The 42,279-nt window shown below is 65.5% G+C and carries 36 protein-coding genes (1 of these 36 cut by a window edge); 22 read left to right on the forward strand and 14 right to left on the reverse strand.

Annotated elements, in window-relative coordinates; genetic code table 11:
• The 3 genes in view from RT551_RS05570 to RT551_RS05580 are tightly spaced (at most 42 nt apart) and all read left to right on the forward strand, a layout consistent with a single transcriptional unit that may run on beyond the window.
• Positions 1–678 carry the 3' portion of a C39 family peptidase gene (locus RT551_RS05570; protein ID WP_313456281.1) on the forward strand. It extends 18 nt beyond the left edge of the window, so the window shows 678 of its 696 coding nt (coding positions 19–696); the start codon falls outside the window, past its left edge; its stop codon occupies positions 676–678.
• An 8-nt stretch (positions 679–686) separates the two neighbouring features.
• Positions 687–1,472, forward strand: coding sequence for a hypothetical protein (locus tag RT551_RS05575; protein WP_313456283.1), 786 nt, complete (start codon positions 687–689; stop codon positions 1,470–1,472).
• Between the two features lie 42 nt (positions 1,473–1,514).
• The gene (locus tag RT551_RS05580; protein WP_313456285.1) at positions 1,515–2,813 is read left to right on the forward strand and encodes a hypothetical protein; all 1,299 of its coding nucleotides are present in this window, start codon (positions 1,515–1,517) and stop codon (positions 2,811–2,813) included.
• Between the two features lie 439 nt (positions 2,814–3,252).
• Here RT551_RS05580 and RT551_RS05585 read toward each other — a convergent pair whose 3' ends face one another.
• The 3 genes from RT551_RS05585 to RT551_RS05595 form a co-directional block, all read right to left on the reverse strand.
• On the reverse strand, positions 3,253–4,590 hold the full coding sequence (locus RT551_RS05585) for a sigma 54-interacting transcriptional regulator (protein WP_313456286.1): 1,338 nt from the start codon (positions 4,588–4,590) through the stop codon (positions 3,253–3,255).
• A 213-nt stretch (positions 4,591–4,803) separates the two neighbouring features.
• Entirely contained in the window at positions 4,804–5,559 is a 756-nt protein-coding gene (locus RT551_RS05590) for a C40 family peptidase (protein WP_313456344.1), read from the reverse strand.
• Positions 5,560–5,705: 146 nt separating this feature from the next.
• Entirely contained in the window at positions 5,706–6,281 is a 576-nt protein-coding gene (locus tag RT551_RS05595) for a C40 family peptidase (RefSeq protein WP_313456288.1), read from the reverse strand.
• A 73-nt stretch (positions 6,282–6,354) separates the two neighbouring features.
• Between RT551_RS05595 and RT551_RS05600 the strand changes: the two genes are divergently transcribed.
• From RT551_RS05600 to RT551_RS05630, 7 genes are all read left to right on the forward strand, one after another.
• Positions 6,355–6,834 (forward strand): peptidylprolyl isomerase, encoded by a 480-nt coding sequence (locus RT551_RS05600; protein WP_313456289.1) that lies wholly within the window; start codon positions 6,355–6,357, stop codon positions 6,832–6,834.
• Positions 6,835–6,909: 75 nt separating this feature from the next.
• Positions 6,910–8,169 carry a DUF418 domain-containing protein gene (locus RT551_RS05605; protein WP_313456290.1) on the forward strand — a complete coding sequence of 420 codons (1,260 nt, stop codon included), beginning with the start codon at positions 6,910–6,912 and terminating at the stop codon, positions 8,167–8,169.
• A gap of 72 nt (positions 8,170–8,241) precedes the next feature.
• The gene (gorA, locus tag RT551_RS05610; RefSeq protein WP_313456292.1) at positions 8,242–9,597 is read left to right on the forward strand and encodes a glutathione-disulfide reductase; all 1,356 of its coding nucleotides are present in this window, start codon (positions 8,242–8,244) and stop codon (positions 9,595–9,597) included.
• Positions 9,594–10,502, forward strand: coding sequence for a DMT family transporter (locus RT551_RS05615; protein WP_313456294.1), 909 nt, complete (start codon positions 9,594–9,596; stop codon positions 10,500–10,502). Before gorA ends, RT551_RS05615 begins: the two co-directional genes overlap by 4 nt.
• Positions 10,499–10,864, forward strand: coding sequence for an MGMT family protein (locus tag RT551_RS05620; RefSeq protein WP_313456296.1), 366 nt, complete (start codon positions 10,499–10,501; stop codon positions 10,862–10,864). The genes RT551_RS05615 and RT551_RS05620 overlap by 4 nt, the downstream gene beginning before the upstream one ends.
• A gap of 36 nt (positions 10,865–10,900) precedes the next feature.
• Positions 10,901–11,575: a rhomboid family intramembrane serine protease gene (locus RT551_RS05625; RefSeq protein WP_311192069.1), complete on the forward strand. Its 675-nt coding sequence runs from the start codon at positions 10,901–10,903 to the stop codon at positions 11,573–11,575.
• Between the two features lie 37 nt (positions 11,576–11,612).
• A complete protein-coding gene (locus RT551_RS05630; RefSeq protein ID WP_313456298.1) occupies positions 11,613–13,268 on the forward strand; it encodes a DUF4166 domain-containing protein in 1,656 nt (551 codons plus the stop codon).
• Between the two features lie 31 nt (positions 13,269–13,299).
• On the opposite strand, the gene RT551_RS05635 is transcribed toward RT551_RS05630, so the two are convergent.
• Together RT551_RS05635 and RT551_RS05640 are read right to left on the reverse strand one after the other, a co-directional pair.
• Entirely contained in the window at positions 13,300–15,306 is a 2,007-nt protein-coding gene (locus RT551_RS05635) for a M13 family metallopeptidase (protein ID WP_313456300.1), read from the reverse strand.
• Between the two features lie 125 nt (positions 15,307–15,431).
• Positions 15,432–17,543 carry a M13-type metalloendopeptidase gene (locus RT551_RS05640; protein WP_313456347.1) on the reverse strand — a complete coding sequence of 704 codons (2,112 nt, stop codon included), beginning with the start codon at positions 17,541–17,543 and terminating at the stop codon, positions 15,432–15,434.
• Between the two features lie 182 nt (positions 17,544–17,725).
• Here RT551_RS05640 and RT551_RS05645 point away from each other — a divergent pair, with 182 nt between their 5' ends.
• Positions 17,726–19,321, forward strand: a complete 1,596-nt coding sequence (locus RT551_RS05645; protein ID WP_313456302.1) for an NAD(P)/FAD-dependent oxidoreductase — start codon at positions 17,726–17,728, stop codon at positions 19,319–19,321.
• 309 nt (positions 19,322–19,630) lie between these two features.
• Here the strand turns inward: RT551_RS05645 and RT551_RS05650 are convergent, their stop codons facing one another.
• Together RT551_RS05650 and RT551_RS05655 are read right to left on the reverse strand one after the other, a co-directional pair.
• A complete protein-coding gene (locus RT551_RS05650; RefSeq protein ID WP_313456304.1) occupies positions 19,631–21,661 on the reverse strand; it encodes a prolyl oligopeptidase family serine peptidase in 2,031 nt (676 codons plus the stop codon).
• A gap of 94 nt (positions 21,662–21,755) precedes the next feature.
• The gene (locus RT551_RS05655; protein WP_313456306.1) at positions 21,756–24,728 is read right to left on the reverse strand and encodes a TonB-dependent receptor; all 2,973 of its coding nucleotides are present in this window, start codon (positions 24,726–24,728) and stop codon (positions 21,756–21,758) included.
• 533 nt (positions 24,729–25,261) lie between these two features.
• Between RT551_RS05655 and apbC the strand changes: the two genes are divergently transcribed.
• Both apbC and dcd read left to right on the forward strand, forming a co-directional pair.
• On the forward strand, positions 25,262–26,128 hold the full coding sequence (gene apbC / locus RT551_RS05660) for an iron-sulfur cluster carrier protein ApbC (protein WP_311192063.1): 867 nt from the start codon (positions 25,262–25,264) through the stop codon (positions 26,126–26,128).
• A gap of 41 nt (positions 26,129–26,169) precedes the next feature.
• On the forward strand, positions 26,170–26,742 hold the full coding sequence (gene dcd / locus RT551_RS05665; RefSeq protein ID WP_282295525.1) for a dCTP deaminase: 573 nt from the start codon (positions 26,170–26,172) through the stop codon (positions 26,740–26,742).
• Positions 26,743–26,802: 60 nt separating this feature from the next.
• On the opposite strand, the gene RT551_RS05670 is transcribed toward dcd, so the two are convergent.
• The 3 genes from RT551_RS05670 to RT551_RS05680 are packed head-to-tail and all read right to left on the reverse strand — an operon-like array spanning position 26,803 to position 28,077.
• Positions 26,803–26,970 (reverse strand): DUF5668 domain-containing protein, encoded by a 168-nt coding sequence (locus tag RT551_RS05670; protein ID WP_185750090.1) that lies wholly within the window; start codon positions 26,968–26,970, stop codon positions 26,803–26,805.
• Between the two features lie 16 nt (positions 26,971–26,986).
• The gene (locus RT551_RS05675) at positions 26,987–27,409 is read right to left on the reverse strand and encodes an HIT family protein (RefSeq protein ID WP_125359781.1); all 423 of its coding nucleotides are present in this window, start codon (positions 27,407–27,409) and stop codon (positions 26,987–26,989) included.
• On the reverse strand, positions 27,406–28,077 hold the full coding sequence (locus RT551_RS05680) for a dienelactone hydrolase family protein (RefSeq protein WP_313456308.1): 672 nt from the start codon (positions 28,075–28,077) through the stop codon (positions 27,406–27,408). The genes RT551_RS05675 and RT551_RS05680 overlap by 4 nt, the downstream gene beginning before the upstream one ends.
• A gap of 217 nt (positions 28,078–28,294) precedes the next feature.
• Here RT551_RS05680 and rimO point away from each other — a divergent pair, with 217 nt between their 5' ends.
• Together rimO and RT551_RS05690 are read left to right on the forward strand one after the other, a co-directional pair.
• Positions 28,295–29,662 carry a 30S ribosomal protein S12 methylthiotransferase RimO gene (gene rimO / locus RT551_RS05685; protein WP_313456310.1) on the forward strand — a complete coding sequence of 456 codons (1,368 nt, stop codon included), beginning with the start codon at positions 28,295–28,297 and terminating at the stop codon, positions 29,660–29,662.
• Entirely contained in the window at positions 29,659–30,504 is an 846-nt protein-coding gene (locus tag RT551_RS05690; protein WP_313456312.1) for a DUF3025 domain-containing protein, read from the forward strand. Before rimO ends, RT551_RS05690 begins: the two co-directional genes overlap by 4 nt.
• Positions 30,505–30,581: 77 nt before the next feature.
• On the opposite strand, the gene greB is transcribed toward RT551_RS05690, so the two are convergent.
• Together greB and RT551_RS05700 are read right to left on the reverse strand one after the other, a co-directional pair.
• Complete coding sequence (gene greB, locus RT551_RS05695) at positions 30,582–31,085, reverse strand: transcription elongation factor GreB (RefSeq protein ID WP_313456313.1); 504 nt, start codon at positions 31,083–31,085, stop codon at positions 30,582–30,584.
• A complete protein-coding gene (locus tag RT551_RS05700; protein WP_313456315.1) occupies positions 31,085–32,590 on the reverse strand; it encodes a helicase HerA-like domain-containing protein in 1,506 nt (501 codons plus the stop codon). Before RT551_RS05700 ends, greB begins: the two co-directional genes overlap by 1 nt.
• 131 nt (positions 32,591–32,721) lie before the next feature.
• Between RT551_RS05700 and RT551_RS05705 the strand changes: the two genes are divergently transcribed.
• Both RT551_RS05705 and RT551_RS05710 read left to right on the forward strand, forming a co-directional pair.
• Positions 32,722–34,326, forward strand: coding sequence for a transglycosylase SLT domain-containing protein (locus RT551_RS05705; RefSeq protein ID WP_313456318.1), 1,605 nt, complete (start codon positions 32,722–32,724; stop codon positions 34,324–34,326).
• 52 nt (positions 34,327–34,378) lie between these two features.
• Entirely contained in the window at positions 34,379–34,741 is a 363-nt protein-coding gene (locus RT551_RS05710; protein ID WP_313456321.1) for a ribonuclease E inhibitor RraB, read from the forward strand.
• Positions 34,742–34,883: 142 nt separating this feature from the next.
• Here RT551_RS05710 and asd read toward each other — a convergent pair whose 3' ends face one another.
• Positions 34,884–35,729, reverse strand: coding sequence for an archaetidylserine decarboxylase (gene asd / locus RT551_RS05715; RefSeq protein WP_313456324.1), 846 nt, complete (start codon positions 35,727–35,729; stop codon positions 34,884–34,886).
• Positions 35,726–36,376 carry an SCO family protein gene (locus RT551_RS05720; RefSeq protein WP_313456326.1) on the reverse strand — a complete coding sequence of 217 codons (651 nt, stop codon included), beginning with the start codon at positions 36,374–36,376 and terminating at the stop codon, positions 35,726–35,728. Before RT551_RS05720 ends, asd begins: the two co-directional genes overlap by 4 nt.
• A gap of 133 nt (positions 36,377–36,509) precedes the next feature.
• On the opposite strand from RT551_RS05720, the gene prmB reads away from it, so the two are divergent.
• The 5 genes from prmB to RT551_RS05745 all read left to right on the forward strand — a co-directional run.
• The gene (gene prmB / locus RT551_RS05725) at positions 36,510–37,439 is read left to right on the forward strand and encodes a 50S ribosomal protein L3 N(5)-glutamine methyltransferase (protein ID WP_125359791.1); all 930 of its coding nucleotides are present in this window, start codon (positions 36,510–36,512) and stop codon (positions 37,437–37,439) included.
• Complete coding sequence (gene aroC, locus RT551_RS05730; protein ID WP_313456329.1) at positions 37,436–38,539, forward strand: chorismate synthase; 1,104 nt, start codon at positions 37,436–37,438, stop codon at positions 38,537–38,539. Before prmB ends, aroC begins: the two co-directional genes overlap by 4 nt.
• The gene (locus RT551_RS05735) at positions 38,532–39,605 is read left to right on the forward strand and encodes a D-glycerate dehydrogenase (RefSeq protein ID WP_313456331.1); all 1,074 of its coding nucleotides are present in this window, start codon (positions 38,532–38,534) and stop codon (positions 39,603–39,605) included. Before aroC ends, RT551_RS05735 begins: the two co-directional genes overlap by 8 nt.
• Before the next feature lie 130 nt (positions 39,606–39,735).
• Positions 39,736–40,761 carry an aspartate-semialdehyde dehydrogenase gene (locus tag RT551_RS05740; RefSeq protein WP_313456334.1) on the forward strand — a complete coding sequence of 342 codons (1,026 nt, stop codon included), beginning with the start codon at positions 39,736–39,738 and terminating at the stop codon, positions 40,759–40,761.
• Positions 40,762–40,911: 150 nt separating this feature from the next.
• Positions 40,912–42,279: FimV/HubP family polar landmark protein (locus RT551_RS05745; protein WP_313456336.1), on the forward strand; the 1,368-nt coding region annotated here is incomplete at its 3' end.

Genomic DNA, 42,279 nt, shown 5'->3' on the forward strand with positions numbered 1-42,279 from the left:
CTCTGTGTGCTGCTGCTGATGCTGCCGATGAACCGGCTGCACGCCGGCGACGTCGCCTTCAGCGGCGTGCTGCCCAATGGCGGCCTGTTCACCCAGCAGGTTGAGAGCATGCAGGAGCGGAAATTCCGCAACCTGGTGCGGCAGCACACCGACTACAGCTGCGGCGCGGCCGCCCTGGCCACCATCCTGCGTTATGCCTACAACCTGGAGGCAAACGAGGCGACGGTGATCGAGGGCATGATGGGCGTCTCCGACCCGGAGCTGGTGCAACAGCGTGGCTTCTCGCTGCTGGACATCAAGCGTTATGTTGAATCGTTGGGCATGCGCGGGCGCGGCTACCGCGTCAATGAGGAGCGCCTGCGCTCGCTGCGCGTGCCTGGACTGGTGTTGATGGATGTACGCGGTTTCCGCCACTTCGTGGTGCTCAAGCAGGTCCGTGGCGACGTGGTGGACCTGGCAGATCCCATTCTGGGCAACCGCAGCATTCCCGTCGAAGAATTTCTGCAGTCATGGCCGTCCCGCGCCGTGTTCATCGTGATCGGTAGCGATTTCAATCGCAACACGGTGTTGCTGCAGCCTGGCGAACGCCCCAGTGCGCGTTCGCTGTACGCCCGGCAGGGGCCGATCACCGAAGCGGAACTGGTGGACTTCGGCTTTACCCACGCCGACCTGCTTTAGGAGGCATCATGAACATCACCCCATGGACGCGAAGTGCGGTACTGCTGGCCCTGCTGGGTATGGCACCGGCCTATGCCGCTGACGCCCCGGCCAATGACGGGCAACGCAAGGCCGGCAAGGGCCTGAGTGAGATTCCCGATCCCGAACTGAGCCTGATGCGCGGCCGCTACACAGTCAACGGCAACAATGTGGCCTGGTTCGGCGTCACCATGATCTCGCAGTGGCAGGCGGGCAAACAGTCAGCCGAGAGCGCGCTGACCCTGGGCATGGATTTCACCCACAACACGACCGTGCCCAAAGTCAGTTTCACGCCCAGTGTCACCGTGACCGCCGCCGATGCACCGATGCCGGAGACACCCGGCCGTAGTGTGGAATCGGCAGGGCTGCAGAATGTCGCCGGGGTCACCCAGGCCATCCAGGTCGCCGGTGACAACAACGTGGCCAGCAACAGCACCCAGCTCACCGTGCGCGAAGGCAGCGCACCGCAGGAGCCGGCCGCTGCTCCGGCCCCTGCTGCTACCGCACAGCACGGCGGCGTCAGTGCCGTTGCGCAGATGGAGGGCAACAACGCCCAGGTGCAGTTGCAGATGGAAGGCGTCGGTTCGGTCCAGCAATGGATCCGCAATGGCAGCGTCGGTCAGACCATCGCGCTGAGCAGTGACGGCCAGGCCGTGACCAACCGCATGCAGATCGAACTGGTGCGGCAGACCCTGGCGAGCAATGCGCCGTTGAGCCAGAACGTGGCACAGGCCATGAACTTGGTCCGCGGCATTGGCATGGGACCCGGCCAGTAAGCGGCCGGGTGGGGGGCTTTACCACAACCGTGGATCAAGGCAATGCACACTTATCGGATGACTCCGCTGGCGCTGGCGGCGCTGGCTTTGATCGCCTCGGCCGGCGTACAGGCGCAGACCGCGCCCGCCGACGAGGCGGATATCAAGGCACTGGCCCAGCAGCTTGAAACGCTGAAGGCCAACTACGCGCAGGAAGTGCGCCGGTTGCGCGAACTGGACATGCAGGTGCAGGCGATGCAGGCGCGCCTGGCGGGCAAGACCGGGCCGGCAGCGGGTGCTGCGGCAACGCCGCCTCCCGTGGTCGCGGCCGCCACAACACCGCCCAGTGGCGACGGCTACGCCAGCAGTGCGGCCGAGGCGCAACAGGCGCAGCAGGCCTCCAAGCGCAGCGTGGATGACGTGAAGCAGCAGACCGCTACGCTGTTCACCCGCCGATTCACCGTGGAGAACAGCCTCAGCTACTCGCGTTATGACCGCAAGCAGATCAGTCTGAATGGTTTCCTTGCGCTGGACGCGATCTTCCTCGGCAACATCGCCATTGAAAACGTCGAGTCGGACACGCTGACCTACAACCTGGCCATGCGTTGGGGCGTGACACCGAGCATGACCCTGAATCTGGATGTGCCTTACCTCGCGCGCAAGACGGTGTTCCAGAAGGGCGGCGCCGGCGGATCCGCCGCCGCGATCGCGCAGGAGGAAACCAGCGGCCATGGCATTGGTGATATCAGCCTGAGCGGCAACTGGCGACTGAACCAGGAGAAGGGACGCTGGCCCGAGACCGTGCTCAACGTCGGTGTCACTGCGCCCACGGGTCAGGAGCCGTACGGCGTTGACTGGAAGGTGCTTGAGCGCGACGAAGATGACTTCATCCGCTTTGCGGTGCCCGGCGACCAGGCCACCGGCAACGGCGTGTGGCAGGCCAGTCTCGGTCTGTCGGCGGTGAAGACCGCCGATCCCGCCATCCTGTTTGCCAACATCGGCTACATCCATTCCTTCGAAGGCAGCTTCGATGACCTGGATGGCAATCCGGACACGGTGAATCCCGGCGATGTGAAGCTGGGTGGTTCAATCTACTTCGGTGCCGGTGTGGCGTTCGCGTTCAACGAGCGTACAAGTCTCAGCATGTCGTTCAGCGACAAGCTCAGCCGGCGTGCGTCGACGCGTTACAAGGGCGGTCAATGGGTGAAAGTGATCGGCAGTGATGCGAATGCGGCCACGCTGAATCTTGGCATCACCTATGCGCTGAATCGCAACACCACGTTGGTGAGCCAGCTGGGTATCGGGCTGACTCCGGATGCGCCGGACTTTACCTTGGCCTTCAGGATTCCGTACATGCTTTGAGGTGAAGCCTCAAAGCATGTACGGGGCTCCTCATCGTTTCGGGATCATGCGTTACCGGATGTTGGTAGTTTCCGAGTCGTCGTCTGTCGACCGACGCTACCAACACCAACACCAGCACGCAGCCCCGGTAGCGTCGGTCGACAGACGACGTCCGTGAAATGGCCATCATCCGGTAACGCATGACAACGGATCGGCACCGCCGTTGTTTTTGATCGCAGTTGGCCGCCGATGGCCTATCGATGGCGGGTCGGATTGGGCGGGAGGGGGCGTGAGCCGCATGGATGCGGCGATCGAGGCTACATGGACGTACTTGCGCCGTCCCCCGGAACGCCCATCCCGATCCGCCAAACCAGGGAACAAACGAGCGCCGGTTGTTCGCCCAAATCCAACAGCAGCCGGGCAACGCCCGGCGATACGGAAATCGTGCAATCCAAAGCTGTCAGCGCAATTCCGGCAATGCCAGCTGGTGCTTGCGGCACAGGCGGTAGACGGTTACGCGGGAGACCTGCATGGTGCGGGCGCAGGCGGTGATGTTGAAGTCATTCTGGCGCAAGGCGCGCAGCAAGGCGTCGCGCTCTGCGGCCTGGCGTACATCGTGCAGCAGACGTTGTGGCACCTCGATGCCTTCCGGAGAAAGCTCCAGGTCGGCCACCGTGATCAGCTCGGCTTCGCTCACGATCGCCGCACGCTGCACCCGGTTCAACAGTTCGCGCACGTTCCCTGGCCAACGGAACTGCTGCATGGCCTGCAATGCTTCGCTGCTGAAGCCGCGCGCACGGGTGACGTGGCGCTGGCGGAAGCTGGCCAGGAAGTGCTCGGCCAACAACGTGATGTCGCTGCCGCGGTCGCGCAGCGCCGGCAAGGGCAGCCGGAGCACGTTCAAGCGATAGAACAGATCGCGGCGGAACTGTCCCCGTTCCACCGCCTGCTCCAGGTCCACGTGCGTGGCCGCAATCACCCGCACGTCCACCGCCAGTGGCTGGTTGCTGCCCACCCGCTCGATCGTGCCCTCCTGCAGCACCCGTAGCAGATTGGTCTGTGCGTCCAGGGGCAGGTCGCCGATCTCGTCCAGGAACACCGTGCCGCCACTGGCCGTTTCGAACAGACCCAGCCGGCGATTGGCCGCCCCGGTAAAGGCACCCCGCTCGTGACCAAACAGTTCCGACTGCACCAGCGCCGCCGGAATCGCCCCGCAGTTCACCGCCAGGAACGGCCGCGCGTGGCGCGACGACAACGCATGCAGCGCGTGCGCTGCCAGCTCCTTGCCGGTGCCTGTCTCGCCGGTGATCAACACCGGCAGTTCCACCGGTGCGAATTTTCGGAGCGCCGCACGGGTGACCTGCAGCGCCTGGCTTTCGCCAATCAGTGCCTGCGCCCCGGATGGCGGCTGTAGATGCTGTTCATCGCCCAGCTCCTGCAGCCGATGGACCAGGCGCGAAACATCCAGCGGTGCGCTGAAGGTTTCCGTGCAGCAGGCCAGCAATGGCTGCCACTGCGGATGCACCGCCGCCGCGCCCGCAGGCAGGATGGCCAGCACGCGCAGGTGCCGGTGCTGGTCCAGCACCGCCTGCAGATGGGGAAGGTGAGGGGGAGCCACGCTGCGCAGGTCCAGCAGCCCGACCACCAGGTCGTTGCCGCGCATGCCGATGGCCACGGCACCATCGGTGGCCACGCCGCGGACCTGCCAGCCTGCGGCTGCCAGCGCCGTGCGCTCTGCTGCCAGGGGTTGCCCAAACCAGATCACACACCGGGCCGGAATTTCAGGGACTGCCGCCATGCGTCACCTTCACGGAAAGGTATCCGGGCGGAGTCTCCTGCTCAGCGCTGCCCGGCGTGCCGCCCCACGCCGGGTACCCTTGCCTCGCCATGGGGGCGGGCTGGGTTGTGAAAAGAACAACGCGCGTTCCAGACGGCAACGGCCATCATGGCGGCCACGAAAAAGGCCGCTGCGAAGCAGCGGCCTTCAGGATTCAGGTAGGCGCGGGGCCGGTCAGAGTTCGACGCGGCGTGCCTGCATGAACTTGCCACCCCAGTAACCGGTGATCAGGCTGTCCACGCGGACGTCCTTGCCGGTGCTCGGGGCGTGCAGGAAGCGGCCTTCGCCCACGTAGATGCCAACATGGTCGACCCGGCCCTTGCGACCGAAGAACACCAGGTCACCTGCGGCGAGCGCATTACGGTCGTTGATCAGCTGCGCTTCGCCATCACGGGCCATTTCACGCGAGACGCGCGGCAACTCGATGCCCAGTGCGGTGCGGAACACATAGCTGACCAAACCGCTGCAGTCGAAACCGCTGTCCGGCGAGGTGCCGCCCCAGCGGTACGGAGTGCCCAGCAGGGTCATCGCACGGCGGAGCAGGGACTGGACCTTGCCGTTCTCGGCCGGGTCGGCGGCCACGATGGTGCCGTTGGAGGCATCGTAGTTGGCCAGCAGGCGGCTGAGGTCGCCGGCGACCATCGCCGAGCGGTCCATCAGCGGAATCGTGTCATTGGCAGCGAGGTGCGGCAGCAGCGCGGCAAGCGTGGCACTGGCGGCAGCATCGGTCCTGCTGCGGGCCGGCGCTTCAGCCTTGGGCTTGGCAGCAACACTGATTTCGGCGGCCGGGGTGGCTGCCACAACCGCTTCGGGAGCGGCCGTCGGTGCCGTCTGGGCCCAGGCCGGAAGGCTGGCCAGGCAGAGGGCGAAAGCGAGAAGAGCGGGGCGGGCGATGCGCCGTGGGGTGGCGGTCTGGCCTTGGCACGTCAGGTCGGCTGTCGTCACGCGGCGGTCACTGAATAAAAACGATGGGTGATGATGCCGTGGAAAGCGTGTGATTAGGTACAAATTTCGTTAAATTTTCGTTTAACGACGGGTGATGTGCGTCACAGTTTCGTACCTTCGCCGAGTTCAGCTTAGTGCAGAACCCGTTTCGCGCCGGTGTAATGGTCCTTCCAGTAGCTCCCACCCAGCGAGTCCAGACGCACGGTTCCCCCCGTGCTCGGAGCGTGCACGAAGCGACCCTCACCGACGTAGATGCCCACGTGGAAGACATTGCCGCGGTTGCCGAAGAACACCAGATCGCCGGCCGCCAGTCGCTTGGGGTCGATCTTCGGGCCCTGTACCGCCGCCAGGTCACGCGACGTACGCGGCAGCTTCAGGTCGACCATCTCCCGGTAGACGTAGGTGACCAGTCCGCTGCAATCGAACCCGGATTCGGGGGTGTTGCCACCGTAACGGTAAGGGGTTCCGACCAGGCCGATGGCGCGCATCAGCACCGCATTGGCGGCCTGCGGGTTGTTCGGGGTCACCACCGGCCAGGTCTGTGACGCGGCGGCGGGCGGAGCGGGGCGGGTGGTTTTACCGCCACCACAGGCGGCCAGCAGGGCCAGTACGGCGATCAGCGCCAGCTGGGCTGGCAGGCGGGTCAAGCGCGAAACTGGCGTCAGCAGCATGATGTCCGGATAATGCGCGGCCTTGGAAGTCGCCATGATGGCGGCGTAACCGGCGGGCGACAACCCGTCCCACCCGTCTGCCCCGGCAGCCCCAGCACAAGAGTTCCGTATGAAGATCGCAAAAGACAGTGTCGTCCGCTTCCATTACACCGTGGCCGAGCAGGGCCAGGACCCGATCGAAAGCTCGAAGGACCGTGAGCCGCTGGCGATCCTGATCGGCCATGGCAACATCATTCCGGGCCTGGAAAACGCCATGATGGACCAGGAAGCCGGTGCCAGCTTCGAAGTCGACGTCAAGGCCGCTGATGCCTATGGCGAGCGCCGCGAAGGCCTGACCCAGCGCGTGCCGAAGAAGCACTTCGGCAATGCCAAGCTGGCCCCGGGCCAGCAGGTGGTGCTGCAGACCAACTTCGGCCCGCGTGCGGTCACCGTTGAGAAGGTCGGCATGAGCGTGGTCGACGTCGACCTGAACCACCCGATGGCCGGCAAGGACCTGCACTTCTCGGTGGAGATCGTGGACGTGCGCGAAGCCCAGGCTGAAGAGCTGGAGCACGGTCACGTGCACGGCGACGGCGGTCACCAGCACTGAATAATGTAGAGCCGGGCTTGCCCGGCTGCTTGTCGGGTGCCGGGCAAGCCCGGCACTACGGTGCGTTTGCCGGGCATGGCCCGGCACTACACCCCGATCCTCGAGTGCCCTGTGAACCCAGTCGCTTCTTCCCTGCAGCCAGTGACCGGCAGCGACCGCATCGAGGTCATCGACATCCTGCGCGGGGTGGCCCTGCTGGGCATCCTGTTGATGAACATGGAGGCGCTGAGCGGTCCGCTGGACCTCGCCTTCACCGGTATCGATCCGCACTGGCAGGGCGCTGACCGCTGGGCGGATGCGCTGATCTATGTCCTGGTGCAGGGCAAATTTTTCACCCTGTTCTCGCTGCTGTTCGGCGCCGGCTTTGCAATCATGGCGCAGCGCGCTGAAGCGGCGCGGCGCGATTTCACCCCCTTCTACCTGCGGCGCAGCGCCGGTCTGCTGCTGATCGGGCTGTGCCACGCCCTGCTGGTGTGGTCCGGTGACATTCTGGTGCTGTATGCGCTGATGTCGCTGCCTTTACTCGCATTCCGGGAGGCACCGCCGCGCTGGCTGCCGGCCATGGGCGTTCACACCTATCTGTTCGCCTCCGTGTTGATGGTCGGCATGGGCCTGCTGGTCGGCATCGCTGCCCAGGCGGACAGCGCCATGGCCGATGCCGCCGCCGCCGGGCAACGCGCGATCGAGCTGCAGCGGCAGGCCTATGCACACGGCAGTTGGACCGACGCCGTGCTGCAGCGGGCGCACGACCTGCAGGTCAATCTGGGCGGCATGCTGGTCGTGGGGCCGGAGGTGCTGGGCATGTTCCTGATCGGGGCCGGTTTCGCCCGCAGCGGCGCGCTCACAACCCCTGAACTTCATCCGCGCCTCTATCGCTGCCTGCGCTGGGGCGCATGGCCGGCCGGGCTGGTGCTGATGATCATCAGCGCGTGCTGGGTGCCCTACGTCGCCCCGGGGACGTTCACCCCGGCCAGCGGATTCGCTTACGCGCTGTCATCGGTGGCCTCACTGCTGATGTGCCTGGGCTACCTGGGCTGGATCGTGCACGCTCGCGCGCACCTGCGGGTGCTGGCACCGATGGGACGCATGGCGCTGACCCAATACATCCTGCAGTCGCTGGTCGGCACCTGGGTCTTCTACGGTTATGGGCTGGGCGCGTTCGAAAGCCTGCCGCGACTGTGGCAGATTCCCTTCGCACTGGTGCTGTTCGCGTTGCAGGTGCTGTTCGCACATGCATGGCTGCGGCACTTCCGCTTCGGCCCGCTGGAATGGTTGTGGCGTGCGATGACCTATGGGCGCTGGCCGCCGCTGCGTCGCACGCTTGGCACGCACTGATGCACATGCTCACGCCGGGCGTGCCCCGGAACATGGCATGCTGCCGGCGGCTTTTCCGGTGGGACGTTTTCAATGAGCATGCAATACGACTATGACCTGATCGTGCTGGGCGGTGGCTCCGGCGGGCTCGCCGCCGCGTTCCGCGCTGCCCAGCATGGTCGCCGCGTGGCGATGCTGGAACCGGGTGAACTCGGCGGTACCTGCGTCAACGTGGGCTGCGTGCCGAAGAAGGCCATGTGGCTGGCGGCTGATCTTTCCGGGCGTATCGGGCTGGCGGCGGCGCTGGGCTTCGACGTGCCCGCGCGACCCGCGCTGGATTGGAAAGAACTGGTGGTGCACCGGCAGGCCTACATCGCCAACATCCACACCAGTTACCTCAAGCGTCTGAATGACAACGGCGTGGTCCGCGTGCCGCGCAAAGGTCGCCTGGTCGACGCGCACACCGTGGAATGCAGCGACGGCATCCGCATCAGTGCTGAGCACATCCTCATCGCGACGGGCGCACACCCGCAGCGGCCGGACATTCCCGGTGCTGAACTGGGCAAGGTCTCCGACGACTTCTTCCATCTGTGCGATGCACCTGCGCAGGTGGCCATCATCGGCGGTGGTTACATCGCGGTGGAGCTGGCCGGCCTGTTGCAGGCGCTCGGCAGCCGGGTCACGCTGCTGGTACGCGGCGACCGCCTGCTGGAACGTTTCGACGCCGAACTGACGGCGCAGCTGGCGGACAATCTGTGTCACCAGGGCGTCAAGGTGCACTTCAACTATCGGCTGCGTGAGCTGCGCCGCGACGGCGATGCCGTGGTGGCGTACGGCCATGATGGCCCGACGGACGGGCACTTCGATGAAGTGTTCTTTGCCACGGGTCGGCGCGGCAACAGTGCCGGGCTGGGCGCGGAGGCGCTGGGCATCGTGGTCGGCGACAAGGGCGAGATCGAAGTGGATGCCTGGCAGACCACGGCGGTGCCCAGCGTGCACGCGGTGGGCGATATCGCCGGCAAGGTCGGGCTGACCCCGGTGGCGATTGCTGCTGCGCGCAAGCTGATGGACCGCCTGTTCGGCGGCCAACCGCATGCGAAAATGGATTACGAGAACGTGGCCAGCGTGGTGTTCTCGCACCCGGCATTGGGCGCGGTCGGGCTGACCGAAGAGGAGGCGCGTGCGCGCTTTGATGATGTGCGCGTGTACCGCAGCAACTTCCGCCCGATGCTGCAGGCCTTGGCCAACGGCAGCCAGCGCAGCCTGTTCAAACTGGTCTGCGCAGGCCCGGAAGAACGCGTGGTCGGTGTGCACCTGCTCGGCGAGGGCGCGGACGAAATCCTGCAGGGCTTCGCGGTGGCGGTGAAAATGGGCGCGACCAAATCCTGTTTCGATGACACGGTTGCGATACACCCGACGAGCGCTGAAGAAGTCGTGTTGATGCGATGACCCCGCTCGCTACTTCATCCCCGCGCATCGCCGCCTCCGGCATCGCCCTGGCGGCTATCGGCGCGATTACCGCGTCCGGCAAGGCGGTCATCGTCAAACTTGGCTACCGCCACGGCGTGGATGCGACCACGCTGCTGGCGCTGCGCATGTTGATGGCGTTTCCGCTGTTCGCGCTGCTGGCCGTGTGGTCGGCCCGTCGCGCCACCGCACTGTCCTGGGCCGACCGTGGCCGTGTGCTGTGGCTGGGTTTCACCGGTTATTACCTGTCCAGCCTGCTGGACTTCCAGGGCCTGCAGTACATCAGCGTCACCCTGGAGCGGCTGATCCTGTATCTCAATCCCACTCTGGTACTGCTGATCAGCTTGGTCCTGCTGAAGAAGAAGCCGGGCCGTTGGCAGCTGGCCGCGCTGGTGCTGAGCTACCTGGGCGTGCTGCTGGCCTTCGGCCATGACCTGCAGCTGGAGGGCGGGCGCATCCTGCTGGGCAGCGCGCTGGTGTTCGGCAGTGCGCTCAGTTATGCGTTGTACCTGTTCGGTAGCGGGCAAGTGGTCGCGCGCATCGGCGCGATCCGGCTGACCGCCTATGCCAGCTGTGTGGCCTGCGTGTTGTGCGTGCTGCATTTCGCCGTGCTGCATCCACTGCCGGCGCTGCTGCAGGCCCCGGTGCCGGTGTACTGGCTGTCGTTGATCAACGCCACGGTCTGCACGGTGCTGCCGGTGGCGGCGATCATGCTGGCGGTGAAGCGCATCGGCTCGTCGTTGGCCGCGCAGGTCGGTATGCTCGGCCCGGTATCCACCATCGTGATGAGTCTATGGCTGCTCGACGAACCCATGGGCCCCTGGCAGATTCTGGGGACGGCACTGGTGCTGGTCGGCGTACTGCTGGTCAGCCGCGCACGCGCGTGAAGCCCGCGGCTGGGGCTGAAGAAGATACGGCAGCCCAGGCCCGCGCGCGCATTCTGGCGGTGATCCGCGCCATTCCGCGCGGGCAGGTGATGGGCTACGGCCAGGTCGCAGCCAAGGCCGGACTGCCCGGGCGGGCACGGCTGACCGCGCGCGTGCTGGGCATGAATGACGACCCGGACCTGCCCTGGCATCGGGTACTGCGTTCGGACGGACGCATCGCCATGCCGGAGGGCTCGCGCGGCTGGCGCGAGCAGAACCAGCGGCTGCGCGCCGAAGGCGTGCTGATGGAGCGGGGGCGGGTCAAGCACATGCCCCGTGGCGGGGGTGATGACCTGGATGCGGCGGTGTGGGGGCCGGGTTGAGCGATTATGATGGGGGCGGTTCCAAAGGATGCCTCCATGTTTCCGCGACTGCCCACTGTCACCAAGGCCCTGCTGATCGCCAACGCGGTGCTGTTTCTGCTGCAGCAGCCGTTCCTGCTCGGCTACGGCACGTTCGAGCCGTTCATGCTGCAGCCGCTGCGCAGCTTCGACCCGTTCTCGCCCGGCGGTAACTTCCAGCCTTGGCAGCTGCTGACATACGGGTTCCTGCACGGCAACCTGATGCACCTGCTGTTCAACATGCTGGCGCTCTTCATGTTCGGTTCGCCGCTGGAACAGACCTGGGGCGAGAAGCGCTTTCTGATTTTCTACCTCGTGTGCGTGGCCGGTGCCGGCCTGTGCCAGTTGGCAGTCGGCGCGATGATGGTCGACCCGGCTCCGGTGCTGGGTGCCTCGGGTGGTGTGTTTGGTCTGTTGCTGGCGTACGGCATGCTGTTCCCGAACCAGCGGGTGATGCTGCTGTTCCCGCCGATTCCGATGAAGGCACGCACCTTTGTGATCGTGATCGGCCTGACCGAACTGGTGTTTGGCGCAACCAGCTGGCAGCCGGGCATCGCGCATTTCGCGCACCTGGGCGGCATGTTGTTCGGTTGGCTGTTGATCCGCTACTGGCGCGGGCAGCCGCCGTTCAAGCGGCGTCCGCCCGGGGGCGGGCCGCCGAAGCGGCCCAACCATCTGCGCAGCGTCAAGTGATGTGACCGCGTAACCCCATTCAAGGACGACCGCACCATTGAAAATTCTCATTCTGGGCGGTTACGGCGTGTTCGGCGGACGGCTGGCGCGCCTGTTGTCGGATCTGCATGGCCTGGAACTGCTGATCTGCGGGCGCAACCTGCCCGCCGCTCAGGCCTTCTGCGACAGCTACAGCGGCGCGCCGACGGTGCGCCCCTTGCGGCTGGACCGTGCCGAGGTGGCCGCCGCGCTGAAATCCGAGCAGCCTGCTCTGGTCATTGATGCCTCCGGCCCCTTCCAGGACTACGGCGCGCAAGGCTACCAGGTGGTGGAAGCCTGTATCGCCGCGCGTGTTCCCTATCTGGATTTCGCCGACGCCGCCGATTTCGTGTTCGGCATCGACCGCTATGACGCGCAGGCAAAGGCCGCCGGTATCTTCGTGCTCTCCGGGGTGAGCAGCTTCCCGGTGCTGACCGCTGCGGTGCTGCGCGAGATGGCTAAAGCCATGGACATACAGGTCGTCGACGGCGGCATTGCGCCTTCGCCGTATGCCGGCATTGGCCTGAACGTGATGCGTGCGGTTGTCGGATACGCCGGTTCGCCGGTGAAGCTGCGCCGCGGCGGCCGCCCGGGGCAGGGCATGGGGCTGGCCGAGAGCCGCCGCTTCACCGTCGCCGTGCCGGGCAAAGTACCGCTGCGCAACCTGCACTTCTCGCTGGTGGACGTACCCGACCTGCAGGTACTGCCGCCGGAACATCCGGCCATGACCGATATCTGGATGGGGGCCGGCCCGGTACCCGAGATCCTGCACCGCGTGCTCAATTTGCTGGCCAAGGCGCGTGCACGGTTCCGGCTGCCGTCGCTGGAGCCGTTGTCGCCGCTGTTCTACCGGGTGCTGAACCTGATGAAGTTCGGCGAGCATCGCGGCGGCATGTATGTCCGCGCACGCGGCCAGCATGCAGGTGCGCCGGTGGAACTGAGCTGGCACCTGCTGGCCGAGGGCGACGACGGTCCGTACATTCCGTCGATGGCCATCGAGGCGGTGATCCGCAAGCTGCTGCGCGGTGAGCGACCTGCCGATGGCGCGCGGGCGGCCACGCATGCGCTGGAGTTGGCTGATTACGAAGCCCTGTTCGCCGGCCGCTCGATCCACACCGGGTTCCGCCGCGAGCAGCCTGGGGCTGCGTTGTATCCGCAACTGCTGGGCACGGCGTTCGAGACGCTGCCACCGCAGGTGCAGGCACTGCATCGCGATGCGCAGCCGCGGCGCTGGAGTGGCCAGGCCGATATCCGGCGTGGGCGTGGGCTACTCGCGCGCGTCGTCGCCGCCGTGATCGGCTTCCCGAAGGCGGGCGAAGCGGTACCGGTGACGGTGTCGTTCGCGCCTGAGCGCGGTGGCGAACGCTGGACGCGCGACTTTGGCGGCCGCCGCTTTTCGTCGTGGCAGCGACGCGGCGAAGGCCGCAATGACTATCTGCTGGTGGAGCGTTTTGGGCTGATCGACGTGGCGATCGCACTGGTGGTGGAGGGTGACCGGCTGTGCCTGGTGTCGCGTCGCTGGTCGCTGCTGGGCGTGCCGCTGCCGACGTGCCTGTTGCCCAACGGCGCCACGTTTGAGACCGAGCGTGACGGGCAGTTTGTGTTTGATGTGGAGATTGCCGCGCCGCTGATCGGATTGATCGTCGGTTATCGCGGAAGATTGAACCCGGCGTAAAAAAGGGCACCCGAAGGTGCCCTTTTCCAAATCAACGCCAGATCTTGATCTGGTCGTTCTCCACCCGCTGCATCGGCTGGCCCGGTTTGCAGGTGAACGTTGCCCCGAACGCCGGCAGGTTGCTCAGCGGCCCATTGGTGCGCCAGCGACCCGGTGCGCGGATGTCGCCGGTCAGACGCTGTGCGGCCTCGTTCGGCGACAGCTGCTGCGGCCACAGCGCGGCCCAGGCGCGGAAGAAGCCCTGCTGCTGTGCCGGCTTGGCCTTCGGTTCCTGCGCCAGGTAGGCAGCCCAGGCCAGTTCGACGCCGGCGATGTCAGCCAGGTTCTCTTCCTGGGTCACCGCGCCATTGACCTTGGCCCCCTTCACGCCCGGGAAGTCATACGCGCTGTACTGCGCGGCCACGCGGCTGCCGAGCAGGGTCCAGGCGGTCTTGTCGGCCGGGGTCCACCAGCTGCGCAGTTCGCCCTTGGCATCAACCAGTGCGCCCTTGGCATCGACGGCGCGGTTCAGCTCGTGCGCCACCAGTGCACCAAAGCTGCCGAACTTGTCGGCGGCGTCGGCCTTGGCATTGAACACCGGGCCCTGCAGTGCGGCGGCGGTGACGATCAGACGGTTCTGGGCGATGTCATAGGCCAGCGACGGCTGCTGCGGCAGCACGTCCCAGCGGCGGTCGGCATTGCCCTTGCCAATGCGCTTCATTTCCTCGCGGTGGCGCCAGGTGGAGGCGATCAGCATGTTGCCGCCGAAGCTGCCACGGCCCATCGGCTGCACCGTGTAGTCGAGGTCGCGCAGCGGCGTGCCGATCTCGATCTTCAGCGCGGCCAGCTTGGCCTGCGCTTCGCTCTTGGCCTCGGCGCTCAGCCAGCTGCTGTTCTTGACCGCGTCGATCTGCACTTCGCGCACCTTGTCGACGATCCAGGCGGCCTGACGACGATCTTCGGCCGACAGGTGGCGGGCAGCATATTCACGACCGACCATCGGACCGGCGGCGACGTTGATGGCGTTGAGCACCTGTTCCCAGCGCGCCGGGGCCAGGGTTTCGCCACGGATCACGCGGCCACGGAATTCAAACTCGGCATCGCGGTAGGCCTTGGACAGGTACGGGGCCATCGCATCACCCACGCGCCAGCGCAGGTAGGCCTTCCACTGGTCCGGCTTGATCCGGGTGACCATGCCGTCCAGCGCCTTGAACAGGTTCGGGTCGGCCAGCGACACCAGGTCGTCGTTCACGCCCTGCACCTTCAGGAACGCATCCAGCTGCAGGTTCTTGTAGCGGCTGTTGAGGTCCTTGGTGGAGATCGGCGCGTAGTTGTTGAACGGGTTGTTGATCCCGGCCAGCGACTGCGCGTTGCGTGCCAGCTCGGTTTCCAGCGCGATCACCGCCTGTGCTTCGGCATCCAGCTTGGCGGCCGGGGTGCCGGTCAGGGCCAGGATCTGCTTCACATAGTTGCGGTAGCGCCCCATCAGCGCGACCGTGTCGGCGTCGGTGCGGGTGTAGAAGGCCGGGTCCGGAAGACCCATGCCACCCTGCATGAAGTAGCCGATATGGCGGTCGAGCGCCTTCAGGTCGACGTCCGGGGCGAAGTTGAAGGCCACCGGAATGCCGACCTGATGCAGCGCGGCGATCGAGGCCGGCACGTCCTTGGCCTTCTTGATCGCATTGATGCGGGTCAGCAGCGGGGCGATCGGGTTGGAACCGTCGGCTTCCACGGCCGCTTCGTCCAGGCCGCTGGCCCAGAAATCACCCAGCAGCTTCTGGGTGTTGCCCTGCGGCGACTTCATCGCCGCGTCCAGCAGTTCACGCTGCTGCAGGCGGGTGCGGTCGGCCAGCTGGCCCAGCGCGGTGGTCGCGCCGGTCTGCGGCACCGGGTTGGCCTTCAGCCAGCCGGCGTTGGTGGCGTCGTAGAAGTCGGTGCACTGCGCGCTGGCGGCCGGGGTACGGGCGGCCTTCTTCTTCGGCGCGGCGGAGGCATCGGTGATCACCAGGGACGCCAGCCCCAGACCCAGGGCAATGGCAAGCGGACGAAGGTTGGGCATGCGAAACAAATCCGGTCGGATTGAAGACCGCAGAACTATACCAAGCCCGCATGAAAACACCGCATGCCGCACAAACAAAGGCCCGGGAATCCCGGGCCTTTGTATTCATACAGACCTGAAAGCGCTTACCAGATCACAACCTGCTGGTCGCCAGCCCGCGCCATCGGGGCACCGGGCTTGCACTCGAAGGCCGCGGCGAAGGCCGGCAGGTTCGACGGCGCACCCATCGCGCGGAACTGCGCCGGGGCGTGCGGGTCAGTGGCCAGGCGGACCTTGGCGTTTTCCGGGGTGTACTTGGTACGCCACACGGTCGCCCAGTTGAAGAAGAAGCGCTGGTCACGGCTGAAGCCGTCGACCTTCGGGTCTTCCTTGCCGGCCGATGCCTTCTGCAGTGCGTCGTAGGCGGTAGCGAGGCCGCCCAGGTCAGCGATGTTCTCGCCCAGGGTCAGCTTGCCGTTGACCGCCTGGTCGCCCACCTTGTAACCATCGAACTGCTTGACCAGCTTGCCGGTCAGGCCGCTGAAGTTCTTGGTATCGGCGTCGGTCCACCAGTTCTCGAAGTTGCCGGTCGGCCCGAAGCGGCTGCCCTGGTCGTCGTAACCGTGGGTCATTTCGTGGCCGATCACCGCACCGATGCCGCCGTAGTTCAGCGCGTCGTCGGCCTTCGGGTCGAAGAACGGCGGCTGCAGGATGGCGGCCGGGAACACGATCTCGTTCTGCAGCGGGTTGTAGTAGGCGTTGACGGTCTGCGGGGTCATGCCCCACTCGGTCTTGTCGACCGGCTTGCCGATCTTGGACAGGGCGAACTTGTAGTTGAACTCGTTGGCCGCACGCACGTTGGCGAAGTAGCTGTCACGGCTGGTGCTCAGGCCGCTCCAGTCGCGCCACTTGTCCGGGTAGCCGATCTTCGGGGTGAAGGTTTCCCACTTGGCAATCGCCTTGGCCTTGGTTTCGTCGCTCATCCAGGTCAGGCCCTGGATGCGCTCCTTGAGCGAGGCGGCCAGGTTCTTGACCAGCTCTTCCATCTTGGCTTTGGATTCGGGCGAGAAGGCGACCTTGACGTACAGCTGGCCGAAGGCTTCGCCGGCGTCGTTTTCAATGGTGCCCAGCACGCGCTTCCAGCGCGGCTTCTGTTCCTTCTGGCCGTTCAGGGTCTTGCCGTAGAAGTTGTAGCTCTCATCCGCGAAGGCATCGGCCAGGTACGGCGAGGCGGCGTCGACGGTGTGGAAGCGCAGGTAGGAACGCCACACCGACGGGTCGGTGTCGCCCAGTGCCTTGCTCACTTCCTGGTGGAAGGTCGGAATGGCCAGCGAGAACTTCTCAGGTGCGGCAATGCCCTGGGCCTTGAAGAATTCGGTCCAGCTGAAGTTCGGGGTCAGCTTGTCGGCGTCGGCCACGCTGACCGGGTTGTAGTACAGCGACACATCGCGCGACAGCTGCTCGCTGGACTTGGAGGCCTTGGCCAGGCGGGTTTCAAACTTCACCACGTCTTCGGCCTGCTTGGCCGCATCGGCGGCAGCGACGCCCGACAGTTCCAGCACCTTGGCGACGTGGGCCTGGTAGGCCTTCAGCTTGTCGGCGTTCTTGGCTTCGGTGTAATAGGTGGTATCCGGCAGGCCCAGGCCGCCCTGGCTGGCGTAGGCGATGTTCTGCGAGGAATTCTTGAAGTCCGCTTCCGGACCGAAGCCGAACAGCACGTTCTGGCCCTTCGCCGCGCTGCTGCGCAGGTAGTTGGCGATGGCGTCCTTGTCCTGCAGGCCGTCGATGGCAGCCAGGTCGGCCTTGATCGGCTCGATGCCCTGCGCGTTGATCTTGGCGTCGTCCATGCCGGTGGCCCAGAAGTCGCCGACGATCTTTTCAATGCCGGTCGGGTTCTTCACCGCGGCGACCTGTTCGGCCAGCTGGTGCTGCACGGCGACCGAGCGCTCGTCCAGAATGGTGAACGCGCCCCAGCTGGTGCGGTCGCCCGGAATTTCATTGGCGGCCAGCCACTTGCTGTTGACGTAGTCACCGAACGCGGTGCAGGCGTCCAGGTTCTTGTCCAGGTCGGACGGATGGAAGGCGTTGTAGGCCGGCAGCTTGGCTTCGTCGAGCTTGAATGCGGTTTCCGCCGGCGCGGCCGTCGGCGTGGCGGTGGAGGCCGCGCTGTCCGTAGCCGGGGTGTCAGTCTTGCCGCAGCCGACCAGTGCGGCCGAAACGGCCAGGGTCAGCAGAACCATCTTGGGAGTGCGAGCGATCACGTGGTAGGCCTCCAGGCCGAAAGTGCGTGCATGGGTTGCTCCGTGCGGAGCGTGGGGCAGACGATACGCCGCTGGCCCGACCTGCAAGGGTGTCGAAGGTCATGGGCGAAGGCAAGCGGTGCTATGTGAACGCGCCGGGCGGGGCGACAGGCGCGGCCCGGGCGGTGTATACAGCCACAATGAGCAAAGCCACTACGGGTGTGTGGGACGCGGTCATCATCGGCGGCGGGCACAACGGTCTGGTCTGTGCGGCCTATCTGGCCCGGGCTGGAAAACGCGTATTGGTGCTTGAGCGCCGCAGCGTGGTCGGTGGCGCGGCGGTCACCGAGGAGTTCCACCCCGGTTTCCGCAATTCGGTCGCGTCTTATACGGTGTCGCTGCTGCAGCCCAAGGTGATCGCCGACCTGGACCTGGCCGCGCATGGGTTGCGGGTGGTGCCGCGCCGGATCAACAACTTCCTGCCGCTGGAGGGTGATTATCTGCTGGCGGGGCCTGGTTGCACCCAGGCAGAGGTCGCGCGTTTCTCCGCGCGTGATGCCGCCCGGCTGCCGTTGTTCGAGCAGCGCCTGGAGGCGTTTGCCGATGTGCTGCGGGATACCGCGCTGCAGGCACCGCCCAACGTGGGCGAGGGCAGTTGGCTGCGGCAGCTGCCCGCGCTGTGGCGAGCAGGGCAGCTCGGTCGCCGCCTGCACGGCCTGGAACCGGCGCTGCGGCAGGAGCTGCTGGACCTGTTCACCATCTCCGCCTCGGAGTACCTGGATCGCTGGTTTGAAAGTGAACCGATCAAGGCACTGTTCGGGTTCGACGGCATCGTCGGCAACTACGCCAGTCCGCATGCGCCGGGCACCGCCTATGTGCTGCTGCATCACGCCTTCGGCGAAAGCAACGGCGTGAAAGGGGCATGGGGTCACGCCATTGGCGGCATGGGCGCGATCACCCAGGCGATGGCGCGTGCGGCTGAGGCTGCGGGTGCGCAGATCCAGACGGATGCGGGCGTGCTGCGGGTGCTGGTGGAGCAGGGACGTGCGGTGGGAGTGGAAACCAAGGGCGGCGAGGTGATCCGTGCACGCGCGGTGGTCGCCAATGTAAATCCGAAGCTGCTTTACGAACAGTTGCTGGCACCCGAACAGGTTCCTGCGGCCACGCGCGAGCGCATGGCCAACTGGCGCTGCGCGTCCGGCACCTTCCGGATGAACGTCGCCCTGTCGGCGCTGCCGGATTTCACCGTGCTGCCAGGCGCTGGCGACCATCTCACCGCCGGCATCATCATTGCGCCCACGCTGGCGTACATGGATCGTGCGTACAGCGATGCACGCGAACATGGCTGGTCGTGTGCACCAATTGTGGAAATGCTGATTCCCAGCACGCTGGACGATTCGCTGGCTCCGCCCGGACAGCATGTCGCCAGCCTGTTCTGCCAGCACGTCGCACCGGTGCTGTCAGGCGGGCGCAGCTGGGACGATCATCGTGACGAGGTGGCGGACTTGATGATCGCCACGGTGGAGCAGCACGCACCCGGTTTCAGCCAGTTGGTGCTGGGACGGCAGGTGTTGAGCCCGCTGGATCTGGAACGCACGTTCGGACTGATCGGCGGCGACATTTTCCATGGCGCGCTCAGCCTCAACCAGCTGTTCAGTGCCCGGCCGATGCTGGGGCAGGCGGACTATCGCGGCGCGCTGCCGGGGTTGTATCTGTGCGGTTCGGGCACGCACCCAGGCGGCGGTGTCACCGGAGCCCCCGGGCATAACGCAGCGCGGGTGATCCTGGCCGATTGAGGCGGTGTGGACGCGCATGGCGCGTCCCTACGCGATGTATCCGGGGTCCCGCCGGGCGCGCGCCCGGCGAACAACGCCATCGTCCTGCGCACGTAACAATTCGTAGGTACCACGCCCTGCGTGGTACCCGCGCGCAGCGCGGCACAAGCATCCGAAGACCGATCATTGAACGTCTTCACGCCGTGGCCGGCGTTTAGAAATGATCGAAATCGTGTGTCAAATGTTCATGATGTCGGAACGAAAAGCAGCCACGCAGGGCGTGGCTTTACGCGGTGGCACGCGCGTAAGGCGTGCCACCGTCCCGGTTGATTACAACCCGCCGCCACCACACCCCTTGGTGAGGTAATCATCAATCAGCCTCAGCTGATCCCCCATGATCGCCCGTGTCCAGGCCGGCCCATGCGCGTAGTCGGCAATGGCGTGGTACTCCACTGGCTGGCCCGAACTCTTCGCTTTGGCCACAAACCACTCCGACTGTTCGATCGGCACAGTACGGTCGCGATCACCGTGATACACCATCAGCGGGATCTTCATCTCACCCGCCTTGTCCAGCGGATTCAGTCCATCTACGGTCTTCGCCTGAGCCTGGCGGAAGAACGGGTTGGTGTAGAACCGCGCCCAGATCTTCTTGATGTCCGACACACCGGCACCGGCAATAGCGCACTTGTACAGTCCATTCGGACGCACTGAAGCAGCGAACGCCGAATAGCCACCGTAAGAGAAACCGAACATGGCGATATGGCCGGGCTGGGCGATCTTCTGATCGATCATCCACTTGGCACCATCATCCTTGTCATCCTGCATCTTCTGGCCCCACTCGGCATCGCCGGCCATCCACAGCTTGCGGCTCCAGTCCGCCGAACCACGGAACTGTGGGCGCAGCACCGCCATGCAGCGCGAGGCCATCAGCGGCACCCACATGGAACCGTCGAAGTCCATGCCGTCACGACCCCACGGTCCACCATGCGGATGAACGACTGCCTTCCACGGGCCGGCACCGCAAAGCTCGGTGTTCGGGGTGGTCAGGAACGCTGGAATGTCCAGGCCGTCGCGGGCCTTGTAGTACACCAGCTTGGTGGTTCCCAGCGCAGCGGAGTCGATCTGCGGGTACGACTTGGCCAGCAGGCCGAGCTTGCCGTTGTTGAACAGGTAGTACTCCGGGGCTGTGGCGGGTCCGGAGACGGTCAGCAGGAAGGTCTTCATGTCCTTGCTGTAGTCGGTCACCCGCACTGACTTGCCGGCATCGGCTTGAGTCGTGGCGTGCTGCCCGGTAGCTGGATCGACCAGGGTCAGTTCACTGGCCTGGATACCCAGTGCCTGGCGCACGCCCTGCTGCAGCCCCTTGAGGGCAGGGTGGGTCCATTCAATCTCGTTCGCACGCGGCCCGCTGTAGCCCACGCCGAGCAGCGCGCCGAATGGAACCCCGTCGACGCCCTTGTAGCGATTGATATACACCGAGCCTGCATTGAAGAACTTGTGCTCGAACAGCACTTCCTTCTGCTTGCGGGCACTGATGTCGTATTCGTAGATGAGTGTCTTGTCGCGCCCGACGTTGCTCTGCACGAAGGCGATGTTAGGGTCATCGGCAAAGCCCACCACCTGGCTGATGTCGCGATCCTTCACGTAAGACCGGAAGTGCTCTTCCCAGGCGTTGGTGGCCGGGTTGCGGAACTCCGTGGAGATGTAGGCACCGGTGCCATCCACGTCCTGGCGCAGACGCGCACGCAGTTCACTGTTGAGGTCGGTCAGGTAGCCAGCGACGCGCTCCTCGGTCTTCTGGATACGCTGGGAAGTGAAGCTGCGCAGGTTGACCTTGTACACGTCGCCAGAATTGCTGCCACTGCCATTGACGACCAGAATGTGGTCCGGGTCGTTGGGCAGGGTGTCCAGCACGCTGGCATTGGACAGCGCCTGTTCCAGTTCCTCGTTGCGGCTGGTGGCGCGCGGCGGCGAAATGGGCTCCTTCCACTCCTTGCCTTCGATATCCGTGATCAGGAACTTGCTGATGAAGGTCTTGTTGAGTCGGTCAGTGCGCAGGTCATAGGGCTGCCACAGGGTGACGGCCAGCAGGCCGTCCTTGATGAACTGGACGCTCTGGAACTTCATGCGGCCCGCGCCGATCTGGGTCGGGGCCTTTTCCAGGGCGTTGGTGTCCCACACCACGATGACCCGTTCTTCGCCATTGGCACGCAGGCCGGCGATGTGTTTGCCGTCGGGAGAGAGTGAAAGGCTCGAAAGCGCAGGGAAGGCCGCCAGCTGCTCGATGGTGGGTACCGCAGGCTTGGCGTGGAGCAGGGGCGAAATGCCGGCCATTGCGGCCAGCAGCAGAATCCGTTTCATTGATCACCTGTTTGCATGGAGCGGACCAGAACCGGGTGCGCCGGTTCCAGAAACGAAACCGCCGCCCCGAAGGGCGGCGGCTCGCGAAACACTATCAGAACGAGTAGGTCACGTTGGCAAAGTAGCTGCGACCGAAGTAGTCATAGCCACTGTACAGCGGTGCATTGCCCACGGTGTTGTACACGCCCTGCGAGATGGTCGGCGGATCCTTGTCGGCGAGGTTGCGCACGCCGGCCGTGACCGACCACTTGTCGGCATCGTACTGGACCGAGAAAGCCTGCACGATGTAGTTCGGGGTGTACAGCTTGTAGGACGAGTCAGCCGGGTCGAACAGGCCCGGGTTGCGCTCCTCGTAGTAAGCGTAGCTGTCGGTTTCGTCGATCCAGTCCAGACCGTAGCGAACCTGCCAGTTCTTCCACTTGTAGGCCAGGTCCAGCGTGCCGGTGTTCTGCGGCGTACGGATCATGCCCACGGAGTCCACCTTCGGGTCTTCCGGGAACAGCTGGTCGGTCTGTTCCAGGTAATGGGTGACCTGGATGGTCGAGCGCAGTTCGCCCGGACCGATGTCCTTCACATAACGCAGGGTGAAGTCCAGGCCGCGCACCTTTTCGGTGGAGACGTTGATGAAGCCGTTGGTCACGGTCAGCGCGTTGGTGTCCGGGTTGCGCGAGATCAGACGGCAGACACCATTGCCGGCAGCGAAGTCGGCGGCCGAACTGTTGTAGCAGTTGGTCAGGATCGCCGCACCACCCGCATCACGCACGCCGTTTTCGATCTTGATGTCGAAGTAGTCGGCGGCGAAGGACAGGTCGCCGAAGCTGCCGAAGTCCGGCTGCAGCACCAGGCCGACGGTCTTGGCCTTGGAGGTTTCTGCTTCCAGACCGGTTTCTGCGCCACCCTGGGTGTACACGGTCACGCCACTGGTCTGGATGAAGTCCGGGTCGAAGCCCTGCGAGGCGCAGTTGATGTAGCGCATCGAGTTGGGCTGGGCTTCGCCGTAGCTGTCGCAGGGGTCAGCGGTCTGACCGAGGAAGCCGGTGGTGGCACCCTGGTACTGTTCGAACAGTGCCGGCGCGCGGTACGAGGTGCCGTAAGACGCACGGAACGACAGCCACTTCACCGGGGTCCACAGGCCGCCGATCTTGTAGGTCTGGTCGGAACCGTAGGACTTGTAGTCGGTGTAGCGGCCGGACAGGTTGACGGTCAGCTCTTCGGCGGCGGTGACGCCGGACAGCAGCGGCAGTTCCAGTTCGCCGTAGGCTTCGAACACCGAGTCGTCGCCCTTGGTCGGGGCCGAGGCGGTCAGGTTGAACAGGTCCTGGTCAATCGAGTACTGGGACGGCTTGTCGTTGATGCTGGCCTTGCGGTACTCAACACCGAACGCACCACCGGCCGAGCCATACGGCATGTCAAACAGCGGGCCGTTGACGTTGAAGTTGACCGTGGTTTCCTTGTAGAGCGTGTTGCCGGTGACCGGCACGAACACCCAGTTCTTCCAGTCCTGCGGCAGGCGGCCGCCGATGGTGGCGTTGTTCAGCGCCGGAGCCGCGATGCAGCCGTTGGAAGCGTCACGGCAGACGAAACCGCCCGCACCGTCGGAGACCACGTCCAGGCTCTGCGCCAGTCGGCTGGTCAGGAAGCTCTGGAAGGTGTAGTCAGCATCGCTGCGGGAATGCATGACGTTGAAGTCATAGTTCCATTCCGAGCCCAGGTGACCGCGCAGGCCGGCGTTGAAACGCAGGAAGTCGACGGTCTGCTTGCTCTCGTCGTTGCCGAAGCCAATGAAGGCGCGCACGCCCATCGGCTGACCATTGGTGAGGTTGGTGGCCGGACCGGCCACGCTGTCACGCAGGTTGGCCGGGATGAGCGGGTTGCCCACCGCGTAGTCCAGCGACAGCTGGCGGTAGCCGGTCTGGGTCGATTTGCGCTTGTTGCCCAGGAACTCGTAGTAGAGCTCGGCGTCGCCCATGACGCCGATGTCGAAGCCGCCCTGGAAGTACAGGGTGTGGGTCTTGGCCGGCGAGATCAGCGACTGGTTCAGCATCGCGTCGTCGAAGGTATCGCGGGTATAGCTGTCCACGCCCTCGTAGCCAACCAGCCCGGTGGTGATTGCCGAGTTCGGACGCCAGCGGTTGAAGCGGGTACCTGCGCCGCCCGGCGCGGCAACGCCGGTACGGGTGTTGGTGCCGATGGTGTTGATGGTGACGCCGCCGGCATCAAGCGTGTAGCACTTGGACTTGCCGGTCAGCGGGTCGATGAAGTCGCCGCTGCCCCAGTAGTCGCCCACTTCGATGTCGCGGTACTTGTCGGTGGCGCAACGGGTCCAATCGCGATCGCGCAGGGTCAGGTCGTTACGGGTGTAGTACTCGTACGAACCGGAGAAGTGCGAACGTTCACCGGTGCTGCCGAACACCAGCGAGTAACGGCGCTCGTCACCGCCGCCGCCGTCGGTCGCATTGTGCTGGGCTTCAATGGTGACGCCGTCAACCTTGTTCTTGGTGATGATGTTGATGACGCCGGCCACCGCGTCGGAACCGTAAATGGACGATGCACCGTCCTTCAGGATTTCCACACGGTCGACGATGGCGTTGGGTAGCACGTTGAGGTCGGTCGAACCGACTGCGCCACGCGCACCGGCCGGCGACACGCGACGGCCGTTCATCAGGATCAGGGTACGGGTCGGACCCAGGCCACGCAGGCCGAGGGTGTTGGCACCCGGGCCGCCGTCGGTCACGTAGCCGCCGTACGCATTGTTGATCTGTGACGAACCGGCAGTCACGGCGGTGCTCTGCAGTGCAGCGGTGGTCGAGTTGAAGCCGGAAAGTAACGTTTCTTCACGGGTCACCACCTGCACCGGCGACACCGAGTTGAAGGTGTCCTTGCTGATGCGCGAACCGGTGACGGTCACGGTGTCGAACGTCGTTGCTTCTTTGGCCTTGGCGGCCTCTTCAGCCGTCTGGGTCGAGGTGCTGTCCTGGGCGAACACGGGTGCCGAAGCGGCGAACACCATGGCGGTGGCCAGGGCGAAGCTCAGCGGGTTACGGCTGAGCGACTTGCGATTGATCATGAATGGATCCCCTTGGAACGAACGTTTGCGTAAAACACCGGCGACATCGACCAGCAGGCGTCTCCGTGTGCCCTCGGATCAGGTGTTGGCGTTGCTTTGCCCCCCCTGCATCACCAGCTTTACGAGCTGATGACTTGAAGTTAACACAGGCTTAACGCGGCCTGTCAACTGTTCATCAAGAAGTCATAAAGACAAGATTGGCAAGGGCAATCTTTCGTTCTCATTTGCCATGTAAGGCATTGATGTAACTACTTAAAACGATGGTTTCCATTGGAACGATCAAAATCCAAACTGTGACGTATGCACGCTTTCAGGGGTGGCCGGTCGCGCGCCTGTGCTGCGTTGCAGGCCGGAATTGACGCCCGGGACAGCCGTCGGACAATGCGGGACATCGCCGCGCAGAGCTGGGTGCCCGCGTGGCCGCTGAATGCGCAACTTGGATTGCCGCGTTCCACGCGCAACGGGTCGCTGGCGGCAGGGCCAGGGTGGGCGGCCCTGTATAGTGGCGGGCTTTCCCGTTCTGCTTTTCCGGAGTGCCCGCAGTGAGTGCCAGCCCCTCTCGACGTCCCCATGCCAGCCAGGTGCAGAAGGGTCTCAGCCCGCATCCGCGCGTCCGCAACGTGATCGCGGTGGGCTCGGGCAAGGGCGGGGTCGGCAAGTCGACCACGGCGGTGAATCTGGCGGTCGCCCTGGCCAAGCTGGGCGCGCGCGTGGGGCTGCTGGATGCCGACATCTACGGCCCCAGCGTGCCGACCATGCTGGGCCTGAGCGGTCGCCCGGAAAGCCCGGACAACAAGTCCATCGAACCGCTGCGCGCGTTCGGCGTGGAAACCATGTCGATCGGCTACCTGATCGAGGACGAAACCCCGATGATCTGGCGCGGTCCGATGGCGACTTCGGCCATGACCCAGTTCTTCAACGACACCCTGTGGGATGACCTGGACTACCTGCTGATCGACCTGCCGCCGGGCACCGGCGACATCCAGCTGACCCTGACCCAGAAGATCCCGCTGGCCGGCGCGGTCATCGTCACCACCCCGCAGGACATCGCCACGCTGGATGCGAAGAAGGCACTGAAGATGTTCGAGAAGGTCGAGGTGCCGGTGCTGGGCATCGTAGAGAACATGGCGGTGCACACCTGCAGCAACTGCGGCCAGGTCGAGCACCTGTTCGGTGACGGCGGTGGCCAGCGCATGGCCGCGCAGTACGGCGTGCCGCTGCTGGGTTCGCTGCCGCTGGACATCGGCATCCGCGAGCAGGGCGATGTGGGCACGCCGATCGTGGCCGCTGCGCCGGAATCGCCGGCGGCCAAGGCCTATCTGGCCGCTGCAGAGCGGCTGGTCGAGGAAATGGGCAAGCGCCCGCGCGCCAGCATTCCCATTTTGTCCCAGCTGCTCTGATCCGCTTAGAATTCTTGCCTTAACGCACCCAGGACCCCCCGATGAGCATCAAGAGTGACCGCTGGATCCGCCGCATGTCCGAACAGCACGGCATGATCGAGCCGTTCGAACCCGGCCAGGTCAAGCAGGCCAACGGCCAGCGCATCGTCAGCTACGGCACGTCCAGCTACGGCTATGACGTGCGCTGCTCGCGCGAGTTCAAGGTGTTCACCAACATCAACTCCACCATTGTCGACCCGAAGCATTTCGACAGCGGCAGCTTTGTCGACATTACCGCTGACGAATGCATCATTCCGCCGAACAGCTTCGCGCTGGCGCGCACCGTCGAGTATTTCCGCATTCCGCGCGACACCCTGGTGGTGTGCCTGGGCAAGAGTACCTATGCGCGCTGCGGGATCATCGTCAACGTGACCCCGCTGGAGCCGGAGTGGGAAGGGCACGTGACTTTGGAATTCAGCAACACCACGCCGCTGCCGGCGCGCATCTATGCCAACGAAGGCGTGGCGCAGATGCTGTTCTTCCAGGCCGCCCCGGATGACATCTGCGAAACCTCGTACAAGGACCGCGGTGGCAAGTACCAGGGCCAGACCGGCGTCACCCTGCCACGCACCTGATCGGCACCACGCAAAACAAAAATGCCGGCCCAGGGGCCGGCATTTTTCATGTCCGCGGGTTTACTTCCCGCGACCGAACAACATCGCCACCCCCACGGCCACCAGGCCCACCGGCCACCAGGTCAGGAACAGCCGGGACAGGTTCAACTGGGTCCAGCCCAGGTTGCTGGCCAGCATGAACAGGCCGATCAGGATCAACAGGATGGCAGCGACAAGATTGAAACGCATGGGATTCGGTCTGGACTCAGGGCTGGGGCGAATATCCTAGCCGTTCCTTCCAGTACGCGACACGTTCGGTCAGCACATCCGGGTCGAACCGGTGCGCCTGCCCATGGCCCCAGACCGGCGCGGGCCAGGCCGGGTCGCCCTGGTGGCGGCCGATCACATGGAAATGCAGCTGGCGCACGATGTTGCCGAGCGAGCCGATGTTGATCTTTTCGACCCCATCGGTGCCCTTGAGCGCTTTGCAGGCCCGGTTCAACTCGGTGCGCAGCTTGTCCTGCTGCTCGCCGTCCAGTTCGATCCACTCGGTGATATCCGCCAGGCGCGGTACCAGGATCAACCACGGGTACCGCTCATCATTCATCAACCGCACTTGCGACAACGGGCCTTCGTCTACCAGCACACTGTCGGTGGCCAGGCGGGAATCCAGTTCAAACTCGCTCATCCAAGATGCTCCGAAAAGAAGTCAAGGGTGCGTTGCAGCGCCAGGGCGGCGCTGTCTGGATCATACGCGTGTCCGACGCTCCGGTTGAAGGCATGGTCGGCCGGGTATACGTAGGTGGCCATCTGCGGCAGCTTCTCGCGGTGCGCCTGCACGGCCTCCGGCGGGATGCTCTTGTCCTGCGCGCCGAAGTGGAACATGACCGGTGCCTTGGGTGTCTCATCCAGGAACTGGACGTTGCGGGCACCGTAATAGCTGACCGAGGGCAGGCCCAGGCGCAACGCGGATAACAGCGCAATGCTGCCGCCCCAGCAATAGCCGACGGTACCAACCTTGCCCGCCGGTGCCAGCTTCGAGGCCGCCGCGCGGACGATCTCCAGCGCCTTCTCCACTCCGAGCGCATTGACCCGCTCCAGGCCCTGCTTCACCCCGTCCGGGTCGTAGGGCAGGGCGTCGGGATCGGCCTCCGGGCCATCGACCAGGTCGAAGAACGACGGGGCCAGCACCGCGTAGCCCTGCTCAGCAAATCCTTCGGCCACCTCGCGGATATGCGGGTTGGCTCCGAAAATCTCCTGGATGACCACCAGCCCCCCGCGCGGCTTGCCCTCCGGCAGCGCCTGCCAGGCCCGGACGGGACCGTAATGCGTATCCAGCGTGACCCACTCACCCATTGCCGTACTCCTGATGGTTCAGGTGTTCATTATCGGCGGTTGATCGGTTAGCAGGGTGTCAGCGGGCATGCGCGATCTGGCCGGAATCTTCGCTTTGCCTGTCATCCTGTTCATGGCTGCGCGTGCTGGGTCGGTATACTGGCCGCCTTTCAGGCCCCGGCCCCCAGGTCTGCCTGCCCTCCCGGCAGCGGCCCAGGCCCCCAGAGTCCCGCGATCCATGTCCCAGCTGAACCCCAAAGTCGGCTTCGTCAGCCTTGGCTGCCCGAAGGCCCTTGTCGATTCCGAGCGCATCCTCACCCAGTTGCGGGCCGAGGGCTACGACATCGTGCCGTCCTATGACTCGGCCGACGTGGTCGTGGTCAACACCTGTGGCTTCATTGATTCGGCCGTGACCGAGTCGCTGGACGCCATTGGCGAGGCGATGAACGAGAACGGCAAGGTGATCGTCACCGGCTGCCTGGGCAAGCGCCCCGAGGAAATCCGCAAGGCCTACCCGGACGTGCTGGCGGTGTCTGGCCCGCAGGACTACCAGAGCGTGATGGAGGCGGTGCACGCCGCGCTGCCGCCGAAGCATGACCCGTTCGTGGACCTGGTCCCGGATTACGGTATCAAGCTGACCCCGCGGCACTACGCCTACCTGAAGATTTCCGAAGGCTGTAACCACCATTGCAGCTTCTGCATCATTCCTTCGATGCGCGGTAAGCTGGTCTCGCGCCCGGTGGACGAGGTGCTGCGCGAAGCCGAGCGGCTGGTGCGCGGTGGCGTGAAGGAGCTGCTGGTGGTGTCGCAGGACACCTCGGCCTACGGCGTGGATGTGAAGTACGCCGAGCGGATGTGGCGTGACAAGGCCTATCAGACCCGGATGAAGTCGCTGTGCGAAGGCCTGTCCGAACTGGATGCCTGGACCCGCATGCACTACGTGTATCCGTACCCGCACGTGGACGACGTGGTGCCGCTGATGGCCGAGAATCGGATCCTGCCGTACCTGGACATTCCGTTCCAGCACGCCAGCCCGCGCATCCTGAAGCTGATGAAGCGGCCGGGTGCGGTCGACAAGACCCTAGAGCGCGTGCAGCGCTGGCGCCAGCTGTGCCCGGACATCACCGTGCGCTCGACCTTCATCGTCGGCTTCCCGGGTGAAACCGAGGCCGAGTTCGAAGAGCTGCTGTCGTTCCTGGATGAAGCGCAGCTGGACCGTGTCGGTGCCTTTGCCTACTCGCCGGTGACCGGTGCCACCGCCAACGATCTGCCCGGCGCGGTGCCGGACGAGGTCAAGCAGGAGCGCCTGGCCCGCTTCATGGCCCGTCAGGCGGAAATCTCCGCCGCGCGCCTGGAGGCCAAGATCGGTACCGTGCAGCAGTGCCTGGTCGATGCCATTGAAGACGGCATCGCCGTGGCGCGCTCCAAGGCCGACGCGCCGGAGATCGATGGTCTGGTGCATATCCAGAATGCCGATGACGCACGCCTGCAGGTGGGTCAGTTCGTCAACGTCGAGATCACCGAAAGTGACGAACACGATCTCTACGGCGACGCGCTGATCGAGGAAAGCCCGGCGCGCAAGCTGCTCGACCTCAAGGTGCTGTGACCACAGCAGCGGCCGATGCCGGTGGCGTGCGCCGCCGGTTCGTTGCGCCGCTGCGTGCAGAAGTGGCCGCGGCCACGTTTGACCACCCTTTGTTCGCGCAGATCGCCGATTTCCGGGATCTGCTGACAGGCTTTGAGTGGCCGTCTGTGTCTCAGCTGGATCAGCGACTGGCATTGGACGGCAAGCGCCTGGTCGAACAGACCGAGGCGCTGCTGGCGGACGGCCTGCATTACGAAACGCGCATTGCACTCGGTGCAGTTGCCACCCGTGCGGACAACTGGCACGACCTGTTCAATGCGTTGGTCTGGGCGCGCTATCCGGCGCTCAAGCGGGCGCTCAATGCGCAGCAGTGCCGGCATATGGAGGGGCAGGGCGGGCATCAGCGCAACCGCGCGCAGGCCGCGCTGACCCAGTTCGACGAAAGTGGCGTGGTGGTTCGTGTGACCGATCCCGCCTTGCTGCAGGCGTGGGATGTCCACGACTGGCACACGTTGTTTGTCACGCTGGCTGACGCGTGGCGCGACGGAAAGATCGCCATCGCCGCTGTGTTTGGTCATGCGCTGATGGAGCAGGCGCTGTTGCCGGAGCGATTGCTGGTGGGAAAGTGTCTGGTCGTGCAGGGGGATGAGGACGACCAGGCGGTGGCTGTAGTAGCGAAAGCCGTGGAGGATGGGCGCGTGCTGTGCGATCCGCTGGAGTTGAGGCCGTTGCCGTTGATGGGCGTTCCCGGATGGTGGGCGCGGCAGGATGCGGGGTTTTATGCGGATGCGGAGTATTTCCGGTCGTTGCGTGAGGGGCGGGAGTATCCCGGGGCGCTGCGAGGCCGCGCTGCGCGCGGTTGACACGCATGGCGTGTCACTACGGGTTCGAGCGACCAAGGGTCGTAGTGACACGCCATGCGTGTCATCGCGTCAACCGGTTACGCAGAATACTCCACCGCAAGAATCGCAAACCCGGTGCGACCGCTCGGTAGCTCCACCTCGAATTCATCGTCCACGCGCTTCTTCAACAGCGCCCGCGCCAGCGGCGAATCAATGCTGATCCAGCCGGCTCCGGCATCGGTTTCATCCGGCCCGACGATGCGATAGCGGCTGGTATCCCCGCTGTCGACGTTCTCCAGCTCCACCCAGGCCCCGAAGAACACCGCCTGCGGATCGGTCGGCACGGTATCCACCACCCGCAGCGACTCCAAGCGCTTGGTCAGGTAACGCACCCGTCGATCAATCTCGCCCAGCTGCTTCTTGCGATAGGTGTACTCGGCATTCTCCGAACGGTCGCCCTCGGCGGCGGCGGCGGCCAAGGCCTTTACCACTTCCGGCCGCTTCACCCGCCACAGCGCATCCAGCTCGCTCTTCAGGCGCTGATGCCCGTGCGCGGTGATCAGCGCCGTACTCTTCTCGCCGGGTGGACGCCAACGCGACATCAGCGCTTGCCACCGAAAATGCTGCCCAGAATGCCGCGCACGATTTGGTTGCCCAGCTTGGTGCCGACCGTGCGGGTGGTCTGCTTGGCCATGGTTTCGATCATGCCCTGGCGGCGCTTGGTGCCGAAGATCGCGTCCTTGATCGACTGTCCGAAGCCACCGTCCTGTGCGTCATCCTGCTCGCGCGTGCGCGCCTTGGGCGCGTCGGCCTGCTGCACGGCTTTCTCCGCGCGCTGGGCGAGCAGCTCGGCGGCCGACTCGCGGTTTACTCCCGTGTCATAGCGGGTACCCACCGGGCTGCCGGCACGCACCTGTGCACGCTCGGCTTCGGTGATCGCACCCATGCGGCAGCGCGGCGGCGCGATCCGGGTCTGCTGCACGGGAGAGGGAATACCCTTGTCCTGCAGGGTCGATACCAGCGCCTCACCGGTGCCCAGCTGCGACAGGGTCGCCACCACATCCAGTTTAGGATTCGGCACGAAGGTCTCTGCGGCGATCTTCACCGCCTTCTGGTCGCGCGGGGTGAACGCGCGCAGCGCGTGCTGCACCCGATTGCCAAGCTGGCCGAGGATGTTGGCGGGCACGTCATCCGGGAACTGCGAGCAGAAATACACGCCCACGCCCTTGGAGCGGATCAGCCGCACCACCTGCTCGATGCGCTGCACCAGCGCGGGCGGGGCGTCGTCGAACAGCAGGTGGGCCTCGTCGAAGATGAAGACCAGCTTCGGCTTCTCCAGGTCACCCACTTCCGGCAGCGTTTCAAACAGTTCCGACAGCAGCCACAGCAGGAAGGTGGAGTAAAGCCGCGGCTTCAGCACCAGCTGGTCGGCGGCCAGGATGCCGATCACCCCGCGCCCATCGTGGTTGACCCGCATCAGGTCGGCCAGCTCCAGCGCCGGCTCGCCGAAGAACGACTCGCCGCCGTCCTGCGACAGACGCAACAGGGCGCGCTGGATCGCCGCCACGGTCTGCGCGCTGACCAGTCCGTACTCGGTGGAGATGTCCTTGCGCTCATCGGCGACCAGGCCAAGCAGGGCACGCAGGTCATCCAGGTCGAGCAGCAGCAGGCCGCGGTCGTCGGCCAGCTTGAACACGATGTCCAGCACGCCGGCCTGGGTGTCGTTGAGTTCCAGGATGCGCGCCAGCGGGGTCGGGCCCATCTCGCTGACGGTGGTGCGCACCGGGTGGCCCAGCTTGCCGTACAGGTCCCAGAAGATTGCCGGGCTGCCGGCCGGGGCGTAGTCGCTCACCCCGATCTCCTGCGCGCGCTGCAGCAGCTTCTCGCCGCCGGCACCGGGCACGGCCAGGCCGGAGACATCGCCCTTCACATCGGCCAGGAACACCGGCACCCCGATCCGTGAAAAGCCTTCGGCGAGGGTCATCAGGGTGACCGTCTTGCCGGTGCCGGTGGCTCCGGCCACCAGCCCATGGCGGTTGCCCAGTGCGGGTTGCAGGGTAACGGCGATATCGTCGGTGACGCCTTTGCCAAGCAGGATCGGGTCCATGGTCAACTCGCTGTGGTCGGGCAGGTGAATGGGGAAATTCTAAACGCCGGAAGGGGGCTGGCGCGTGACCGGGTTGCCCCGATGCAAGCCGCGCGGCTACTCTGCCTGCTCATTCGTTCACAGTGCCAAAGATGCCCGTTCCTGTCCTGTTTGTCCGTGGTTGGCCGCTGCTGGCATTGGCTGCTCTGCTCACCGTTGCGCCGCAGGCGCAGGCCCAGCGCGTCTCCGCGCGCGACAAGGTCAAGATCGAGGCGCTCGAGCAGCGCATGAGCGCCGCCGAGAAGCGCTATGCCGACGCCCAGGTGCTGGTCGCCAACGCCGACCCCAAGGGTCGCAACGAAAGCGATGCGGCGCTGGAAGACATGGAGGACGTGGTCAGCGACTGCGTGGCGCAGAAGGGCTGCCAGGTGAGCAACCTGCTGACCACATACAAGCGTCTGCTGAAGAGCAACGCCGACGCCGGCAATGAGGAAGAACAGGAAATCGCCGGCAGCGGCCCGGCGCTGCTGGAGGCCGACCCCGACCACATCGGCCCGCTGGCCGCCGACGTGCCCGAGGCGGCCCGCGCCGCTGCGCTACTCAACGACAAGCGGCATGCCTTCGACAACATGGTGGAGTACAACCCCGCCGTGCAGGCCGGCATTCGCCGCTGGCTGACCGACATGCGCCCGGCGCTGCTGACCAGTTACGAGAACTACCAGAACCTGCGCTCGGTGATGTGGCCCGAATGGGAAAAGCGCGGCCTGCCCGAGGCCCTGCTGTTCGGCATCATGGCCAAGGAATCCAACGGCCGCGTGCACGCCAGCTCGCGCGCAGGTGCAGCGGGCCTGATGCAGTTCATGCCGGCCACCGGCCGCCGCTTCGGCCTGGGGCCGGACGGCACCGGGTTTGACACCCGCTTCGATGCGCGCAGTGCGGCCGAGGCCAGCGCCACCTATCTCAACGAGCGCATGCGCGAGCTCAACAACAGCGTCGAGCTGTCGCTGGCCGGCTACAACGGCGGTGAAGGCCGGTCCTTGCGCGTGTACCGGCAGAATCCGGGGCAGGGCTTCTGGGTGGACAGCGTGTACAACCAGTTCCCGGCCGAAACCAAGGACTACGTGCCGATGGTGATCGCCGCCGCCTGGATCTACCTGCACCCGCAGCAGTATGGGGTGGAGTTCCCGAAGATCAGTGCGCAGCCGGCTACCCTGCGCCTTGCCAAGTCCACCTCCATCTACGAACTGACCATCTGCCTGGGCAGCGCCGGCACCCGCGATGGCTACATGCGCGTGCTGCGCAACCTCAACCCGCGCTATGAGGCGGACGGCTGGATTCCGGCCGGCACGATCATCAACGCCACCACCCGCATCGCCGGCCTGTACAACCGCTACTGTGTGTCCGGCCCGCGCGCCGACCTGGCGCGCACTCTGATCACCGCCGACCTCAATGCCGCCATCGTGCGCCCGAATGCGGCCAGCTACACCGGCAACGTGGCGGTGGGCAGCGTGGTGCCGGTGGCCGGTGTGGAGGCCGCTGCGGCCGCCACTGCGCCTACCGCGCCGGTGGCCGTGGCCGCCAAGCCCAAGCCCAAGCCGGTGCGCAGCGTGAAGGTCGGCAAGGGCGACACCCTGGGCCGGATCTCGGACAAGTACAGCTGTGATCTGCGCGAACTGGCCCGGGCCAACGGGCTCAAGGCACCGGCGTATGCACTGCGGCAGGGGCAGTCCCTGAAACTGCAGGGATGCGGGAAGTAACCCGGAACCTGTTAGTCTCGCCGCCATTGAAGCGCTTTTTTAAGGAATGACGATGGATATCACCGCCATCAACGAGATGTTCGCCAACATCCGTGAGAACACGGATTGGGACCTGCAGGGCAACCTGGTCTGGGGCTATTTCTTCGTCAACACCACGCCGGAGCCCCTGCAGGGGCTGGCCGATGTGCTGGAGAAGGACGGCTACACCGTGGTCGAGCTGTTCGAGCCGGAGCTGGAAGAGGGCGAAGCGCCTTACCACGTGCTGCATGTGGAAAAGATCGAGATCCACACCGCCGAGTCGTTGGACAAGCGCAATCATGAGCTGCAGGCGCTGGCCGAAGCCAATGGCGTCGAGGATTACGACGGCATGGATGTCGGTCCGGTCGAGTTCGCGCACGGCGGCGGCGACGCCTGATTCCCGTAGAGCCACGCCCTGCGTGGCTGCGACCATGATCGACACCCCGTAGAGCCACGCCCTGCGTGGCTGCGACCGAATCTGACACCGCGAAGCCACGCAGGGCGTGGCTCTACGGCCCGTAACGATCAATGCGGGTGATTCACCCGCGCAACGTCGCCAAGGCCTCACCCAACCGCACCGCCTGTTCCGCGCCCAACCCCGGCGCAAACTCCGCCACCCCCGGCGGCAGCAGCACGATCACGGTCGACCCGTAATTGAACCGCGCCATCTCCGCAAAGCGCTCCAGGGTAATGCCCTTGCCGCGGTAGTCCTTGCGGGTAATCCGGTCGCCATAGGCGGGAATCTCTTCTCCGCTCCACACCGTTTCCACGCCAGACACCAGCAGCGCGCCCACCATCACCTGCACCATGGGCCCGAAGTCGGTGTCGAAGTGGCATACCAGGCGTTCGTTGCGGGCGAACAGCGCCGGCACCGTGTTCACGGCCGCCGGGCCCACGCTGAACAACCGCCCCGGCACATGCACGGTTTCGACCAGGGTGCCGGTCCACGGCATGTGCACACGGTGGTAGTCCTTCGGCGACAGATACACCGTGGCGAACAGACCATGCCGGAACACTTCGGCGGCTTCTGCGTCACCCAGCAGCTGCGCGGCGGTGAACGACTGTCCTTTGGCCTGGAAGATCACCCCGTCCTGGATCGGGCCCAGCTGGCTGATGCGGCCGTCGGCCGGCATCAGCAGGCTGCGCGGATTCGAATCGGCCACACGCGCGCCCGGCTTCAGCGCGCGGGTGAAGAACTGGTTGAAGGTCGGGTAGCTGCGCGGGTCCGGATTGGCCGCTTCGGCCAGGTTCACTCCGAATTTCGCGGTCACGGTGTCGATCAGCCAGCGCGAGATCTTCGGGTTGCTGGAATACGCCAGGCTCCGCGCCATGGACGACAGCAGGCGGTGCGGCAGGACGTAGGTCAGCTTCGTGGTCAGGCTCATGGTGCGGTTTTCTCGGTCAGCAGCTGCAGGTCGCGGGCAATGGCCTGCGCCTGGAAGGGCGGGCGGATCAGGCCGGCCAGCTTGCCGTCCGGGTCCAGGACGGCCAGGCTGGCCGAGTGCTCCAGGGTGTAGTCCTGGGGGTTTTCATCGAAATGCTTGCCTTCCACCTTCTGGAAGACGAAGCCCAGCGAGGTGGCGAAGCGTTCCAGCGAAGGCACGTCGGCGGTGGCGGCCAGGGTGTCCTTGTGGAAGGCGTGGGCGTACTCGCCCAGTCGCGCCGGGGTGTCGCGCTCGGGGTCCACGGAGATGAACACCACGCGCGGGCGTAGGCTTTCCGGCTGGCTCTCCCAGCTTTTCTGGGCCCGGGCCAGGTCGGCCAGGGTGGTCGGGCAGACGTCCGGGCAGAAGGTGAAGCCCAGGAACACCAGGGTCCAGTGGCCCTTCAGCTCACCGGGAATCAGCCGGGTGCCGTCGGACTGGCTCAGGTTGAAGTCCGGCAGCGGGCGCGGCTGCGGGTAGAAGGTGATGGTTTCGGTGGCGGGGTGGTTGGCCGCCGGCTTCGGTGCGAACACCTTCTGCGCCGTCACCAGGCCCAGCCCGGCGGCCAGCGCGATGATCAGGATGATGCCTGTGGTGCGGTTGAACATGGAGAACCCGTTCCCGGAGTGGCCCACCATCATAGGGGAGGGCTCCGGCCCCGCCCAGCCGTTTCGCCTGCAACGGATGCCGCCGCCCCGTCCAGCGCCTATAATCGGGGGCCAATTTGTCTGTTGCCTTGCCATGACTGCCGATACGGCCGCCGAACTCCACACGATCATCGACCTGATCCGCTACGGCACCAGCCGTTTCAACGCCGCCGGGCTGACCTTCGGGCACAGCTACGACAACGCTCTGGACGAGGCCACCCAGCTGGTCCTGCACAGCCTGCACCTGCCGCACGACCTCGGTCCGGCCTACGGCCAGGCCCGCGTCACCCGCGACGAGAAGCTGCAGGTGCTGGAGCTGTTCCAGCGCCGTATCGATGAACGCATTCCGGCCGCCTACCTGACCGGCGAAGCCTGGTTTGCGGGCCTGAGCTTCAAGAGCGACACCCGCGCGCTGGTGCCGCGCTCGCCGATCGCCGAGCTGATCGAGTCCGGTTTCGAACCGTGGCTGGCCGGTCGCGACGTGCATCGCGCGCTGGACCTGTGCACCGGTTCGGGCTGCATCGCGATTGCCATGGGTCACTACTACCCGAACTGGGAAGTGGACGGCGTCGACCTCAGCGATGACGCACTGTCGCTGGCCGAAGAGAACAAGGAACGCCTGCAGGCGCACAACGTGACCCTGCTCAAGTCGGACCTGTTCAACGGGCTCACCGGTCGCCACTACGACCTGATCGTCACCAATCCGCCGTACGTCACGAACGACGAAACCGACGCGCTGCCACAGGAATACTCCTACGAACCCGAAATGGGCCTGCGTGCCGGCGACGACGGCCTGGATCTGGTGCTGAAGATCCTGCGTGACGCGCCGCTGCACCTCAGCGAAGACGGCCTGCTGATCTGCGAAGTGGGCGAGTCCGAACAGCACCTGATCAAGCTGCTGCCGGAAGTGGACTTCGCCTGGGTGGAGTTCAAGGTCGGCCAGATGGGCATCTTCGCGGTTGAATGCCGCGAACTGATCGCCCACAGCGCCCGCATCACCGAACTGGCGGCGCAGCGGCCGTGAGTTCCAATACCTTCGGCAAGCTCCTGTCGGTCACCACCTTCGGCGAATCGCACGGTCCGGCGATCGGCTGCGTGGTCGATGGCTGCCCGCCGGGGCTGGAACTGAGCGCCGACGAATTCGCCCACGACCTGCAGCGGCGTGCCACCGGCAAGAGCCGGCACACCTCGGCGCGCCGCGAGGCCGATGAGGTCGAGATCCTCTCGGGCGTGTATGAAGGCCGCACCACCGGTACCCCGATTGCGCTGCTGATCCGCAACACCGACCAGCGCAGCAAGGATTACAGCAACATCGCCCAGCAGTTCCGTCCGGGCCATGCCGACTACAGCTACTGGCAGAAGTACGGCATCCGCGACCCGCGCGGCGGTGGTCGCTCGTCCGCGCGCGAAACCACCATGCGCGTGGCCGCTGGCGTCATCGCCAAGAAGTGGCTGGCGCAGCGGTACGGAGTTACCGTGCGCGGTTACCTGTCGCAGCTGGGCGACATCACCCCTACCGGCCATGACTGGTCGGCGGTGGAAGACAATCCGTTCTTCTGGCCGGTGGCCGAGCAGGTGCCGGCGCTGGAAAGCTACATGGATGCGCTGCGCAAATCCGGCGATTCGGTCGGCGCGCGCGTCAACGTGGTGGCCGACGGCGTGCCGCCGGGCTGGGGCGAACCCATCTACGGCAAGCTTGATGGTGAACTGGCCGCCGCGCTGATGAGCATCAACGCGGTCAAGGGCGTGGAAATTGGCGACGGTTTTGCCAGTGCCGCGCAGAAGGGCACCGAACACCGTGACCTGATCACCCCGGAAGGCTTCGCCAGCAATCACGCCGGCGGCATCCTCGGCGGCATCTCCACCGGCCAGCAGGTCACCGCGTCGATCGTGCTCAAGCCCACGTCCAGCCTGCGCCTGCCCGGCGCGACGGTGGACGCAACCGGTGCCGCCGTGGACGTCATCACCACCGGTCGTCACGACCCCTGTGTCGGCATCCGCGCGACCCCCATCGCCGAAGCGATGATGGCGCTGGTGCTGATGGACCAGGCGCTGCGTCACCGTGCCCAGTGTGGCGATGTCGGCGAGATCACCCCGCGCATTCCGGGACGCATCGATGGCTGACACGCGTCCAAAGGTCTGGGTCAGCCAGCCGCTGTTCGATGATGTCATCGAACAGCTCGGGCAGCATTTCGACCTGGCCGTGACCGACGCGGTAACGCGCTATACCCCCGACATGCTGGCCGACCAGCTGGCCCAGGTCGATGGCGCGCTGATCACCCTCAACGAACGCATTGGTGCCGCTGAAATTGCCGGTGCACCGCAGCTGCGCGCCATCGCCAACGTTGGCGTGGGCTACAACAATCTGGATATCGATGCGCTCAGCGCGGCCGGCATCCTCGCCAGCAACACCCCCGATGTCCTCACCGAAACCACGGCCGACCTCGGCTTTGCGCTGCTGATGGCAACCGCCCGGCGCGTTACCGAGGCTGAGCGCTGGCTGCGTGACGGGCAGTGGGGGCAGTGGTCGTTCCAGACCATGCTGGGTGCCGATATCCACGGCAGCACGCTGGGCATCCTCGGCATGGGGCGTATCGGCCAGGGCATCGCCCGCCGCGGCGCGCTCGGCTTTGGCATGCGCGTGCTGTACCACAACCGCTCGCGCCTGCCGGAGGCCACCGAGGCCGAGGTCGGCGCGCAGTATGTCGACCTCGACACCTTGCTGGCCGAAGTCGATCACCTGGTGCTGGTGCTGCCCTACAGCGCCAGCTCGCATCACATCATCAATGCTGCCGCGCTGGCGAAGATGAAGCCCACCGCCACCCTGGTGAACATCGCCCGTGGCGGCATCGTCGACGAGCTCGCCCTGGCCGACGCGCTGGCCCACGGCCGTCTTGCCGCCGCCGGTCTGGACGTGTTCGAAGGCGAGCCGACCGTGCGCCCGGAACTGCTGGCGCTGCACAACATCGTGCTGACCCCGCATATCGGCAGTGCCAGCCAGGCCACCCGCCGCGCCATGGTGCAGCTGGCGGTGGACAACCTGACCGCCGCGCTGGGGCAGGGCCCGAACGCGAATCATCCGCCGAGCGCGCTCAACGCCGACGCAGTGGCTGCCGTGAAAGCCGGCGGCGCTGTCGTGGGCGGCAAAAAAGACGACAAACGACTGGGAACCTCCGCGGCCAACACGTGAGGTTCCCCGAACCCAGCCCGCTGTGCGTTTTCCAATCCAAATAATGCGGTAGGTACCGACCGTTGGTCGGCACACCCAACACGGTAGGTGCCGACCGTTGGTCGGCACACCTTAATTTGAGGTTTTTCTCATGAGCAATGCAGATCGTCGTTTCCACGTCGCCGTCGTCGGTGCCACCGGTGCGGTGGGCGAAACCATGCTGTCCATCCTGGCCGAACGCAACTTCCCCATCGCCACCCTGAGCCTGCTCGCCTCGTCGCGCTCGGCCGGCGGTGAAATCGAGTTCCAGGGCCAGAAGATCAAGGTCCAGGATCTGGCTGAATTCGATCCGAAGGGCGTCGACATCGCGCTGTTCTCCGCAGGTGGCAGTGTCTCCAAGGAATACGGCCCGAAGTTTGCCGCCGCCGGTGCGGTGGTGATCGACAACTCCTCGGCCTTCCGTTACGACGACGACGTGCCGCTGGTGGTCTCTGAAGTCAATCCGGAACAGGTGGCCAACCGTCCGCGCGGCATCATCGCCAACCCGAACTGCTCGACCATGCAGATGCTGGTCGCGCTGGCCCCGCTGCACCGCCGTTACGGCATCGAGCGCATCAACGTCGCCACCTACCAGTCGGTGTCCGGCGGTGGCCGTTCGGCGCTGGAAGAGCTGGGCAAGCAGACCGGCCAGCTGCTCAGCTTCCAGGACATCGACCCGCAGCGCTTCCCGGTGCAGATCGCCTTCAACCTGATCCCGCACATCGACGACTTCCAGGACAACGGCTTCACCAAGGAAGAAATGAAGCTGGTCTGGGAAACCCGCAAGATCCTCGGCGACGACAGCATTCTGGTGAACCCCACCGCCGTGCGCGTGCCGGTGTTCTATGGCCACTCCGAAGCGGTGGCGATTGAAACCCGTGAGAAGGTCACGCCGGAGGCCGCGCGCGAACTGCTGGAACAGTCGCCGGGCGTGGAAGTGGTGGATCGCCGCGAAGCCGGTGGCTACCCGACCCCGGTCACGCACGCGTCGGGCACCGACGCGGTGTACGTCGGCCGCATCCGTGAAGACCTGTCGCATCCGCGCGGCCTGAACCTGTGGATCGTGTCGGACAACATCCGCAAGGGTGCCGCCTTGAACGCCGTGCAGCTGGCCGAGCTGGTCGCCGCCGAGCGTTGATGGTTTCGTACCACGCAGGGCGTGGTACCTACGACGGGTATGCCGTAGAGCCACGCCGTGCGTGGCTGGTCTCATCCGTACCGCGATTTGCGTTGCCGTAGAGCCACGCCCTGCGTGGCTGGAATCGTCCGGAATCGCTATATTGCCGGCATGAAGAAACGAGCTCCGGGCGCAAAGCGCCCGCTCAAGGTGGTTTCCACCCTGCTGCTGGCCCTGGCCAGCAGCTCGGCCATGGCCCTGGGCCTGGGCGACATCCGCGTGCTGTCCAAGCCCGGCCAGCCACTGCTGGCCGAAATCCCGATCATTTCCGCCGACCCGTCCGAACTGGAAAACCTGCGCGTGGCGCTGGCTTCGCCGGTCACCTTCGCCCGGGTCGGGCTGGACCGGCCCACCGGTCTGGTCAGCGAACTGCAGTTCGAACTCACCCGCAACACCCAGGGCCGCGCCGTGGTCCGGGTCAGCAGCCAGGCTCCGGTCACCACGCCGTCGCTGAACTTCCTGATCGAAGCCGACTGGGGGCAGGGGCGTCTGGTGCGCGAGTATTCCGCACTGGTCGATGCGCCCGACAGTGCGGTGGCCGTGGCCGAACCTGAAATCGTCGCGCCGGAAGGGGCGATGTCCAACGCCATCGTGCGCGAGCCCGAACCGGCACCGGCAGTGGCCGAGCCACTGGCCGCCGAATCGCAGCCGGCCGAAGCAATCCCGTCGCGTACCAGTCCGGTGCCAGCACGTAATGCTGCGCCCGCGCCAGCGCGTGCACCTGCTCCAGCGCGTCCCGCACCGGCTCCGGCCGTGGCAGCCGATGGCAGCATCACCGTGCAGCGCGGCCAGACCCTGTCGGAAATCGCCGGTGGCCTGGCCCGCGAACGCGGCCTCAGCCGTGACCAGGCAATGATCGCGCTGCTGCGCGCCAATCCCGAAGCCTTCATCCGTGGCAACGTGAACCTGCTCAAGCAGGGCGCGGTGCTGCGTACGGCCGATGCTGCATCAGCAACGCCGGTGGACGCGGCCGAAGCCGCTGCCATGGTGCGCGAGCACACCGCACAGTGGCGTCAGGCCCGTTCGGCCATACCACAACCTGCCGCCACGGGCGTGGCCAGCACGCCAGCCAGCACGCCAGCCAGCACAGCGGGCGCAGCAACGGCGGCCGCGCAGGCAAGCACCGGCGGGCGACTGGAAATCGCCCCCGCGGTGGCCGCCACCGACCACAACGCAGGGACTATCACCGGCACTGCTGCCGGCAGTGAGGGTGACATGCTGGGCAACGAACAACTGCAGCAGGCCAAGGAAGACGTGGCCACCCGCGATGCGGAGATCCAGGAGCTGCGCGGCCGCGTGGCCGAACTGGAGAAACTGCAGAAGCAGCAGGAAGCGCTGATCAGCATGAAGGACAGCGACCTCGCCGCGGCCCAGCAGCGACTGGCCGATGCGCCCGCCGCCCGCGAAGGCGGCGGTGGCGGCTGGTACTGGCTGGGGCTGGGCGTGCTGCTGGTGGTGGTGGCCGGTTGGGCGCTGGCG

The sequence above is a fragment of the Stenotrophomonas sp. genome (assembly GCF_032103445.1).
In the GTDB taxonomy this organism is placed as follows: Bacteria; Pseudomonadota; Gammaproteobacteria; order Xanthomonadales; family Xanthomonadaceae; genus Stenotrophomonas.

Coding starts and splice junctions, on each gene's coding strand:
- RT551_RS05710 (WP_313456321.1), top strand. CDS start 34,379: ATGGATATCACCGCCATCAACGAGATGTTCGCCAACATCCGTGAGAAC.
- dcd (WP_282295525.1), top strand. CDS start 26,170: ATGAGCATCAAGAGTGACCGCTGGATCCGCCGCATGTCCGAACAGCAC.
- prmB (WP_125359791.1), top strand. CDS start 36,510: ATGACTGCCGATACGGCCGCCGAACTCCACACGATCATCGACCTGATC.
- RT551_RS05700 (WP_313456315.1), bottom strand. CDS start 32,590: ATGGACCCGATCCTGCTTGGCAAAGGCGTCACCGACGATATCGCCGTT.
- RT551_RS05595 (WP_313456288.1), bottom strand. CDS start 6,281: ATGGCGACTTCCAAGGCCGCGCATTATCCGGACATCATGCTGCTGACG.
- RT551_RS05705 (WP_313456318.1), top strand. CDS start 32,722: ATGCCCGTTCCTGTCCTGTTTGTCCGTGGTTGGCCGCTGCTGGCATTG.
- RT551_RS05605 (WP_313456290.1), top strand. CDS start 6,910: ATGGCCCGGCACTACACCCCGATCCTCGAGTGCCCTGTGAACCCAGTC.
- RT551_RS05585 (WP_313456286.1), bottom strand. CDS start 4,590: ATGGCGGCAGTCCCTGAAATTCCGGCCCGGTGTGTGATCTGGTTTGGG.
- RT551_RS05635 (WP_313456300.1), bottom strand. CDS start 15,306: ATGCCCAACCTTCGTCCGCTTGCCATTGCCCTGGGTCTGGGGCTGGCG.
- RT551_RS05680 (WP_313456308.1), bottom strand. CDS start 28,077: ATGGGTGAGTGGGTCACGCTGGATACGCATTACGGTCCCGTCCGGGCC.
- RT551_RS05655 (WP_313456306.1), bottom strand. CDS start 24,728: ATGATCAATCGCAAGTCGCTCAGCCGTAACCCGCTGAGCTTCGCCCTG.
- RT551_RS05615 (WP_313456294.1), top strand. CDS start 9,594: ATGACCCCGCTCGCTACTTCATCCCCGCGCATCGCCGCCTCCGGCATC.
- RT551_RS05575 (WP_313456283.1), top strand. CDS start 687: ATGAACATCACCCCATGGACGCGAAGTGCGGTACTGCTGGCCCTGCTG.
- RT551_RS05735 (WP_313456331.1), top strand. CDS start 38,532: ATGGCTGACACGCGTCCAAAGGTCTGGGTCAGCCAGCCGCTGTTCGAT.
- asd (WP_313456324.1), bottom strand. CDS start 35,729: ATGAGCCTGACCACGAAGCTGACCTACGTCCTGCCGCACCGCCTGCTG.
- RT551_RS05740 (WP_313456334.1), top strand. CDS start 39,736: ATGAGCAATGCAGATCGTCGTTTCCACGTCGCCGTCGTCGGTGCCACC.
- rimO (WP_313456310.1), top strand. CDS start 28,295: ATGTCCCAGCTGAACCCCAAAGTCGGCTTCGTCAGCCTTGGCTGCCCG.
- RT551_RS05670 (WP_185750090.1), bottom strand. CDS start 26,970: ATGCGTTTCAATCTTGTCGCTGCCATCCTGTTGATCCTGATCGGCCTG.
- RT551_RS05580 (WP_313456285.1), top strand. CDS start 1,515: ATGCACACTTATCGGATGACTCCGCTGGCGCTGGCGGCGCTGGCTTTG.
- greB (WP_313456313.1), bottom strand. CDS start 31,085: ATGTCGCGTTGGCGTCCACCCGGCGAGAAGAGTACGGCGCTGATCACC.
- gorA (WP_313456292.1), top strand. CDS start 8,242: ATGAGCATGCAATACGACTATGACCTGATCGTGCTGGGCGGTGGCTCC.
- RT551_RS05645 (WP_313456302.1), top strand. CDS start 17,726: ATGAGCAAAGCCACTACGGGTGTGTGGGACGCGGTCATCATCGGCGGC.
- RT551_RS05625 (WP_311192069.1), top strand. CDS start 10,901: ATGTTTCCGCGACTGCCCACTGTCACCAAGGCCCTGCTGATCGCCAAC.
- RT551_RS05720 (WP_313456326.1), bottom strand. CDS start 36,376: ATGTTCAACCGCACCACAGGCATCATCCTGATCATCGCGCTGGCCGCC.
- RT551_RS05675 (WP_125359781.1), bottom strand. CDS start 27,409: ATGAGCGAGTTTGAACTGGATTCCCGCCTGGCCACCGACAGTGTGCTG.
- RT551_RS05600 (WP_313456289.1), top strand. CDS start 6,355: ATGAAGATCGCAAAAGACAGTGTCGTCCGCTTCCATTACACCGTGGCC.
- RT551_RS05650 (WP_313456304.1), bottom strand. CDS start 21,661: ATGAAACGGATTCTGCTGCTGGCCGCAATGGCCGGCATTTCGCCCCTG.